General features: G+C 70.4%; 52 protein-coding genes, 7 tRNA genes and 1 pseudogene (1 of these 60 running past the window's edge). 18 read left to right on the forward strand and 42 right to left on the reverse strand.

Annotation, left to right across the window (positions count from 1 at the left end):
* Positions 1-657: the 5' portion of an aminopeptidase P family protein gene (locus tag P2L57_RS26945; protein WP_275818680.1), read on the reverse strand. It extends 450 nt beyond the left edge of the window; only the first 657 of its 1107 coding nucleotides appear in the window; its start codon is at positions 655-657; its stop codon lies beyond the left edge, outside the window.
* Positions 658-826: 169 nt separating this feature from the next.
* On the opposite strand from P2L57_RS26945, the gene P2L57_RS26950 reads away from it, so the two are divergent.
* Positions 827-1540 carry a TetR/AcrR family transcriptional regulator gene (locus P2L57_RS26950; RefSeq protein WP_275818681.1) on the forward strand — a complete coding sequence of 238 codons (714 nt, stop codon included), beginning with the start codon at positions 827-829 and terminating at the stop codon, positions 1538-1540.
* A gap of 41 nt (positions 1541-1581) precedes the next feature.
* A complete protein-coding gene (locus P2L57_RS26955) occupies positions 1582-2724 on the forward strand; it encodes an FAD-dependent oxidoreductase (RefSeq protein ID WP_275818682.1) in 1143 nt (380 codons plus the stop codon).
* A 48-nt stretch (positions 2725-2772) separates the two neighbouring features.
* On the opposite strand, the gene P2L57_RS26960 is transcribed toward P2L57_RS26955, so the two are convergent.
* From P2L57_RS26960 to P2L57_RS27010, 11 genes are all read right to left on the reverse strand, one after another.
* The gene (locus P2L57_RS26960; RefSeq protein WP_275818683.1) at positions 2773-3615 is read right to left on the reverse strand and encodes an AAA family ATPase; all 843 of its coding nucleotides are present in this window, start codon (positions 3613-3615) and stop codon (positions 2773-2775) included.
* A 142-nt stretch (positions 3616-3757) separates the two neighbouring features.
* Positions 3758-4198 (reverse strand): type II 3-dehydroquinate dehydratase, encoded by a 441-nt coding sequence (gene aroQ / locus P2L57_RS26965; RefSeq protein WP_275818684.1) that lies wholly within the window; start codon positions 4196-4198, stop codon positions 3758-3760.
* The gene (gene aroB / locus P2L57_RS26970; protein ID WP_275818685.1) at positions 4195-5340 is read right to left on the reverse strand and encodes a 3-dehydroquinate synthase; all 1146 of its coding nucleotides are present in this window, start codon (positions 5338-5340) and stop codon (positions 4195-4197) included. The genes aroQ and aroB overlap by 4 nt, the downstream gene beginning before the upstream one ends.
* Positions 5337-5831 (reverse strand): shikimate kinase, encoded by a 495-nt coding sequence (locus P2L57_RS26975; protein WP_275818758.1) that lies wholly within the window; start codon positions 5829-5831, stop codon positions 5337-5339. The genes aroB and P2L57_RS26975 overlap by 4 nt, the downstream gene beginning before the upstream one ends.
* Positions 5832-5959: 128 nt before the next feature.
* Complete coding sequence (gene aroC / locus P2L57_RS26980; protein WP_275818686.1) at positions 5960-7144, reverse strand: chorismate synthase; 1185 nt, start codon at positions 7142-7144, stop codon at positions 5960-5962.
* A gap of 115 nt (positions 7145-7259) precedes the next feature.
* Positions 7260-8114 (reverse strand): shikimate dehydrogenase, encoded by an 855-nt coding sequence (locus P2L57_RS26985; RefSeq protein WP_275818687.1) that lies wholly within the window; start codon positions 8112-8114, stop codon positions 7260-7262.
* Positions 8114-9826 (reverse strand): endolytic transglycosylase MltG, encoded by a 1713-nt coding sequence (mltG, locus tag P2L57_RS26990; RefSeq protein WP_275818688.1) that lies wholly within the window; start codon positions 9824-9826, stop codon positions 8114-8116. Before mltG ends, P2L57_RS26985 begins: the two co-directional genes overlap by 1 nt.
* Positions 9827-9921: 95 nt before the next feature.
* Positions 9922-10386, reverse strand: a complete 465-nt coding sequence (ruvX, locus tag P2L57_RS26995) for a Holliday junction resolvase RuvX (RefSeq protein WP_275818689.1) — start codon at positions 10384-10386, stop codon at positions 9922-9924.
* 26 nt (positions 10387-10412) lie between these two features.
* A complete protein-coding gene (gene alaS / locus P2L57_RS27000; RefSeq protein ID WP_275818690.1) occupies positions 10413-13082 on the reverse strand; it encodes an alanine--tRNA ligase in 2670 nt (889 codons plus the stop codon).
* Positions 13082-13408 carry a DUF6167 family protein gene (locus P2L57_RS27005; RefSeq protein ID WP_275818691.1) on the reverse strand — a complete coding sequence of 109 codons (327 nt, stop codon included), beginning with the start codon at positions 13406-13408 and terminating at the stop codon, positions 13082-13084. Before P2L57_RS27005 ends, alaS begins: the two co-directional genes overlap by 1 nt.
* Positions 13409-13414: 6 nt before the next feature.
* Positions 13415-13876: a DUF948 domain-containing protein gene (locus P2L57_RS27010; RefSeq protein ID WP_275818692.1), complete on the reverse strand. Its 462-nt coding sequence runs from the start codon at positions 13874-13876 to the stop codon at positions 13415-13417.
* A 398-nt stretch (positions 13877-14274) separates the two neighbouring features.
* Here P2L57_RS27010 and P2L57_RS27015 point away from each other — a divergent pair.
* Positions 14275-14685, forward strand: a pseudogene (locus P2L57_RS27015) (regulator); the annotation flags it as partial.
* A 548-nt stretch (positions 14686-15233) separates the two neighbouring features.
* On the opposite strand, the gene rpsD reads toward P2L57_RS27015, so the two are convergent.
* On the reverse strand, positions 15234-15845 hold the full coding sequence (gene rpsD, locus P2L57_RS27020; RefSeq protein WP_275818693.1) for a 30S ribosomal protein S4: 612 nt from the start codon (positions 15843-15845) through the stop codon (positions 15234-15236).
* A 163-nt stretch (positions 15846-16008) separates the two neighbouring features.
* Between rpsD and P2L57_RS27025 the strand changes: the two genes are divergently transcribed.
* Both P2L57_RS27025 and P2L57_RS27030 read left to right on the forward strand, forming a co-directional pair.
* Entirely contained in the window at positions 16009-16722 is a 714-nt protein-coding gene (locus tag P2L57_RS27025) for a DUF2470 domain-containing protein (RefSeq protein WP_275818759.1), read from the forward strand.
* A 10-nt stretch (positions 16723-16732) separates the two neighbouring features.
* Complete coding sequence (locus P2L57_RS27030) at positions 16733-17032, forward strand: YciI family protein (RefSeq protein ID WP_275818694.1); 300 nt, start codon at positions 16733-16735, stop codon at positions 17030-17032.
* A 10-nt stretch (positions 17033-17042) separates the two neighbouring features.
* Here the strand turns inward: P2L57_RS27030 and P2L57_RS27035 are convergent, their stop codons facing one another.
* The 4 genes from P2L57_RS27035 to P2L57_RS27050 form a co-directional block, all read right to left on the reverse strand.
* Entirely contained in the window at positions 17043-18392 is a 1350-nt protein-coding gene (locus P2L57_RS27035) for a replication-associated recombination protein A (RefSeq protein WP_275818695.1), read from the reverse strand.
* A gap of 45 nt (positions 18393-18437) precedes the next feature.
* Positions 18438-19076 carry a vitamin K epoxide reductase family protein gene (locus tag P2L57_RS27040; protein WP_275818696.1) on the reverse strand — a complete coding sequence of 213 codons (639 nt, stop codon included), beginning with the start codon at positions 19074-19076 and terminating at the stop codon, positions 18438-18440.
* 352 nt (positions 19077-19428) lie between these two features.
* Positions 19429-20703 carry a histidine--tRNA ligase gene (gene hisS, locus P2L57_RS27045; protein ID WP_275818697.1) on the reverse strand — a complete coding sequence of 425 codons (1275 nt, stop codon included), beginning with the start codon at positions 20701-20703 and terminating at the stop codon, positions 19429-19431.
* A gap of 11 nt (positions 20704-20714) precedes the next feature.
* Entirely contained in the window at positions 20715-21425 is a 711-nt protein-coding gene (locus tag P2L57_RS27050) for an MBL fold metallo-hydrolase (RefSeq protein ID WP_275818698.1), read from the reverse strand.
* Between the two features lie 183 nt (positions 21426-21608).
* Here P2L57_RS27050 and P2L57_RS27055 point away from each other — a divergent pair, with 183 nt between their 5' ends.
* Together P2L57_RS27055 and P2L57_RS27060 are read left to right on the forward strand one after the other, a co-directional pair.
* Positions 21609-22430: a peptidylprolyl isomerase gene (locus P2L57_RS27055; protein WP_275818699.1), complete on the forward strand. Its 822-nt coding sequence runs from the start codon at positions 21609-21611 to the stop codon at positions 22428-22430.
* A 262-nt stretch (positions 22431-22692) separates the two neighbouring features.
* The gene (locus tag P2L57_RS27060; protein ID WP_275818700.1) at positions 22693-23922 is read left to right on the forward strand and encodes a DUF349 domain-containing protein; all 1230 of its coding nucleotides are present in this window, start codon (positions 22693-22695) and stop codon (positions 23920-23922) included.
* A gap of 87 nt (positions 23923-24009) precedes the next feature.
* On the opposite strand, the gene P2L57_RS27065 is transcribed toward P2L57_RS27060, so the two are convergent.
* From P2L57_RS27065 to pgsA, 15 genes are all read right to left on the reverse strand, one after another.
* Positions 24010-26286, reverse strand: a complete 2277-nt coding sequence (locus tag P2L57_RS27065; RefSeq protein ID WP_275818760.1) for a RelA/SpoT family protein — start codon at positions 26284-26286, stop codon at positions 24010-24012.
* Positions 26287-26633: 347 nt separating this feature from the next.
* Complete coding sequence (locus P2L57_RS27070) at positions 26634-27194, reverse strand: adenine phosphoribosyltransferase (protein WP_275818701.1); 561 nt, start codon at positions 27192-27194, stop codon at positions 26634-26636.
* A 17-nt stretch (positions 27195-27211) separates the two neighbouring features.
* Entirely contained in the window at positions 27212-28339 is a 1128-nt protein-coding gene (gene secF / locus P2L57_RS27075; protein ID WP_275818702.1) for a protein translocase subunit SecF, read from the reverse strand.
* Positions 28339-30111, reverse strand: a complete 1773-nt coding sequence (gene secD / locus P2L57_RS27080; protein WP_275818703.1) for a protein translocase subunit SecD — start codon at positions 30109-30111, stop codon at positions 28339-28341. Before secD ends, secF begins: the two co-directional genes overlap by 1 nt.
* A 128-nt stretch (positions 30112-30239) precedes the next feature.
* Positions 30240-30728 carry a preprotein translocase subunit YajC gene (yajC, locus tag P2L57_RS27085; RefSeq protein WP_275818704.1) on the reverse strand — a complete coding sequence of 163 codons (489 nt, stop codon included), beginning with the start codon at positions 30726-30728 and terminating at the stop codon, positions 30240-30242.
* 181 nt (positions 30729-30909) lie between these two features.
* A complete protein-coding gene (gene ruvB, locus P2L57_RS27090) occupies positions 30910-31974 on the reverse strand; it encodes a Holliday junction branch migration DNA helicase RuvB (protein WP_275818705.1) in 1065 nt (354 codons plus the stop codon).
* A 62-nt stretch (positions 31975-32036) separates the two neighbouring features.
* Positions 32037-32657, reverse strand: coding sequence for a Holliday junction branch migration protein RuvA (gene ruvA, locus P2L57_RS27095; RefSeq protein WP_275818706.1), 621 nt, complete (start codon positions 32655-32657; stop codon positions 32037-32039).
* Entirely contained in the window at positions 32654-33190 is a 537-nt protein-coding gene (ruvC, locus tag P2L57_RS27100) for a crossover junction endodeoxyribonuclease RuvC (protein WP_275818707.1), read from the reverse strand. Before ruvC ends, ruvA begins: the two co-directional genes overlap by 4 nt.
* 111 nt (positions 33191-33301) lie before the next feature.
* Positions 33302-34054, reverse strand: coding sequence for a YebC/PmpR family DNA-binding transcriptional regulator (locus tag P2L57_RS27105; protein WP_275818708.1), 753 nt, complete (start codon positions 34052-34054; stop codon positions 33302-33304).
* A gap of 74 nt (positions 34055-34128) precedes the next feature.
* A complete protein-coding gene (gene pdxT, locus P2L57_RS27110) occupies positions 34129-34725 on the reverse strand; it encodes a pyridoxal 5'-phosphate synthase glutaminase subunit PdxT (protein ID WP_275818709.1) in 597 nt (198 codons plus the stop codon).
* 136 nt (positions 34726-34861) lie between these two features.
* On the reverse strand, positions 34862-35791 hold the full coding sequence (gene pdxS, locus P2L57_RS27115; protein WP_275818710.1) for a pyridoxal 5'-phosphate synthase lyase subunit PdxS: 930 nt from the start codon (positions 35789-35791) through the stop codon (positions 34862-34864).
* Positions 35792-36013: 222 nt separating this feature from the next.
* Positions 36014-36562, reverse strand: coding sequence for a hypothetical protein (locus P2L57_RS27120; RefSeq protein ID WP_275818711.1), 549 nt, complete (start codon positions 36560-36562; stop codon positions 36014-36016).
* An 87-nt stretch (positions 36563-36649) separates the two neighbouring features.
* Positions 36650-37810: a glycosyltransferase family 4 protein gene (locus tag P2L57_RS27125; protein ID WP_275818712.1), complete on the reverse strand. Its 1161-nt coding sequence runs from the start codon at positions 37808-37810 to the stop codon at positions 36650-36652.
* Positions 37807-38745 (reverse strand): phosphatidylinositol mannoside acyltransferase, encoded by a 939-nt coding sequence (locus P2L57_RS27130; RefSeq protein ID WP_275818713.1) that lies wholly within the window; start codon positions 38743-38745, stop codon positions 37807-37809. The genes P2L57_RS27125 and P2L57_RS27130 overlap by 4 nt, the downstream gene beginning before the upstream one ends.
* Positions 38742-39404, reverse strand: a complete 663-nt coding sequence (pgsA, locus tag P2L57_RS27135; RefSeq protein WP_275818714.1) for a phosphatidylinositol phosphate synthase — start codon at positions 39402-39404, stop codon at positions 38742-38744. The genes P2L57_RS27130 and pgsA overlap by 4 nt, the downstream gene beginning before the upstream one ends.
* A gap of 288 nt (positions 39405-39692) precedes the next feature.
* On the opposite strand from pgsA, the gene P2L57_RS27140 reads away from it, so the two are divergent.
* Together P2L57_RS27140 and P2L57_RS27145 are read left to right on the forward strand one after the other, a co-directional pair.
* Positions 39693-41891, forward strand: a complete 2199-nt coding sequence (locus P2L57_RS27140; RefSeq protein WP_275818715.1) for an elongation factor G-like protein EF-G2 — start codon at positions 39693-39695, stop codon at positions 41889-41891.
* 251 nt (positions 41892-42142) lie between these two features.
* On the forward strand, positions 42143-43729 hold the full coding sequence (locus tag P2L57_RS27145) for an AbeC-like domain-containing protein (protein WP_275818761.1): 1587 nt from the start codon (positions 42143-42145) through the stop codon (positions 43727-43729).
* A gap of 187 nt (positions 43730-43916) precedes the next feature.
* On the opposite strand, the gene P2L57_RS27150 is transcribed toward P2L57_RS27145, so the two are convergent.
* From P2L57_RS27150 to P2L57_RS27165, 4 genes are all read right to left on the reverse strand, one after another.
* Positions 43917-44486, reverse strand: coding sequence for an HIT family protein (locus P2L57_RS27150; protein ID WP_275818716.1), 570 nt, complete (start codon positions 44484-44486; stop codon positions 43917-43919).
* 83 nt (positions 44487-44569) lie between these two features.
* Entirely contained in the window at positions 44570-46552 is a 1983-nt protein-coding gene (gene thrS / locus P2L57_RS27155) for a threonine--tRNA ligase (RefSeq protein ID WP_275818717.1), read from the reverse strand.
* 267 nt (positions 46553-46819) lie between these two features.
* Positions 46820-48013: a hypothetical protein gene (locus P2L57_RS27160; RefSeq protein ID WP_275818718.1), complete on the reverse strand. Its 1194-nt coding sequence runs from the start codon at positions 48011-48013 to the stop codon at positions 46820-46822.
* Entirely contained in the window at positions 48013-48579 is a 567-nt protein-coding gene (locus P2L57_RS27165; protein WP_275818719.1) for a DUF4365 domain-containing protein, read from the reverse strand. Before P2L57_RS27165 ends, P2L57_RS27160 begins: the two co-directional genes overlap by 1 nt.
* 241 nt (positions 48580-48820) lie before the next feature.
* Between P2L57_RS27165 and P2L57_RS27170 the strand changes: the two genes are divergently transcribed.
* On the forward strand, positions 48821-49549 hold the full coding sequence (locus tag P2L57_RS27170) for an exonuclease domain-containing protein (RefSeq protein ID WP_275818720.1): 729 nt from the start codon (positions 48821-48823) through the stop codon (positions 49547-49549).
* Between the two features lie 104 nt (positions 49550-49653).
* Here P2L57_RS27170 and P2L57_RS27175 read toward each other — a convergent pair.
* The 3 genes from P2L57_RS27175 to P2L57_RS27185 form a co-directional block, all read right to left on the reverse strand.
* A tRNA-Val gene (locus tag P2L57_RS27175) sits at positions 49654-49725 on the reverse strand.
* A 62-nt stretch (positions 49726-49787) separates the two neighbouring features.
* Entirely contained in the window at positions 49788-50261 is a 474-nt protein-coding gene (locus P2L57_RS27180) for an SRPBCC family protein (RefSeq protein ID WP_275818721.1), read from the reverse strand.
* A 69-nt stretch (positions 50262-50330) separates the two neighbouring features.
* Positions 50331-50402 (reverse strand) — tRNA-Val (locus P2L57_RS27185).
* Positions 50403-50727: 325 nt separating this feature from the next.
* Between P2L57_RS27185 and P2L57_RS27190 the strand changes: the two genes are divergently transcribed.
* Complete coding sequence (locus P2L57_RS27190; protein WP_003959770.1) at positions 50728-51141, forward strand: SsgA family sporulation/cell division regulator; 414 nt, start codon at positions 50728-50730, stop codon at positions 51139-51141.
* Positions 51142-51438: 297 nt separating this feature from the next.
* The gene (locus P2L57_RS27195; protein ID WP_275818722.1) at positions 51439-51996 is read left to right on the forward strand and encodes a CGNR zinc finger domain-containing protein; all 558 of its coding nucleotides are present in this window, start codon (positions 51439-51441) and stop codon (positions 51994-51996) included.
* 359 nt (positions 51997-52355) lie between these two features.
* Here the strand turns inward: P2L57_RS27195 and P2L57_RS27200 are convergent, their stop codons facing one another.
* Positions 52356-52835, reverse strand: a complete 480-nt coding sequence (locus P2L57_RS27200) for a hypothetical protein (RefSeq protein ID WP_275818723.1) — start codon at positions 52833-52835, stop codon at positions 52356-52358.
* A 200-nt stretch (positions 52836-53035) separates the two neighbouring features.
* Between P2L57_RS27200 and P2L57_RS27205 the strand changes: the two genes are divergently transcribed.
* On the forward strand, positions 53036-53554 hold the full coding sequence (locus P2L57_RS27205) for a DsbA family protein (protein ID WP_275818724.1): 519 nt from the start codon (positions 53036-53038) through the stop codon (positions 53552-53554).
* A 112-nt stretch (positions 53555-53666) separates the two neighbouring features.
* On the opposite strand, the gene P2L57_RS27210 is transcribed toward P2L57_RS27205, so the two are convergent.
* Together P2L57_RS27210 and P2L57_RS27215 are read right to left on the reverse strand one after the other, a co-directional pair.
* Complete coding sequence (locus tag P2L57_RS27210; RefSeq protein ID WP_275818725.1) at positions 53667-54506, reverse strand: GNAT family N-acetyltransferase; 840 nt, start codon at positions 54504-54506, stop codon at positions 53667-53669.
* 85 nt (positions 54507-54591) lie between these two features.
* Positions 54592-55413: an aminotransferase class IV gene (locus P2L57_RS27215; RefSeq protein ID WP_275818726.1), complete on the reverse strand. Its 822-nt coding sequence runs from the start codon at positions 55411-55413 to the stop codon at positions 54592-54594.
* Positions 55414-55601: 188 nt separating this feature from the next.
* Here P2L57_RS27215 and P2L57_RS27220 point away from each other — a divergent pair.
* The 5 genes from P2L57_RS27220 to P2L57_RS27240 all read left to right on the forward strand — a co-directional run bounded on the left by P2L57_RS27220 (position 55602) and on the right by P2L57_RS27240 (position 56057).
* A tRNA-Gly gene (locus P2L57_RS27220) sits at positions 55602-55674 on the forward strand.
* 26 nt (positions 55675-55700) lie between these two features.
* A tRNA-Cys gene (locus P2L57_RS27225) sits at positions 55701-55771 on the forward strand.
* A gap of 1 nt (position 55772) precedes the next feature.
* Positions 55773-55844, forward strand: a tRNA-Val gene (locus P2L57_RS27230).
* Positions 55845-55885: 41 nt separating this feature from the next.
* Positions 55886-55957: transfer RNA gene (locus P2L57_RS27235), tRNA-Val, on the forward strand.
* Between the two features lie 28 nt (positions 55958-55985).
* Positions 55986-56057, forward strand: a tRNA-Val gene (locus tag P2L57_RS27240).
* Positions 56058-56164: the final 107 nt, after the last annotated feature.

A 56164-nucleotide genomic window follows, 5' to 3' on the forward strand; every position in this document is an offset into this window, starting at 1 on the left:
GAAGTCGCCCTCCTCGACCCGCCGGTCCGTGGGGCGGTGCCGGGCGGCACCGGAATGCGGTCCGGTGCCGACGTAGGTGGGGAACGCCGGGCCGTCCGCGCCGTGATCGGCGAGCCGCCGCTCCAGCTCCAGCGCGAGATGGCGCTCGGTGCGGCCGACGAGGATGGACTCCAGTAGCTCGCCCAGCGCCTGGTCGGTGATCTCCGCGGCGATCCGCAGACAGGCGATCTCCTCCTCGTCCTTGACCAGGCGCAGCTGTTCCACGGCCTGCCCGAGGTCGAGGAGGCGCAGGCCCGGTGTGACCGAGGCGATGGCCCGGTGCCGGGAGACGGTCAGATGGTGCTCCTCCACCGCCAGGGTGTCCGCGCCCAGTCCCGGGGCGAGATCGGCCGCGGCCACCGCCGGATCGCCGTCCGGCGACGGTAGGACCACCCGGCGGAGGTCCTCCGGCGGGGTGCCCTCGCCCGGCTCCCCGTACACCCGGCGGCGGTGGACCAGCACGTCCTCCGCGGGCGCCAGCATCAGTACGGCGTCGGACGGCGCCCAACCGGTCAGATAGCGGATGTTGGCGGGGCGGGAGACCAGTGCCGCGGCGGATCCAGCCGCCGCGCACCGCTCCCGTAGACGCATCCGGCGGGAAGCGTGCACCTCGGACATGTGCCGAGCGTACGCGGCACTTGGCCGGCAGACCTCTGGGCGCGTCCGGACGGGTCGCGGATGGGCTTCGGTCAATCGGTCCGGCGATACGGCGTACTGGCCGGACTTCGTGGACGAACATGCTCGTCAAGTACTTGTTCGTAACGAACATGTTCGTTACGGTGCTGGCATGACAGTTCATTCCGACGGGCCGCGCAGTCGCCGGGAGCGGCCGGCCAAGCCGGCGCTGACCCGGCCGGGCATCATCGCCGCCGCGGTGGAGATCATGCGGGGCGAGGGCCTGGAGCGGGTCACCATGCGGCGGCTGGCGCAGCAGCTGGACACCGGCCCGGCCTCGTTGTACGTGTACGTCCGCAACACCGCCGAGCTGCACGCGGCGGTCCTGGACGAGTTGCTCGGCGCGGTCGACCTGACCCCGGTTCACGCCGAGGGCGACTGGCGCGAGCGGCTGGAGACGGTGCTCGTCTCGTATACGACCGTGCTGTTCGAGCACCCCGGGCTGGCCCGGTCGGCGCTGGTGGCGCGCCCCAGCGGGGAGCACTACCTGACGCTGATCGAGGGACTGCTGGCGCTGCTGGACGAGGGCGGCGTTCCGGGCGCCCAGGCCGCCTGGGGAGTGGACGTGCTGCTGCAGCACGCCACCGCGACCGCGGCCGAACACGCCACCCGCGGCAGGGCAGCCGGCGCCCAGCAGGAGTGGGACGCGCTCACCCGGGCCCTGCACGGCGCACGCGAGCAGACGCATCCGCACATCGCCGCACTCGCCGCCGAACTGCTCTCCGGGGCGCCGCAGGACCGGCTGTCCTGGGGATTCCACATGTTGATCAACGGCATCGCCCAGACCCCCAGGCCGACCCCGTCCCAAGAACCACCGCGCCACTGACGGCGCCACCACATCCGCCACAACCTCAGAGGAGCAGCAACATGACCACCCATCACCCCGTCGCCGTCATCGGCGCCGGCCTTGGCGGCCTCACCCTCGCTCGCGTCCTGCACGTGAACGGTATCCAGGCGGCCGTCCTCGATCTTGAGGCGTCACCGACCGCCCGCACGCAGGGCGGCATGCTCGACATCCATGAGGACTCCGGCCAGGTCGCCGTGCACGCCGCCGGCCTGTACGAGGAGTTCAGCGGGCTCATCCACCCCGGCGGTGAGGAGATGCGGATCCTGGACAAGCACGCCATGGTCCACATGGAGGAGAAGGACGAAGGTGGCGGCGGACGCCCCGAGGTCGAACGCGGCCAGCTGCGGGACCTTCTGCTCTCCTCCCTGCCCGAGGGCGCCGTGCACTGGGGTGCCAAGGTCAGCGGGGCCCGTCCGCTCGGGGGCGGTCGCCACGAGGTCACCCTCGCCGACGGCTCTGTCTTCACCACCGACCTGCTGATCGGCGCGGACGGAGCCTGGTCGCGAATCCGCCCGCTGGTCTCCGACGCCACCCCCGCCTACACCGGCGTGTCGCTCGTCGAGCTGGATCTGCTGGACGCCGACACCCGCCACCCGGACAGCGCCGCGCTGCTCGGCGGCGGCATGTTCTTCGCACTCGGCGGGGGCAAGGGCTTCCTCGCCCACCGTGAGCCCGACGGCAGCCTCCACGTCTTCACCGCGCTGAAGGCTCCCGAGGACTGGATCGCCGGCATCGACTTCACCGACACCGACACCGCCAAGGCCGCCGTCCTCACGCACTTCGCCGACTGGGACGACAGCCTCAGGGCGCTGATCCTCGACGCCGACGGCGCGATGGTCCCCCGGCCGGTCCACGCCCTGCCGGTCGGGCACCGCTGGGACCGCATACCGGGCGTCACCCTGCTCGGCGACGCCGCCCATCTGATGTCACCGTTCGCCGGGGAGGGAGCCAACCTCGCCATGCTCGACGGCGCCGAACTGGGCCTGGCCCTCGCCGCCCACCCGGGCGACACGGAAGCCGCGCTCGCCGCCTACGAGCAGGCACTGTTCCCCCGCAGTGAGGCGTCCGCGGCGGCGTCCGCCGCGAACTTGCTCATCTGCTTCCGCGACGACGCGCCCCAGGGCCTGCTCGACGAGTTCGCCTCCCATCAGCAGGCGGACTGAGCCCCGGAACCGTGGGCGGCCGGGCCGGGGACCCCAGCGGGAGGACGGCTACCGGACGGGTGCCCCCGCGATGCTGCGCGCGACGACCTGGTCGAGGGCCTCCGCCGCGGCGGCGACGTCCAGTTGCGAGTTGTCGATGATGGGCAGCCCGGACCCGTACCAACCGGCCATCCGGCCATGGATTCGAGCCACTTCCTCGTCGGACAGCCGACGGTTGCCGCTGCGCTCCGCGTTGCGGGCCAGCACGATCTCCAGACCCGGCAGCAGCACCACCGGCAGCAGCCCGGGGCCGACGTGCCGCTTCCAGCCGCCGAGGCCGACCACCGGCCGATCCGGGAAGACGGCGTCGTCGATGATGCAGGAGATGCCGTTGGCCAGGAAGTTACGGGCGGAGAAGCCGCAGGTACGGCGAGCGAGGCGGTACTGCGCCTCGGAGTGCTCGTTCCAGCCGGACTGCGGGTCGGCGAAGCCGGAACGCACCCATTCGCGGACGTCGTCCAGACTGATGTGCGCGGTCGGCGCGGCACGGTGGTCGGCCCAGTGCCGGGCGATGGTCGTCTTGCCCGCGCCCGCCGGGCCGATGAGCAGCACCGCGACCGGGGCGCGCGAGACGGCCGAGGGGGCCGTCATGGAGGCCGGTGGCGGCAGCTGGACCGGACCTGCCGGGGGCAGCGGGAAATGGCCGGTGGTGGCCGCCGGTGCCGGACCGGGCGCCACGCCCGGCGGCGCCGGCCATGGCGGTGGCACGGCCGGGCCAGGAGCCCCGGGCGGCTCCTGGGGGACCGGGCCGGGACCGGGCTGTCCGTGCGGGGCCGGTGGGATCCAGCCGGCGGCACTCCCGTGCGCCGGGCCGTGAGGCGGTGGCAGCGGCACCCCCACAGCATGCTGCATCTCGGCCACTCCGTCTCCTGCCGATGGAACCGTGTCAGACGCGGCGCGATGGCCGGTCGACACCGAACCGTACCGTCCCTGGCCGCAGTTGTGTGAACGACCAGGGGGCGGTCAAGGTGCCCGGACCTCGTCCGGGACCCGTTCAGGCCGAGATCTCGTCGGCGAGGGCGCGCAGCGCGAGACGGTACGAACCGATGCCGAATCCGGCGATCGTGCCGCTGGCCACGGCCGCGACAACCGAATTGTGGCGGAACTCCTCACGCGTGTACGGGTTGGAGATGTGCACCTCGATCAGCGGTGCGGTGCGCTGCGCCGCCGCGTCCCGCATCCCGTACGAGTAGTGGGTGAACGCTCCCGGATTGAGAACGACCGGAATCGATCCATCGGCCGCCTCGTGCAGCCAGCGGATCATCTCGCCCTCGTCGTTGGTCTCCCGGACCTCGACATCGAAGCCGAGCTGCTTTCCGAGGGCGGTGCACTCCTCGACCAGCCCGGCGTAGGAGGTCGAGCCGTACACATCCGGCTCACGACTGCCCAGACGGCCGAGGTTCGGTCCGTTCAACACGTAGACGGCACGGGTCACTTGGCCACCTCGCCGTAGGCGGCCACCAGCAGGGCGGGGTCGGGACCCTCCAGCACGGTGGGCTTGGCCAAGCCGTCCAGGACGATGAAGCGCAGCCGGTCGCCGCGGGACTTCTTGTCGACCTTCATGGTGTCCAGCAGCCTGGGCCACTGGTCGCCCTTGTAGGTGAGCGGCAGCCCGACCGAGGACAGCACCGCACGGTGCCGGTCCGCGGTGGCGTCGTCCAACCTGCCTGCCAGACGGCCGAGTTCGGCCGCGAAGACCATGCCGACGGAGACCGCCGCGCCGTGCCGCCAGCTGTACCGCTCGTTCTTCTCGATGGCGTGGGCCAGCGTATGGCCGTAGTTGAGGATCTCCCGCAGTCCCGACTCCTTCAGGTCCTGCGAGACCACCTCCGCCTTCACCCGGATCGACCGCTCGATCAGCTCGGCGGTGTGCGGCCCCTCAGGGGTGCGGGCCGCCTGGGGGTCCGCCTCGATGAGGTCGAGGATCACCGGATCGGCGATGAAGCCCGCCTTGATGATCTCGGCCAGCCCGCTGACGTAGTCGTTGACCGGCAGCGTGGCCAGGCAGGCCAGATCGCACAGCACCCCGGCGGGCGGGTGGAAGGCGCCCACCAGGTTCTTACCCTCGGCGGTGTTGATACCGGTCTTGCCGCCGACCGCGGCGTCCACCATCGCCAGCACGGTGGTCGGCACCGCGATCCACCGCACCCCGCGCAGCCAGGTGGCGGCGACGAACCCGGCCAGATCGGTGGTCGCGCCGCCGCCGATCCCGACGATCACGTCGCTACGGGTGAAGTGGGTCTGGCCGAGCACGCTCCAGCAGTACGCGGCCACCTCGGCCGACTTGGCCTCCTCGGCGTTCGGCAGCTGGATGGCGATCGCCTCGTACCCCTGCTCGGCGAGGTCGGCACGGACCGCCTCACCGGTGGCGGACAGCGCCTCCGGATGCAGCACCGCCACGCGCTGAACACCAGAGCGGCGCGCAGCGCCTCCGCTGGGGGCGGTGGTGGACGACGGGTGGGAGCCCCGGCCGATCAACGCGGGCAGCTCGCCCAGCAGTTGGTGGCCGACCAGCACCTCGTAGGGGGCCGTGCCCGCGGTACCCGCGACCTGGATGCGGGTGGGAGTGTCGTTCATACCTTCCTCAGCTCCAGTACGTCGACGACCTGATCTGCGACGTCCTGCGGGGTGCGGTCATCGGTCGACACGACGACACGTGCGACCTGCGTGTACAGCGGGCGGCGGCGCTCCATCAGCTCCCGCCACTGCCGCCGGGGGTTGACCGCCAGCAGCGGCCGGGGCGCATCGAGCCCCACCCGGTGCACGGCGGCCGCCAAACTCACGTCGAGGAAGACCACCGGCCGGCCCAGCAGCGCCTCGCGGGTCCCCTCGTCCATGATCGAACCGCCACCGAGGGAGAGCACACCGGGGTGCTCGGTGAGCGCCGCATGGACGGCGGCCCGCTCCAACCGCCGGAAGTACGCCTCACCGTCCTCGACGAAGATGTCGGAGATGGCCCGACCCTGCTCGGCCTCGATATCGGCGTCGGTGTCCCGGTACGTGGTGCCCAGCCGCTCGGCGAGCACCCGGCCGATGGTGGACTTGCCCGCGCCGGGCGGCCCCACCAGGACGACGACGGGTCCGCGCCCCTCTTGATCGCCCGCCCCCGGACTCTGTCCGGGGGCGCTCCCGCCGCCCGCTCGGCGATTCTGCGGGTCGTGTTCCGGCTGCCCCCCGGCGGCCTCCCGTGCGACGCTCACCGGATCGCCAGGTGGTCGAGGTATCCGGTCACGTTCCGCCGGGTCTCGGTCACCGAGTCGCCGCCGAACTTCTCCGCGACGGCGTCCGCGAGTACCAGCGCCACCATCGCCTCGGCCACGATCCCGGCGGCCGGAACGGCGCACACGTCCGACCGCTGATGATGCGCCTGCGCCGGCTCACCCGTGGCCACATCCACCGTCGCCAACGCCCGCGGCACCGTGGCGATCGGCTTCATCGCCGCCCGCACCCGCAGGAGTTCACCAGTCGTGAGCCCGCCCTCGGTACCGCCCGAGCGGCCCGAGGCACGGCGAACGCCGTCCTCCGTGGCCAGGATCTCATCATGCGCCCGCGACCCCGGCACCCGCGCCAACTCGAAGCCGTCACCGACCTCAACACCCTTGATCGCCTGGATCCCCATCAACGCACCCGCCAACCGGGCATCCAACCGACGATCCCAGTGCACATGCGAGCCCAGCCCCACCGGCACCCCGTAGGCCAGCACCTCCACCACACCACCGAGCGTGTCACCGTCCCGGTGCGCCTGATCGATCTCGGCCACCATCGCCTCACTGGCGACAGCATCCAGACACCGCACCGGATCCGCGTCCAACCGCTCCACATCCGACGGCTTCGGATACACCCCGTACGGCGCCCTGGCCGCACCCAACTCCACCACATGCGACACGATTTCGACGCCCGTGGTCTCCTTCAGATACGACCGCGCCACCGTCCCCAGCGCCACCCGCGCCGCGGTCTCCCGTGCCGAAGCCCGCTCCAGCACCGGACGTGCCTCGTCGAACCCGTACTTCTGCATCCCCGCCAGATCCGCATGACCCGGACGCGGCCGGGTCAACGGCGCGTTACGCGCCAACTCGGCGAGCTCGGCCGGATCCACCGGATCGGCCGCCATCACCTTCTCCCACTTCGGCCACTCGGTGTTCCCCACCATCACCGCCACCGGCGAACCCAACGTCAGCCCATGACGCACACCACCGAGGAACGTGACCTCATCCCGCTCGAACTTCATCCGCGCGCCCCGGCCGTACCCCAGCCGCCTGCGGGCCAAGGCGTCCGCCACCATCCCAGTCGTCACCGGCACCCCGGCGGGCAACCCCTCCAGCGTCGCCACCAGAGCGGGGCCATGCGACTCCCCCGCCGTCAACCAGCGCAACCTACTCAACGGTGCTCCCTCTCTCCTGCGCCCACCGGAAGTCCTCGGACCGCGAACGTCCTCGGAACCGATCCTCCCACGGGACACCGACAAGCCGGGCACCAGTCCGTTGAACGGACACCGCTCAGCGTCCGGCCAGCGCCGCCTCACCGGCCGCGCGCATCGCGGCAAGCGGCCCCGGGCGGCACCCCGTCATCAGCTCGACCTGCAGTACGGCCTGGTGCACCAGCAGGTCAAGGCCGCCCACCACGGCGCCGCCACGCGCCGACCAGGCCGCCGCCAACGGCGTCGGCCACGGCTCGTAGAGCACGTCGAACAGCGCGCCGGGCTGGTCCGGCACCGCGGCCGCGAGCTCGTCGGTCGAGCCCGCGGGAGTGGTGGCGATCACCAGCGGGGCGGTGAAGGCCTCGGCGGCGGCCGACCAGTCCCGGGTACGGACGGCGACGCCGAGCCGTTCTCCCCACTGCCGCATCTCGGCGGCCCGCTGCTCGCTGCGTACGTACACCGTGACCTCGGCCGAGCAGATCCGGGCGAGGGCGGCCAGCGCGGAGGACGCGGTGGCTCCGGCGCCCAGGATCGCGGCGGAGTCGACACGTGCCACACCGCGCTCCCGTAGGGCGGCGACCATGCCGGGGATGTCGGTGTTCTCCCCGACGCGCCGCCCCTCCTCCGTGAAGATCACGGTGTTGACCGCCTCCACGGCGGCGGCGGTGGCGCTGACCTCGTCCAGCAGCGGGATCACCGCACGCTTGAGCGGCATGGTCAGCGACAGCCCGGCCCACGGCACGTCGTCCTCGGCGATCGTGGTGAGGAAACCGGGCAGCGCCGCCTCGTCGATCTCGTGCCGCCCGTACTCCCAGCCCTCCAGGCCCAGGGCCTGGTAGGCGGCACGGTGCAGCACCGGGGAGAGCGAGTGGGCGATGGGTGATCCGAGCACCGCCGCGCGCCGGGGGGGTCGTGCCCCGGAGGTGTTCAGCATCAGCCGCCATGCTCCCGCTGGTAGGCGTTGAAGTCCGCTACGTTCCGCTGGTGTTGCGCCGGGTCGTTGGTGAAGCGGGTGTCCCCCGGCTTGACGGTGACGAAGTACAGCCAGTTGCCGTCGATCGGGTGCAGGGCCGCGTCGATCGCCAGGTGCCCCGGGTTGTCTATCGGCCCGGGCGGCAGGCCCTTGTGCAGATAGGTGTTGTACGGGGAGTTGAAGTGCGTGTCGGCGCTGGTGGTGCGCAGCGTGGAACGGCCCTTGGCGTAGTTGATCGTCGAGTCGAAGCCCAGGGCCATGTTCTGCTGAAGGCGGTTGTAGATGACCCGGGAGACCTTGCCGAAGTCGCCCTTCTCCTGCGCCTCGGCCTGGATGAGGCTGGCGATGATGATGATCTCGTACGGTGTCCTGCCGGCCTTGGCGGCCTGCGCTTCGAGGTCGTCCTTGCCGTACTCGGCCTCGGCCTGCTGGACCATCTGCTTGAGGAAGTCGACCGGTTTGGTGGACTTGCCGATGCTGTACTTGATCGGGAAGAGGAAGCCCTCGGGGTTGCCGTTCGCGTAGGACGGCAGACCGAGGTCGGAGCTCTTGGCGGCCTTCGCCGTGGTGCCGGACGGCAGGCCGAGCTTCTGGTCGACGGCGTCGTAGATCCGGGTGGCGCGCCAGCCCTCGGGGATGATCAGCGAGTCCTGGCTGCTGGGGTTGGTCATCATCGCGACCGCCGCGGCTGCCGACATCTCCTTGTGCAGGGTGTAGACGCCGCCCTGGATGGACTTGTCGCCCGCTGCCTTGGTGAAGGCCTCGACGCTCTTGACGACGTCGTTCTGCTTGAGGATGTTGCCCATCTGGGCCACGGTCGCGCCCTTGGGGATGACCACCTGTACATCGCCGGAGCCGTCGCCGGAGAAGTCGGGCGCGGCGGCGAAGTGCCGCTGCCAGTACCAGTAACCGCCGTAGCCGCCGCCTCCGATGAGTCCGACGAGGACGAGGACCGCGATCAGAACGGCGCACCCGCTGCGCTTCTTCTTCCCCTGGCGCTTCTGCTGCCGGTCGTCGTCCGGCTCTTCCTCGTCATCGTCGTCGCTGTCGACGAAGCGCTCGCGCTCCTCGTCGTCCTCGAGGGAGGCGCCGGTGAAGAAGGGGTGCCGCTCGGGCTCCTCCGCCTCCTCGTGGAACGCCGCCCATTCGGAGGTCTGCTCGACGCCCGGCTGGGCGGAGGCCTGGGCCGGGACATGGCCGCCGTGACCGTAAGGGTCGGCGTGCGCGCTGTCGACGAATACCTGGGCGGGCTGCTGAACATACGTTTCAGCAGGGCCCGCGGCGTATCCGTCGTGCGACGGCACGGGGGTCTGCCCATGCCAGTCGTAGTGCTGCTGTCCGCCGTAGCCCTGACCCTGCGTCTGCTGGGCGTCCCAGTGCGGTTCCTGCGGGTACTGCTGACCGCCGGGGTACTGCGGGTCGCCGTACCCCGGGTCGGCGTACTGCTGCCCGGGGTGCTGCTGCCCGGGGTACTGGGCCTGCGGCGGGTACTGCTGCTGTCCGGCATAGTGCTGGGCGTCCGGATACTGCTGCTGCGGCTGGTGGGGTACCGCGTTGCCGTGCTGATCCCAGCCGCCGTGCTGCGACTGACCACGGTCCCAACCCTGGTCTCCGTAGAGGGGGTCGTCGGGATGCCACGGCTCGGAACCGGGGCCTCGGCCGTAGTCAGTCATGCGTCTCCTGAATCGCGAGGCGGCACGTGGCCGGCGCTTGTGGCGCGGCCCGCATGAGGCCCGCCTCTCCGGCGCGGAACGTTACCGTATCGCGATCAGATGACCACCTCGACGGTCTCGCCGGGCGGCCTGCCGGAGACCCGCTCGGTCTCCAACGCGCTCTGCAGGATCACCACGGCGGCGGCCTGGTCCACAACTGAGCGGCCCTTCCTGGCCTTTACGCCGGAAGCACGCAGGCCATGGGTGGCGGTGACGGTGGACATCCGCTCGTCCACCAGCCGTACCGGGACCGGGGCGATGAGTTTCGCCACATCGTCCGCGAACGCGCGGGCCTTCGCCGCCGCCGGTCCCTCGCCTCCGCTCAGCGAGCGGGGCAGGCCGATGACGACCTCGATGGGCTCGTACTCCTCGACGATCGCGACGATGCGGCGGCGGGCCGCCGGGGCGTCACGTCCGGGAACGGTCTCCACGGGTGTGGCGATCAGCCCGTCGGGGTCGCATGAGGCGACCCCGATCCGGGCGTCCCCGACATCGACGGCGATCCGCCTGCCGCGTCGCATGGTGCTGTCCTCCGTCAGATCCGTGCTCAGGCCTTCTCGGCGACCAGACGGCGCACCGCCTCGACGGCCTCGTCCACGGCAGCCGGGTTGCTCCCGCCGCCCTGGGCGACGTCGTCCTTGCCGCCGCCTCCGCCGCCGAGGGTCTTGGCGGCGGTGCGGACCAACTCGCCGGCCTTGACGCCGCGTTCGCGGGCGGCCTCGTTGGTGGCGATGACGGTCAGCGGGCGGCCGCCTGCGACCGTGAACAGCGCGACGACAGCCGGGCGGCCGCCGCTGATGCGCTGCCGCACGTCGAGGACCAGCTTGCGCAGGTCGTCGGCGCCGGTGCCGTCCGGGACGGTGCCGGTGACCAGGGCGACGCCCTTGACGTCCTCGGCGGACTCGGCGAGCCCGGCGGCGGCCTGGAGCACCTTCTCGGCGCGGAACCGCTCGATCTCCTTCTCCGCCTCCCGCAGCTTGCTCAGCATGCCGGAGATCTTGTCGGGCAGCTCCTCGGGGCGGCCCTTGACCAACTCGGTGAGCTGGGAGACCACGGTGTGCTCACGGGCCAGGAACCTGTAGGCGTCGGCGCCGACCAGCGCCTCCACCCGGCGCACGCCGGAACCGATCGACGACTCACCGAGCAGCTTGACCAGGCCGAGCTGGGCGGTGTTGTGCACATGCGTGCCGCCGCACAGCTCCTTGGAGAAGTCGCCGATGGTGACGACGCGCACCCGATCGCCGTACTTCTCGCCGAACTCGGCGATGGCGCCCTGCTTCTTGGCCTCGGCCATGCTCATCACCTCGGCGGTGACGTCGAGTTCGCGGGCCAGCACCTCGTTGATCTTCTGCTCCACATCGGTGAGCACCGAGCCGGGTACGGCGGCCGGCGAGCCGAAGTCGAAGCGGAACCGGCCCGGGGAGTTCTCCGAACCGGCCTGGGCGGCGGTCGGGCCGAGAGCGTCGCGCAGCGCCTGGTGGGTGAGGTGGGTGGCGCTGTGGGCGCGGGCGATGGCGCGGCGGCGGGACAGGTCGATCGAGGCGTAGGCGCCCGCGCCCACGGTCACCTCGCCGACCTGGACGACGCCCTTGTGCACGGAGACACCGGGCACCGGCTGCTGGACGTCACGGACCTCGATCACGGCGCCGCCGTCGAGGCGGATCCGTCCGGTGTCCGCGAGCTGGCCGCCGCCTTCGGCGTAGAACGGGGTGCGGTCGAGTACGACCTCGACCTCGTCGCCCTCCACGGCGGCGGGCGACGGCACACCGTCGACCAGCAGACCGACGACGGTGGCCTCGCCCTCGTAGTCGGTGTAGCCGGTGAAGACGGTGGCCCCGGAGGTGTCGGCGACCTCGCGGTACGCGGACAGGTCGGCGTGGCCGGTCTTCTTGGCCTTGGCGTCGGCCTTGGCCCGCTCCCGCTGCTCCTTCATCAGGCGGCGGAAGCCCTCCTCGTCCACGGAAAGGCCCTGCTCGGCGGCCATCTCCAGGGTGAGGTCGATCGGGAAGCCCCAGGTGTCGTGCAGCAGGAAGGCCTTGTCACCGGGGAGCACGCCGCTGCCCGAGGCCTTGGTCTCGGTGACCGCGGTGTCGAGGATGTTGGTGCCCGCCTTGAGAGTCTTGAGGAAGGCGTTCTCCTCGGCGAGGGCGACGGTCTCGATGCGCTTGCGGTCCTCGGCCAGCTCCGGGTACTGCGGGCTCATGGCCTTGATGACGGTGTCGACGAGCTCGCCTACGGTCGGCTGGGCGGCGCCGAGCAGCCGCATGTTGCGGATGGCGCGGCGCATGATGCGGCGCAGCACGTAGCCGCGGCCCTCGTTGCCCGGGGTGACGCCGTCGCCGATGAGCATCACGGCGGTGCGGATATGGTCGGCGACCACACGCAGCGAGACGTCCGAGCTGTGGGCCGCGCCGTAGCGCACGCCGGTGAGCTCGGTGGCCTTGTCGATGATCATGCGCGAGGTGTCGATCTCGTACATGTTCCGCACGCCCTGCATGATCATCGCGAGGCGTTCCAGGCCGAGGCCGGTGTCGATGTTCTTGTTGGGCAGGTCACCGAGGATCGGGAAGTCGTCCTTGCCGGAGCCCTCCCCGCGCTCGTACTGCATGAAGACCAGGTTCCAGATCTCCACGTACCGCTCGTCGTTGACGGCCGGGCCGCCCTCGACGCCGAACTCCGGACCGCGGTCGTAGTTGATCTCCGAGCAGGGGCCGCAGGGGCCGGGCACGCCCATGGACCAGAAGTTGTCCTTCTTGCCCAGGCGCTGGATGCGCTCGGCCGGCACGCCGACGACGTCCCGCCAGATCTGCTCGGCCTCGTCGTCGTCCTGGTAGACGGTGATCCAGAGCTTCTCCGGCTCAAGCCCGTAGCCACCGTCCTCCTGGGAGGCGGTCAGCAGCTCCCAGGCGAGCTTGATGGCGCCTTCCTTGAAGTAGTCGCCGAACGAGAAGTTGCCACACATCTGGAAGAACGTGCCGTGCCGGGTGGTCTTGCCGACCTCTTCGATGTCCGGGGTGCGCACGCACTTCTGCACGCTGGTGGCGCGCGGGAACGGCGGCTTGACCTCACCGAGGAAGTAGGGCTTGAACGGGACCATGCCCGCGGGGACCAGCAGCAGCGTCGGGTCGTCCGCGATGAGCGACGCGGACGGCACTACCGTGTGCCCGCGCTCCTCGAAGAAGCGCAGCCAGCGCCTGCGGATTTCTGCCGACTCCATCAGTGGCCTTCTTTCTGCTTGTACCCGGGACGCACGTCCGGCGTGCGGGCGTCCGCCCGGTAGGCGATCTCCGGGCGTTGCCCGGGGAGTTCTGCGGGCGGGGCGTCCAGCCCCAGTAGGTTGTTCAGCTCCGATTCGCGCTCGGACATTCCGGCGCGGACGTCCTTGGCGAACTGCCGTGCCCGGCCGCCGAGTTCGATGGCCCGGTCGGCCGCTGTCGCGGCGAGGCTCTCGGGGGTCAGGCGGCGGGCGGCCCGGTGCACCTTGTTGGTCGCCCACACCCCGGCGGTGATTCCGGTGATGAACCAGAACAGGCGGCGGAACATCTCGTATCAGCCCTTCCCTCGGGTGCGGCGCAGCCCGCGACGGGCAGCCGGGACCGTGGTGCCGACGATGACGGCACGGCGTGCGGCGTCCCTCCTGGACCGCTTGCCGCCCTTGTCCTCCCGCGCCTGCAGGCCGACGGCACGGCGTACTCCGTAGCCGAACGCGGCCACCTTCACCAGTGGGCCGCCGAAGGTGGTGGCGACGGTGGAGGACAGGGCCGAGGCGTTGGCGGTGACCTCCTGGACGTCGGCGGTGATGTTGTCCACGCGGTCGAGCTGGGTGTGCGCGGACCGCACCGCCGCGGTCGCCTCACCGAGCAGCGGGACGGCCTGTTCGGTGACGTCGGCGACCAGCCGGGTGGCCTGCTTCAGCGTCTGCGCCAGCCTGACCAGCACAACGGCGAGAAAGGACACCAGGATCGCCCAGAAGACGGCCACGATGAGGCCGGCCACCTCTCCACCGGACACTGCTCCGCGCTCCTTCGGTTCACGTCGGTCGGCAGCCGCTCGCGGCGGGCGGGGCCGGACAGGTCCGGGAGGTCGGATGGGTTTCCGGTGGTCACACCTGGCACGGTCCGCCATGCTCGGGCGGCAGGATACCGACCCTATCGCGCCGGGGTCCGCTGTTCGTACCGCATTCCCGCGGGGCGGGCGCGTCGTGCTCGCCGTGGTACCGCCGCATCCCGGAAGCGCACCTGGAATTGCACGCTCCGCTCTCACCCAAGTACGCTCCGTGCCCCATGCGGAACGGTGCCCCGCCCAGCGACTCCGCTGACGACGATCCCCCGTCCGCTCCGCGCTCCGCGCCCGGCGGTCTGCCCGCCGAGCTGAACCGGCTGGTCGGCCGCGACGCCGAACTCGGCGCGCTGCTGTGGGCCCGGCTGTCGGTGTCTCACCGGGCAGTTCGGCCTGGACGCGGTGGAGTTCGTCTGCACGGGATCGGGGCTGCCGGCCGACGAGGTCTGGACACCATGGCCGCGCTGGTGGCGCAGTCCGTCGTCATCCGGGACGAGGCGGCTGACGGGGTGCGCTAACGGATGCCGGAGACGGTGCGGGAGTACGGCGCGGGGTGGCTGGAAGCGCTGGGTGACACCGAGCGGCTGCGACGGCGCCACCGGGACTGGTACCTGGGCCTGGCCACCTGGTGCGAGCTGGACTGGTTCAGCCCCCGGCAGGCCGAGGTGGCGGCGCGGGTCGACGGGAACCTGCGCAATCTGCGGGTGGCCCTGGAGTTCAGCCTGGAGTGCGCCGCGGACCCGCACATCGGCCAGTACCTGTACGCCCACCCGCCCTCACCACCCCGGTCACGGGTTCCCCGCCGGGGCCTGCCCGGCTGACGTCAGCCGGGTCGCGGCGAGTTCCACACCGCCGGCCCGCACCGTCGTGGTTGCCCACCGCGGCGGCGGTTCATTTTTTGGGGGGCCAGCCCCAACCCCCCGGGGACGCCAGGGACTTGGGGCTGGCCCCAACAACCATCCGCCGCCACCCCGCAACCTGCCGCCACCGAAGGCGGGGGCCCGGGGGCGTAGTCTCCGCGAAAGGAGCCGAAGTCCCCAGCCCACGCAGCGGTCGAGGGCCGCAGCCCCGTCGGGGGTCCCGGGGCGGAGCCCCCACCGGAGCCCGAAGTCCCCAGCCCACGCAGCGGTCGAGGGCCGCAGCCCCGTCGGGGGTCCCGGGGCGGAGCCCAAGCAGGGGTCGGGGGCGCGGCCCCCGTTGAGGGCCCGGGGCCGCAGCCCAAGCAGCGGTCGAGGGGCGCAGCCCCCGTTGGGGGGCCGGGGGCGCAGCCCCCGGTTAACAAGCGAACCCCTGCCCAGCTGAGCGCAGCTCAGCGGGCGTAGTACTCGACGACCAGCTGCTCGTCGCAGATAACCGGGATCTCCCGGCGGTTCGGGTCCCGGTCCAGGCGGAAGGCCAGCGCCTCCAGGTTGACCTCCAGGTACTTCGGGGTCTCGCCGTCACCGGCCCAGCCGCCCTCGCGAGCGACCAGGAACGGGGTCTTGGCACGCGAGCGCTCCCGTACCCGCACCACGTCGTCCGGGCGGACCCGGAAGGACGGGCGGTCCACCTTGCGGCCGTTGACCTCGATGTGGCCGTGCACCACCATCTGGCGGGCCTGGTAGATGGTGCGGGCGAGGCCCGAGCGCAGCACCAGCGCGTCCAGGCGGCGCTCCAGCTCGATGATCAGCGCGTCGCCGGTCTTGCCCTCGACCTTGCGGGCGCGGTCGTAGGCGCGGCGCATCTGCGTCTCGCTGATGTCGTACTGGGCGCGCAGCCGCTGCTTCTCCAGCAGCCGGACCTTGTAGTCACTGTTCTGCTTGCGGCCGCGACCGTGCTCACCCGGCGGGTAGGGGCGGGCCTCGAAGTACTTCACAGCCTTCGGGGTCAGCGCTATGCCAAGCGCGCGGGACTTCTTGACCTTGGGACGCGACTGGTTCACGTTCTCCAGACCTCCATGTAAGTTAGGTGAGGCTTACCTTAGCGGAGGAGATCGCATGAATCGACCCGGGAACCCCATGCCGCCCAGCACGGAGCACACCGCAGCGGCGGTGGTCGGTGAGGAGCATGGTCAGCCGCGTCCCGAAGAGGAAAACGCGCCCACGATGCCGACGGCAGCGGAGCGCATGCGAACTCTCGTCGAGGGTAACTCGTCCGCCGTCCTCGTCATTCCCGGCCTGGACGGCGCCGATCCGCTCAGCATGCTGCCGTCCGAGCGCTCGGTCACCGAAGAAGGCGACATCATCCTGCGGTTCCCGGCCGACTCGCCCGCGGTCCGTGCCGCCACGCACGCGGAGGACGACGAACTCGCCGCTGTGCTGGAGATCACGGACATCGCGCCGGTCGCGGTCTGCCACCGGGTCCGCGGTCGTGCCTGGATCGCGGGCTGGCTCACCCCGGCACCGGACGGCCGGCGGCCCGGACGACTACGGCTGGAGGTCGGCGAGGCCACAGTGGACGACCTGTGGGGCGCGGATCCGGTCGAGCCCGACGAGTTCGCCATCGCCAGGGCCGATCCGCTGGCCACCCACGAGGCCGAACTGCTGCAGCACCTCGCCGCCGCCCACGGTGGCCAACTCGGCTGGCTGTGCGCGCTGGTCGACGGGCGGGACGGACGCTGCGCGGCGCCGCGCGGCGCGGTTCCGGTGGCGCTCGACCGCTTCGGGCTGCGGGTGCGGTTCAGCGCGGACGACGGAGTCTTCGACGCGCGCTTCGACTTCCCCGCCCCGGTGGTCGACCACGGCGAACTACGGCGTGCGATGCACGCGCTGTTCGACAGCGCCCGGGACGCCGCCCAGCGGGAACACGGCGGGGCGTAGTCTGCCGATCATGTTCGTTGTCGATCTGACCTACACCGCACCGCTCGAGCGTGTCGACGCCGCGCTCGCCGATCACGTCGCCTGGCTGGAGAAGCAGTACGACACCGGGGCGGTCATCGCCTCCGGCCGCAAGGAGCCGCGGAACGGCGGCATCCTCATCGTGGTGGCCCCGGACCGGGCCGCCGTGGAAGCGCTCATCGCCACCGACCCCTTCTCGATCGAGGGCGTCGCCGAGTACCGCGTCACCGAGTTCATCGCCACCAAGACGGCGCCCGCCCTGGAGCGGTACCGGGAGCAACTACCCGGCTGACAAGGTCCGTTCACTCGCCCGACAGCCGGCCCCGGACGCGGTCCAGCACATCGGCGTAGCGAGCCTCCGCGCCGTAGCGGGTGGGCTCGTAGTAGCGCCTGCCGTGCACCTCGTCCGGGGCGTACTGCTGGGCGGCGATGGCGCCGGGCAGGTCGTGCGGGTACTGGTAGCCCGCGCCATGGCCGAGTTTGGTCGCGCCCTTGTAGTGGCTGTCGCGCAGATGCGGCGGAACCGGGCCCGCGAGTCCCTTGCGTACGTCGCTGAGTGCCGCGTCGATCGCCAGATACGCCGCGTTGGACTTCGGCGCGAGCGCGAGCGCGATGGTGGCCTGGGACAGGGTTATCCGGGCCTCGGGGAAGCCGATCATCTGCACCGCCTGGGCCGCGGCGACCGCCGTCTGCAGCGCCTGCGGGTCCGCCATGCCGATGTCCTCGCTCGCCGAGATCATCAGCCGCCGGGCGATGAACCGGGGGTCCTCACCCGCCTCGATCATGCGAGCCAGATAGTGCAGAGCGGCGTCCACATCGGATCCCCTGATCGACTTGATCAGAGCGCTGGCCACGTCGTAGTGCTGGTCACCGTCGCGGTCGTACTTCACCGCGGCGCGGTCCACGGCCGCTTCCAGGGTCTCCAGTGTGATCTCGGGCTCGCCCTTGGCCAGCGCAGAGCCCGCTCCCGCCTCCAGGGCGGTCAGCGCGCGCCGGGCATCCCCGCCGGCGATCCGCAGCAGATGCGCTTCGGAGTCCTTCGGGAGCGCGACGGCGTCCGCCAGACCGCGCGGATCGGCCAGCGCCCGGTGCAGCAGACCCCGTAGGTCGTCGTCGGTGAGCGCTTCCAGGGTGAGCAGCAGCGAGCGCGACAGCAGCGGCGAGATCACCGAGAAGTACGGGTTCTCGGTGGTGGCTGCGATCAGTGTCACCCAGCGGTTCTCCACCGCCGGGAGCAGCGAGTCCTGCTGGGCCTTGCTGAAGCGGTGGATCTCGTCGAGGAACAGCAGCGTTTCGCGTCCGTACGCACCGGACTCCCGCTTGGCGCTGTCGATGACGGCGCGGACCTCCTTGACGCCCGCGGTGATCGCCGACAATTCGACGAACCGCCGTTTCGTGGCACGGCTGACCACGTACGCCAGCGTGGTCTTGCCGGTGCCGGGCGGGCCCCACAGGATCACCGAGGCGGGACCGGCAGGGCCGCCGCTTCCCTCGCCGACGAGACGGCGCAGCGGCGAGCCGGTCTTCAGCAGATGCCGCTGGCCGACCACCTCGTCAAGGGTGCGCGGGCGCATCCGCACAGCGAGCGGGCTGCCACCCGGCTCCCTCTCCTGGCGTTCCTCTGCGGCAGCGGTGAACAGGTCCGGTTCCACGCGAAGAAGCCTATGGCACCCCTCTGACAACGCCGGGCCGCAGACCTAGAGCAGCGTGCTCCAGTACGACCACCAGCGGGTCAGGATCAGCATGACGATCACGCCGTACCAGAGCACCGGAACCGCCCAGTGGAACTCCAGCACCGCCCGCCGCACCCCGGCGGGCACCGGGATGACGCGGTGCTTGATGTTGTGCACGGCGGTGTACCAGAACGCCGCGATGGTCACCGCCCAGGCGAGCGAGCACCACAGGCACAGCGAACCGATGCTGTACAGCGACTCGTACTGCAGCCAGGTCACGAAGCCCACCCCGAACAGGGTGCCCGCCTGCAGGCCGAGCCAGAACCACGGGCGGTAGCGCGCCCCGGCCAGTACGCCCATCCCCACGCACATCATCACCGGGTAGGCGACCAAGCCGATCATCGGGTTCGGGAAGCCGAACACGGCCGCCTGCGCGCTCTTCATGATGTTGCCGCAGGAGATGATCGGGTTGAGGCTGCACCCGGGCACGAAGTTCGGGTTCTTCAGCAGCTCGAACTTGTCGATGGTGATCACCCAGGAGGCGAGCAGTCCCAGGGCGCCGCACACCACGAGCAACACGCTGAACGCCCGGCCCGCGCCGATGAGTCCCGCCGCTTCCTGCCGTTCGTCACTGCGTGTCTCGTCAAGCGCCGATGTCGTCATGTCGCCTTCTGTCGCCGTGTCCTGGTCTTGGCGGGCTTGCCTCTTCCAGCCTGCCTCATTCTGCACCAGAGGCGGCCAGCCGGGGCCAGGACCTGCGAGTGAGACGGTCAGCGCGGAATTGACGGACCGCTTCGGGTGCGGGGGACCGGACGGCGCATATCCGGTCCCCCGTGTTGTTACGTACGGGCCGGGGCGACGGTTCAGCCCGCCCGTCTCCCACCACCACCCTCAACGGAGACGCTACGCGCCGCAGCTCCTGACCAGCCCGTCTCCCACCACCACCCTCAACGGAGACGCTACGCGCCGCAGCTCCTGACCAGCCCGTCTCCCACCACCACCCTCAACGGAGACGCTACGCGCCACAGCCCTTCGCCAGCCGCTCGCGGATCGTGTCCACCAGTGCGTCGAGCGCCACCGGGGTCTGCTCACCGCTTTCCAGGTCCTTGAGCTGGACGGACCCCTCGGCGAGATCCCGCTCCCCCGCGACCAGCCCGAACCGGGCACCGGACCGGTTGGCCGACTTCATCGCGTTCTTCAGGCCCTTGCCGCCGTAGGCGAAGTCCGCCGCGACGCCCTGCCGACGCAGTTCGGTGACGACCGAGAACAGTGCGCGCCGTGCCTCCTCGCCCAGCGGCACCGCGAACACGTCGGTGTGCGAAGGGAGTTCGAGCTCCACACCCTCGGCCTTGAGCGCCAGTACGGTGCGGTCCACACCCAGCGCCCAGCCCACCGACGGAAGCTCCGGGCCGCCGATCATCTCCGACAGGCCGTCGTACCGGCCCCCGCCGCCGACCGCGGACTGCGAGCCGAGACCGTCGTGCACGAACTCGAAGGTGGTCCGGGTGTAGTAGTCCAGGCCGCGCACCAACTTGGGGTCGTCCTCGAACTCCACGCCCGCCGCGGTCAGCAACTCCCGCACCTGCTCGTGGTAGCTCTTGCACGACTCGCACAGGTGGTCGCGCATCATGGGGGCGCCGACCAACTGCTTCTGCACCGCCTCGCGCTTGTCGTCGAGCACCCGCAGCGGGTTGATCTCGACCCGCTGCCGGGTGTCCTCGTCGAGGTCGAGGCCGCGCAGGAAGTCCTGGAGCGCTGCCCGGTACACCGGCCGGCACTCCTTGTCGCCCAGCGAGTTGAGCAGCAGCCGGAAGTTCCGCAGGCCCAGCGAGCGGTAGGCGTCGACCGCGAGGATGATCAACTCGGCGTCGAGCGCCGGGTCCTCGGCGCCCAGCGCCTCGGCGCCGACCTGCGAGAAGTGCCGGTAGCGACCGGCCTGCGGACGCTCGTAGCGGTAGTACGAGCCGGAGTACCACAGCTTCACCGGCAGGGCGCCGCGGTGCAGGTTGGCCTGCAGCGCCGCGCGCAGCACGGACGCGGTGCCCTCGGGGCGCAGCGCCAGCTCGTCGCCGCCCTTGGTGGTGAGGGTGTACATCTCCTTGGTCACGATGTCGGTGGACTCACCCACACCGCGCGAGAAGAGTTCGACGGTCTCGAAGCCGGGGGTCTCGATATAGCCGTACCCGGCGCGCTTCAGCGGTGCGGCGATCGCCTCACGTACCGCAAGGAACACGGAGGAGTCCGGCGGAATCAGGTCGTACGTGCCCTTGGGGGCGGAAAAGGTACTCAACGGAAGAGTCGTCACAATCCTCGTCGCGGAGCCGTGGTGTCGGCTCCGAGGCCGCGGGCCACCTCGCGTAGGTACGGGTTGGCGGCGCGTTCGCGGCCGATGGTGGTCTGGGGGCCGTGGCCGGACAGCACCACGGTCGAGTCATCGAGCGGCAGGCACACACGGGCCAGCGACTCGAGGATCTCGGCGTGGGAGCCGCCGGGCAGGTCGGTGCGTCCGATGGAGCCGGCGAACAGCAGGTCGCCCGAGAAGAGCACCGGCGGGATCTCCGCGGTCTCGGGCAACCGGAAGGTCACCGACCCCTTGGTATGGCCGGGCGTATGCGAGACGGTCAGCTCCAGGCCCGCCAGGGTCAGCGCCGAGCCGTCGGTCAGCTCCCGTACGTCGTCCGGCTCCCCCACCGTCAGCTCGCCCATCAGCTGCTGTCCGATGGACCTGCCCAGGGCCTTCTCCGGGTCGCTCATCATGTAGCGGTCCTCGGGGTGGATCCAGGCGGGCACACCATGGGCGCCGCACACCGGAACGACGGAGGCGACATGGTCGAGATGGCCGTGGGTGAGGACAACGGCCACCGGCTTGAGCCGATGCTTGGCGATGGTCTCCTCGACACCGCGGGCCGCCTCGTGGCCCGGGTCGATGATCACGCACTCCTCACCGGCGGCGGGGGCGACCAGGTAGCAGTTGGTCCCCCAGGCCCCGGCGGGGAACCCGGCAATGAGCACGATCGTCCTTCTGTCGTCCGCGTCGGTCTACGCAGCAGGTTTCTGCAGACGACGAGCCTACCGGCGGCGGTACGAGACAAGCCAACCCGTATCGTCGCGGGTCGCCTACAGGTCCCGTATCGTCACGGCAGCAGACGAAGCGCCAACGGCAAGCGGCAACGGCATACCCGGGGAGAAGCAGAAGTGGTCAGCAAGGATCAGCGTCGGCGTCAACTCGCCCGCGACAAGTACTTGCGGCAGCAGGAACGTCGCACCCAGCAGCGCAGCAGGGCGCGCAAGCGCAACGCGGCGATCGCCGGCGTGGTCGCCGTGGTCGTGGCCGCGGGCGCCGCGGCGTGGGCGTCCACCGGTCTGGGCAGCGACAAGAAGACCACCGCCGACGCGGCCCCCACCTCCGCGTCGGCCGCGCCCACCAGCAAGGCGCCGGACCCGTGCGCCAAGCCCGCCGCGGGCTCCCCCGGCACCCAGCAGTGGAAGAGCGAGCCGTCGATGTCGATCGACACCAGCGCGTCCTACACCATGGATCTGGGCACCACCTGCGGTGACATCAGGCTGAAGCTGAACACCTCCGCCGCACCGCACACGGTCAACTCCTTCAAGTTCCTGGCCGACCAGGGCTTCTTCGACCACACCAAGTGCCACCGGCTCACCACCAGCGGCATCTATGTGCTCCAGTGCGGCGACCCCAAGGGCACCGGCCAGGGCGGCCCCGGCTACACCATCCCGGACGAGAACCTCAAGGACTCCGCGATCGCCAAGGGCACGTACCCGGCGGGCACGGTCGCGATGGCCAACACCGGCCAGCCGCACACCGGCGGCAGCCAGTTCTTCCTGGTCTACAAGGACAGTCCGTTGCCGGCCAGCTACACGCCGTTCGGCACCATCGACCCCGACGGCATGAAGGTGCTGCAGAAGATCGCGGCCGCGGGCGAGTCCACCGGCCAGGGCGACGGAGCACCGAACGCCACCGTGGTGATCAACAAGGCGACCGTCACGCAGTCGTGAATTCCGGTCGTGCGGGATGCGGACAGCCGGGGCGCCGTTCGCCTATGTTGGCGTTGTACAAGGTGGCGGTCGCTCTCCGGAGCGGCCGAGGACCGCACAGCGGGCGCCTGCGCCGACGGCTGCCGCCCTCGCGGAAACCGGATGCGGTCGGAACAACCATCAGCAGCACGTCGGAGCGGCCAGGGCGAGGCCCGGCCGGAGGAAACTGTGGACGATGCCCGTGCACCGCACAACGGGCCGGGCATCACGTGGAGGAGGCGCTGTGAGCAGCGACCCATGGGGACGCGTCGACGAGACGGGGACCGTGTACGTGCGGACGGCCGACGGTGAGCAGGTGGTCGGATCGTGGCAGGCGGGCTCTCCTGACGAGGCGCTTGCCTATTTCAAGCGCAAGTACGACGGGCTCGTCGTCGAGATCGGCCTCCTCGAACGCCGGGTGCGCACCACCGACCTGTCCGCCAAGGACGCGATGACCGCCATCGAGCACCTGCGGACGACGGTGTCCGAGGCGCACGCGGTCGGCGACCTCGACGCGCTCGCGAAGCGTCTCGACGCCCTCGTGGAGCAGGTCGAGTCGCGCCGTGAGGAGCGCAAGGTCGCCAAGGCCAAGGCGTCGGACGAGGCGAGGAGCGCCAAGGAGAACCTGGTCGCGGAGGCGGAGCAGCTCTCCACCAGCGAGCAGTGGCGTACCGCCGGTGAGCGGCTGCGCGCTCTGGTGGACACCTGGAAGGGCCTGCCGCGCCTGGACCGCAAGACCGACGACGAGCTGTGGCACCGGTTCAGCCACGCCCGCTCCGTCTTCTCCAAGCGCCGCAAGGCGCACTTCGCCTCGCTGGACGCGCAGCGCGAGGAGGCCAGGCAGGCGAAGGAGAAGCTGGTCCAGGAGGCGGAGGCACTGTCCGACTCCACCGACTGGGGTCCGACGGCCGCCCGCTATCGCGACCTGATGGCCGAGTGGAAGGCCGCGGGCCGGGCCCAGCGGGAGGCCGAGGACGATCTGTGGAACCGGTTCCGCGGCGCCCAGGACGTCTTCTTCGCGGCCCGCGCGGAGGTGTTCGCCGAGCGTGACTCCGAGCAGCGCGAAAACCTGGCGCTGAAGGAGGAGTTGGCGATCGAGGCGGAAAAGCTGCTGCCGGTGACCGACCTCAAGGCAGCGCGGGCCGCGTTCCGGTCGATCAACGAGCGCTGGGAGGCCATCGGTCATGTGCCGCGGGACGCCCGGCCGAAGATCGAGGCCCGGATGCACGCGGTGGAGCGAGCGATCCAGGACGCGGAGGAAGCGGAGTGGCGGCGCACCAACCCCGAGGCGCGGGCCCGCGCCGAGGGGCTGACCGGTCAGCTGCAGGCGGCCGTTGACAAGCTGGCCGCTCAGGCGCGGGCCGCGCGGGAGTCGGGGAACACCGCTCGCGCGGAGAAGTTGGAGAAGGAACTGGAGGGCCGGCAGGCCCTCCTGGACCAGGCCCTGAAGGGCCTTCAGGAGTTCGGCGGCTAGTCCGCAAACGCCGGACGGGCTTGAATTTTCAAGCCCGTCCGGCGTTTGACGACAAAGGGGGTCTGGGGGCGAAGCCCCCAGAAATCCCTACCTAGCCCGACCGGAGGTCACCCGGTACACGTCGTAGACGCCCTCCACCCCGCGCACCGCCTTCAGTACGTGGCCGAGGTGCTTGGGATCGCCCATCTCGAAGGTGAAGCGGGAGGTCGCGACCCGGTCGCGCGAGGTCTGCACCGCCGCCGACAGGATGTTCACATGCTGGTCGGACAGCACGCGCGTGACGTCCGACAGCAACCGGGAGCGGTCCAGCGCCTCGACCTGGATGGCCACCAGGAAGACCGAGGACTGAGTGGGCGCCCACTCAACCTCGATGATCCGCTCGGGCTGCTGGGAGAGCGAGTCGACGTTGACACAGTCTGCGCGGTGCACGGAAACGCCGTTGCCCCGGGTGACGAAGCCGATGATGGGGTCGCCGGGCACCGGCGTACAGCACCGCGACAGCTTGACCCACACATCGCGCTCGCCCTTGACGATGACGCCCGGATCGGCGTTGGCACGCCGCTTGGCGCGGCTGCGCGAAGGCGTGGTGACCTCGGCGATGTCCTCGGTCGCACCCTCCTCACCACCGAGCGCCTCAACGAGCTTCTGCACCACGGACTGCGCGGTGATGTGCCCCTCGCCGATCGCCGCGTACAGCGCCGATATGTCCGGGTAGCGCATCTCGTGGGCCAGGGTGACCAGCGAGTCACCGGTCAGCACCCGCTGGATCGGCAGGTTCTGCTTGCGCATCGCCCGGGCGATGGCTTCCTTGCCATGCTCGATGGCCTCCTCGCGGCGCTCCTTGGAGAACCAGGCGCGGATCTTGTTGCGGGCGCGCGGCGACTTGACGAAGCCCAGCCAGTCCCGGGACGGCGCGGCACCCGGTGCCTTGGAGGTGAAGACCTCGACCAGGTCGCCGTTGTCGAGCGTCGACTCCAGCGGTACCAGGCGGCCGTTGACCCGTGCGCCGATGGTGCGGTGGCCGACCTCGGTGTGCACCGCGTACGCGAAGTCCACCGGAGTGGCACCCGCGGGCAGCGCTATGACATCGCCCTTGGGCGTGAAGACGAAGACCTCGTTGCGCGACAGGTCGAAGCGCAGCGACTCCAGGAACTCGCCCGGGTCCTCGGTCTCCTTCTGCCAGTCCAGCAACTGCCGCAGCCACGCCATGTCGTTGACGGCGTCGTCCGCCTTGGCCGACTTGGGGCTGTCGGTGCGCACCTTGGAGGAGCCGGCGACCGCCTCCTGCTTGTACTTCCAGTGCGCGGCGATGCCGTACTCGGCGCGGCGGTGCATGTCGAAAGTGCGGATCTGGATCTCGACCGGCTTGCCGCTGGGTCCGATGACCGTCGTGTGCAACGACTGATACATGTTGAACTTGGGCATCGCGATGTAGTCCTTGAACCGCCCGGGCACCGGGTTCCACCGCGCGTGGATGGTGCCGAGTGCCGCGTAGCAGTCGCGGACGGTGTCGACGAGGACGCGGATGCCCACCAGGTCGTAGATCTCGGCGAAGTCCCGGCCCCGCACGATCATCTTCTGGTAGACGCTGTAGTAGTGCTTCGGGCGGCCGGTGACGGTCGCCTTGATGCGGGCGGCGCGCAGGTCCTGCTGGACCTGGTCGGTGACGACCGCGAGGTACTCGTCGCGCTTGGGCGCACGTTCGGCGACCAGCCGGACGATCTCGTCGTACATCTTGGGGTAGAGGATCGCGAAGGCGAGGTCCTCCAGCTCCCACTTGATGGTGTTCATGCCCAGCCGGTGCGCCAGCGGGGCGTAGATCTCCAGCGTCTCGCGGGCCTTCTTCTCCTGCTTCTCCCGCTTCAGGTAGCGCATCGTGCGCATGTTGTGCAGCCGGTCGGCGAGCTTGATGACCAGGACGCGCGGGTCCTTGGCCATGGCGACGACCATCTTGCGGACCGTCTCGGCCTGCGCGGCCTCGCCGAACTTGACCTTGTCCAGCTTGGTGACGCCGTCCACCAGCAGCGCGACCTGCTCGCCGAAGTCCCGGCGCAGCGTGTCCAGCCCGTACTCGGTGTCCTCGACGGTGTCGTGCAGCAGTCCGGCCATCAGTGTCGCCGGGTCCATGCCCAGTTCGGCCAGGATGGTGGTGACCGCGAGCGGATGGGTGATGTAGGGATCACCGCTCTTGCGCTTCTGTCCGCGGTGCCAGCGCTCGGCGACCTGGTAGGCCCGCTCTATCTGCCGCAGCCCTGAGGAGTCGATCTTCGGATCGTTACTGCGGACGATGCGCAGCAGCGGTTCGAGGACCGGGTTGTACGGGCTGGAGCGCTGCACCCCGAGCCGGGCGAGGCGGGCCCGCACCCGGTTGGAGGAACCACCGGAGCGCGCCGGTGCCGTGCCCGGGGTGGGCCTGGCGGCGCGCGCACCGCCGACCTCGGCGGGCGTCCGGGCGCCGGCGCCGTCCGCGGGCTTTCCGGAGGGAGCCGGCGCGGACTGCGACGTGTCGTTCCCGCCCCCGGCGGTGAGCGGCTGGGCCTCGTCTGGCAAGGGCACTCCTCAAGCGGGTCCGGCCCCGATACGGGTCGGACTCCCATGGTATCGATGTGTCGGCCATGACCGCGTGCGCCGACTGTTCGCGGACCCCGGACGCGGGCGAAGGCGGGCTCCCGGACCGTACCGGGAACCCGCCTCCGTCGCGATGCCGGACGTCATACGACGACGAGCGCCTCCAGGGGCGCGCCCGCCAGGGCCGGGGTGAGACGGCTGCGGCCGTCCAGGAAGGCGAGCTCCAGCAGGACGGCGACGCCCGCCACCTCGGCGCCCGCGCGCCGGATCAGGCTGAGCGAGGCCTCGGCGGTGCCGCCGGTGGCCAGCACGTCGTCGATGACCAGGACTCGGTCGCCCGGGGCGAAGGCCTCCGGGTGGACCTCGATCTCGGCGGTGCCGTATTCGAGCTCGTACGCCTGGCTCAGTGTGGCACCGGGCAGCTTGCCCGCCTTCCGGATGGGTACGAAGCCGATTTCCGCCTTGGCCGCCGCCGGAGCGGCGAGGATGAACCCGCGGGCCTCAAGGCCGACGATCTTGTCGGCGCCGTGCCGTGCGCACAGCGCGGCCAGGGCGTCGATCAGTGCGCCGAAGGCCGCCGGGTCGGCGAGCAGCGGGGTGATGTCCTTGAACACCACGCCCGGCCGCGGGTAGTCCGGTACGTCGCGGATCCGGCTGAGCAGCAGGTCACGCAGATCGGGGTGGACTATGTCCGCCGTGGTCACCGGTGGCTCTCCTTCACTCAGCGGCGCTTGCCGGACGGGCGGCCACGGCCGCGGGAGCGGGATGCGGGCTGCCGGCGCTGACCGCCGACGCTGGCGGTGGCCCCCGCCTCGACCGGTTCGTCCTCGTCACCGGCGTCGGGCACCGCGTCCTGCGGCTCCTCGCCCTTGGCCTCGGCCTGGGCACGCTTGGCCCTGACCCGCTTGGCGAGCGCCTTCATCTCCGGGGTGCGCTCCTTGAGGGAGGCGACCAGCGGGGTGGCGATGAAGATCGAGGAGTAGGCACCGGCCGCCAGGCCGACGAACAGTGCCAGCGCGATGTCGTTGAGCATGCCCGCGCCGAGCAGCCCGCCACCGACGAACAGCAGCGCGGCCACCGGAAGCAGGGCGACCACGGTGGTGTTGATGGACCGCACCAGGGTCTGGTTCAGGCTGCGGTTGGCCAACTCGCTGTAGGTGAAGCGGGTTTGGCTGGTGATGCTCTTGGTGGTCTCCTTCAGGCCGTCGAAGACCACGACGGTGTCGTACAGCGAGTAACCGAGGATGGTCAGCAGGCCGATCACCGTGCCGGGAGTGACCTCGAAGCCGACGATCGCGTACACGCCGACGGTGATGGTGAGGTCGTGCACCAGGGCGACCAGGGCGGAGATCGCCATCCGCCACTCGAAGGCGACGGCGAGGTAGAGCACCACCAGGACCATGAAGATGACCAGGCCGAGTTCGGCCTTCTGGGAGATCTCCTGGCCCCAGCTCGGGCCGACCACCTGCGGGGAGATGGCGTTGGCGTCGACGCCCAGTTCCTTGGCGAGGTCCTGCTTGACCGTGCCGGCGGTGGCACCGTCGATTCCGCTGACCTGGATCCGCAGACCGCCGTTGCCGAGCTTCTGCGCGATCACGTCGTGGTGCCCGGAGATGACGCCCTGCGTCTTGGTCTGCGCGTCAGCCGTCGAGACCGACGTCTTGGGGGTGGTGAAGACCGCGCCGCCGGAGAACTCGATGCCCTTGTTCAGGCCGTTGACCGCGAGGCCGATGATCGCCACCAGGGTGATGACGATGGAGACGCCGTACCAGAGCTTGCGCTTACCGACGAAGTCGTAGGAGACCTCGCCCCGGTGCAGACGGTGACCGAGATTACCGAGCCGGGACATCAGGCCTCCTTGGCTTCGGGGCTGGCGGTACGGCGACCGCGACGCAGCGGTGCCTGGACACCGAGGCTCCTGGGGTTGAGCCCGGACCAGGGGTGGCCCTGTGCGTAGAACTTGCGGCGGGCGAGGATCGTCATCAGCGGCTTGGTGAACAGGTAGACCACCACGACGTCGAGCAGGGTGGTCAGGCCGAGGGTGAACGCGAAGCCCTGGACCTTGCCGACCGAGCAGATGAACAGCACGGCGGCGGCGAGGAACGACACGAAGTCGGACACCAGGATGGTGCGCCGGGCCCGCGGCCAGGCCCGCTGGACCGCCGGTGCGAGGCTGCGGCCGCCGCGCAGCTCGTCGCGGATCCGCTCGAAGTACACGATGAACGAGTCCGCCGTGATGCCGATCGCGACGATGGCACCGCAGACCGCGGGCAGGTTCAGCGCGAAGCCGATGGCCGGGCCGAGCAGCGTCATGATCGCGTAGGTGAGCGCGGCGGAGACCACCAGGCTGACCACGGCGACGAAGCTCAGGCCGCGGTAGTACGCCAGCAGGTAGAGCACCACCAGCGCGAGGCCGACTGCGCCCGCGATCAGGCCGCCGTGCAGCTGCTCACCACCGAGCTGCGGCGAGACAGTGGTCACGTCGGAGGTGCTGAAGGACAGCGGCAGCGCGCCGTAGGACAGCACGTTGGCCAGGTCCCCGGAGGTCTGCTGGGTGAAGTTGCCGTAGATCTGGGCGCTGCCACCGGTGATCGCCGAGGAGACCGAGGGCGCCGAGACGACCTGGTTGTCCAGCACGATCGCGAACTGGTTGTTCGGCGGCTGCTGCTTGGCGAGCTGGCCGGTGACGTCGGCGAACTTCTTGCCGCCCGCGGAGTTGAACTCCAGCGTCACGATCCAGCCGGCGCCGGACTGGGTGTCGTAGACCGACTTGGCGCCGCTGACCTGCTTACCGTCGACCTGGGCCGGACCGAGGATGTACTTGGTCCTGCCGTCCTGGCTGCACGCCAGGGTGGTGTCGGTCGGCTTGGCGCCGAGCCCCGCGTTCGCCGCCTGCGACGGGTTGGAGCAGTCCAGTGCGGCGAACTGCTTCTGCACGGCGGGCGGTACGGAGGGGTTGGCGGCGCCGGTGGCGGGGGGCGGCGTCGCGGCGGTGGGCGCGCCGGCCGAGGGGGTGGCCTTCGGGCTGCTCGACGCGTCCGCCTTGAGGGCATCGGTGACCGCCCGGCCCTGCGTGGTGGAGCTGGGCGACGGGGACGCCGAGGGCCTGGCGCTGGCACCGCTCTTGCCCGGGCTCGACGGCGAGCTGGACGGGGCGGAAGAGGGGTTGCCGGAAGGGCTCGGCGAAGGCTTGGTGCCCGAAGCCGGGCTGCCGCTGGCCTCGGTGATCACGGTGCGGAAGAACAGCTGGGCGGTGGTACCGACCTGCTTCACCGCCTGGTCCGTGTTGGTGCCCCGGGGGATGTCGACGATGATGTTGCGACTGCCCTGGGTCTGCACCTCGGTCTCGGAGACACCCAGACCATTGACCCGCTTGTTGATGATGTTGACCGCGGTGTCCATGTTGGCCTTGTTGATCGCGTTGGCCTGACCTGGCAAGTTCTTCGCGGTCAGCGTGATCTCGGTGCCCCCGGCGAGGTCGATGCCCAGCCGGGGCTTGGTGTGCCCGGAGGCGAACATGCCTCCGGTCAGCGCGACCAGGGCCACCAGGATCACGGCCAGCGCGCGGCCGGGGTACCCATGGGCCCCCGGCGACCTGCGCCCCTTCTTGGGTGCTGCCACCTTCTCGTTTCTCCCTGTCCAACCGTTCCGCATCGGCTTGCTGTCGCGGGACGGCCACGAATGTTGTGAGGACGTGCCGGACGTGACGTGACGGACGTAGGTCCAGAGCCTAGCTCTGAACCTACGACTTACTTCTCGCTGTCCTTGACGTCCTTCGCCGTGTCGGCGTCCTTCGCCGCATCCTTGGCGTCCGTGCCCGCGCTGTCGGTGGCAGCGGTCTTGTCCAGGTCGATCTTGTCCTCGTCCGCGGGCTTCTCGTCGTGGACGGGCTCTTCAGCGGCCTCGGCGACCGGGGTGCCGTCGACGACGGGGTGCTCGTCGAAGGAGAGCGGCACGTCGTTGTTGACGAGGCTGTCGTACTCCTCGTCGCTCAGCACCGCGCCGACGGCGGTCTTGGCGTACAGCGAGTGCACACCGGGCGCGACCTCCAGCAGGACGGTCGTGTCGCGGACCTCCTTGACCTTGGCGATCATGCCGCCGATGGTCCGCACGCCCGAACCGGGCTGCATCTGGTTGCGCATGTCGGCGGCCTGGCGCTGCTTGTTCTTGGCCGAGCGGGTCATGAGCAGCATGACGCCGATGATCAGGATGAAGGGGAGAAGCGTGGCGATGTTCACGGCCTGGGGGATTTCCTTCGCGTGGCCACGTGGGTGCGGCCTGGTCTACGGGGATGGGGGGGTGCGGGGTACGGATGCCGTCCTAGGGGGGAGGGCATCGGCGGAGTCTAGGCGAATCCGCACCTTGGGGACAACGCCCAGCATTGCACTCCAGTTCCGCAAGCGGCGAGTCCCCGCGCCGTCACTGGCCGAACAGCCCCTGCTGGCCGGGCGGGTTCGGCTGCTGCGGCGGGACCAGGCCCAGGTGGGCCCAGGCTGCGGGGGTAGCGATCCGGCCACGGGGAGTACGCGCCAGCAGCCCCTCGCGCACCAGGAACGGCTCGGCCACCTCCTCCACCGTCTCTCTCTCCTCCCCCACCGCGACCGCCAGTGTCGACAGCCCCACAGGTCCGCCGCCGAACAGCCGCAGCAGTGCGTCGAGCACCGCGCGGTCCAGGCGGTCGAGCCCGCGCAGGTCCACCTCGTAGACGTCGAGGGCCTGCGCGGCGATCTCGCGGGTGACCACGCCGTCCGCCTTGACCTGGGCGTAGTCGCGGACCCGGCGCAGCAGCCGGTTGGCGATCCGGGGGGTGCCGCGGGACCGTCCGGCGATCTCGGCGGCCCCGTCGGTGTCGATCACCACGTCGAGCAGATCGGCGGAGCGGCGTACGACTCGCTCCAGCTCGGCGGGCGCGTAGAACTCCATGTGCCCGGTGAAGCCGAAGCGGTCCCGCAGCGGGGGCGGCAGCAGGCCCGCCCTGGTGGTGGCGCCGACCAGGGTGAACGGCGGCAGTTCCAGCGGGATGGCGGTGGCGCCGGGCCCCTTGCCGACGATCACGTCGACCCGGAAGTCCTCCATCGCCATGTAGAGCATCTCCTCGGCGGGCCGGGACATCCGGTGGATCTCGTCGAGGAAGAGGACCTCGCCCTCGGTGAGCGAGGACAGGATCGCGGCGAGGTCGCCGGCGTGCTGGATGGCCGGTCCCGAGGTGATCCGGATCGGGGCGCCCATCTCGGCGGCGATGATCATCGACAGGGTGGTCTTGCCGAGGCCGGGGGCGCCGGAGAGCAGCACATGGTCGGCGGTGCCGCCGCGCTGCCGGGCGGCCTTGAGCACCAGGTCGAGTTGTTCGCGGACCCGCTCCTGCCCCACGAACTCGCCGAGGTCCTTCGGGCGGAGGGCGGCCTCGACGGCACGCTCCTCCCCGTCGGCGGCAGCGGCGACCAGCCGCTGGTCGGTCTCGGGTACGGGGTCGTCCCAGGTCATGGGTGGATCTGTCCTTTGTCGGGGCGGACGTCGGGGCGAATCGGGTGCGGCCGGCGGGCGGGCTAGCGGGCGCGGTTGAGGGTTCTCAGGGCGGAGCGCAGCAGCACCGACACATTGGGCGTGCCGCCATCGGCAGCCTCCGCCTCGGGCGTGACGGCGGCGACCGCGTCATCGGCCTCCCGCGGCTGGTAGCCCAACCCGACCAGGGCGGCATGGAGTTGGTCCCGCCACGACGGGGCGGCGGCCGCGGCGACGGGGGCGGTGCCGGTGCCGGTGCCGACGGGGGCGCCGAGCCGGTCCTTCAGCTCCAGCAGCAGCCGTTGGGCGCCCTTCTTACCGATGCCGGGCACGGCGGTGAGCGCCTTCTCGTCGTCCGTGGCGACGGCGCGCCGCAGGGCGTCGGGTGAGTGCACGGCGAGCATCGCCTGGGCGAGCCGGGGGCCAACTCCGCTTGCCGTCTGCAGGAGTTCGAAGACCTGCCGCTCATCGTCGTCGGCGAAGCCGTAGAGGGTGAGGGAGTCCTCGCGCACCACGAGCGAGGTGGCGAGCCGGGCCTGCTCCCCCAGCCGCAGCACGGCCAGTGTGCCGGGGGTGCACTGCACGGCCATCCCCACGCCGCCGACCTCGACGACCGCGGTGTCCGGGGAAAGGGCCGCGACCGGCCCGCTGACAAAGGCGATCATGCGGTGCCTTTCGGAGTACGGAGCCGCTGGGCGGCGACGGCCTGTTGCAGGCGGTTGTTGGCGGGGCCGCGCCAGATGTGGCAGATGGCGAGTGCCAGGGCATCGGCGGCGTCGGCGGGTCTGGGCGGCGCGTCGAGCCGCAGCAGCCTGGTCACCATGGCGCCGACCTGTTCCTTCTCGGCCCGGCCGCTGCCGGTGACGGCTGCCTTGACCTCGCTGGGGGTGTGCAGGGCGACGGGCAGGCCGCGGCGGGAGGCGCACAGCAGGGCGACGGCACTGGCCTGCGCGGTGCCCATGACGGTACGGACGTTGTGCTGGCTGAACACCCGCTCCACGGCGACGTATTGCGGCCGGTGCTCGTCGAGCCAGGCTTCTATGCCGCGCTCGATGAGGACGAGGCGCTGGCCGATGTCCGCGTCGGCCGGGGTACGGACGACGCCAACTCCCACCATGCGCAACGGCTTTCCGGGAGCGCCGTCCACCACGCCGATACCGCAGCGGGTCAGTCCCGGGTCCACGCCGAGCACGCGCACCGCGCCCCTCCCTTCACGCCGTCGATCAGCTGTTCTTCGGAGGCTATCGGGTGCCACTGACAACGACGGGGGGCCGGTGGGGTGTTTCCCCACCGGCCCCCCGTCGGAGGCTCAGGCTTCGACCTTCTCCATGATCTCGTCCGAGACGTCGAAGTTGGCGAAGACGTTCTGCACGTCGTCGCTGTCCTCAAGGGCGTCGATCAGCTTGAAGATCTTGCGCGCGCCTTCCTCGTCCAGCTCGACCTGCATGGTGGGAAGGAAGTTGGCGTCGGCGGAGTCGTAGTCGATGCCCGCCTCCTGGAGCGCCTTGCGGACCGGGACCAGGTCGGTGGCCTCGCTGATCACCTCGAAGGACTCGCCCAGGTCGTTGACCTCTTCGGCACCCGCGTCGAGCACGGCGCCGAGGACGTCGTCCTCGCTCAGCCCGTTCTTCGGGACGATCACCACGCCCTTGCGGTTGAACAGGTACGAGACCGAGCCCGGGTCGGCCATCGAGCCGCCGTTGCGGGTCATCGCCACGCGCACCTCGGAGGCCGCGCGGTTGCGGTTGTCGGTGAGGCACTCGATAAGCACCGCGACACCGTTCGGGCCGTAGCCCTCGTACATGATGGTCTGGTAGTCGGCGCCGCCCGCTTCCAGACCCGCACCGCGCTTGACCGCGCTGTCGATGTTCTTGTTCGGGACCGAGCTCTTCTTCGCCTTCTGGATGGCGTCGAAGAGGGTCGGGTTGCCGTCCGGGTCGGCGCCGCCGGTGCGCGCCGCGACCTCGATGTTCTTGATCAGCTTCGCGAAGAGTTTGCCGCGCTTGGCATCGATCACGGCCTTCTTGTGCTTGGTCGTAGCCCATTTAGAGTGGCCGGACATCCGCCTGTCTCCTTCACGTCACCAAACTGCCAACGAACACTTGTGATCCTACCGGGATCACGCGGCCCGTCTTTTCACAGTGTCCGCCGCACCATGTCCGCGAACAGGCCGTGCACTCGGTGGTCCCCGGTGAGCTCCGGGTGGAAGGACGTGGCCAGCAGGTTGCCCTGGCGTACGGCGACGATCGTCTCGTCCTGAAGTCGCGCGAGGACCTCGACCCCGGCGCCGACCGACTCGACCCAGGGCGCGCGGATGAAGACGCCCTCGCAGGGGCCGCCTTCGATGCCCGCGATCTCCACCGCCGCCTCGAAGGACTCGTTCTGCCGGCCGAAGGCGTTGCGGCGCACCGTCATGTCGATGCCGCCGATGGTCTCCTGGTCGTCCCGGCCGTCGAGGATCTTGTCGGCGAGCATGATCATGCCCGCGCAGGACCCGTAGGCGGGCAGTCCGGCGCGTATCCGGGCGCGCAGCGGCTCCAGCAGGCCGAAGGCGACGGCCAGCTTGGACATGGTGGTGGACTCGCCGCCCGGGATCACCAGGCCGTCGACGCCGTCGAGTTCCTCGGGCCGGCGCACCGGGCGGACCTGGGCACCGGCGGCCTGCAGCGCGGCGGTGTGCTCACGTACATCGCCCTGCAGGGCGAGCACGCCGACGGTGGGGGTACTGGGCACAGCGGGACCTTTCGGAATGCGTTTCTCAGCCCGATGGGCAGGCCGCCCTGGCGACCACGCGGGGCGTGAGCCGCGGTCCGCGCGGGAGGCGCGGCGGCCTGCCCATCGATGGGTTGGTCGGATACCAGCCGGGTGCCTACCAGCCGCGGTTGGCGTAGCGCTCGGACTCCGGGAGGGTGTCGCAGTTGATGCCGACCATGGCCTCGCCGAGGCCGCGGGAGACATCCGCGATCACCTTCGGGTCGTCGTAGAAGGTGGTGGCCTTCACGATCGCGGCGGCGCGCTGGGCCGGGTCGCCGGACTTGAAGATGCCGGAGCCGACGAAGACGCCCTCGGCACCGAGCTGCATCATCAGCGCGGCGTCGGCCGGGGTGGCCACACCACCCGCGCTGAACAGCACGACGGGCAGCTTGCCGAGCGTCGCGACCTCCTTGACCAGCTCGTACGGAGCCTGGAGGTTCTTCGCGGCGGCGTACAGCTCGTGGTTGTCCAGACCGCGCAGCCGGGCGATGTCGGCCTTGATCTGGCGCAGGTGGCGCACCGCCTCGACGACGTTGCCGGTGCCCGCCTCGCCCTTGGAGCGGATCATGGCCGCGCCCTCGGCGATCCGGCGCAGGGCCTCGCCCAGGTTGGTCGCACCGCAGACGAAGGGCGTGGTGAAGGCCCACTTGTCGCTGTGGTTGACCTCGTCGGCGGGGGTGAGGACCTCGGACTCGTCGATGTAGTCGACGCCGAGCGCCTGCAGCACCTGGGCCTCGACGAAGTGCCCGATCCGGGACTTGGCCATGACCGGGATGGACACCGCGTTGATGATGCCGTCGATCATGTCGGGGTCGGACATGCGGGCCACGCCGCCGTCCTTGCGGATGTCGGCGGGCACCCGCTCCAGGGCCATCACCGCGACGGCGCCGGCGTCCTCGGCGATCTTGGCCTGCTCAGGGGTGACCACATCCATGATCACACCGCCCTTGAGCTGCTCGGCCATCCCGCGCTTGACACGCGCGGTGCCGGTCTCCGGGGTCCCGGCGGGAGCAGTGGCAGTCGTGCTGGGGGGCGTGGTGGACACGGTTGACCTCACTCGTTGAGAAAGTGCGATAAGCACATCGTAGAGCTGTGCGGATCGGCCCTGGACCTGCCCTCAGGTCCACTTCGGCCGGTCCGCCGCTACGGAACTGACAAAACCCGAGGTATCGACCGGAGATCAAGGGCCAATTGCCACCCGGTGGACCGATTCCCGACCGCGCCACTGGCTCGCGGTGGCCCGCCCCGCACCCGTCCGCAGCCGGTCCTAGCGGCCCACGCCGTCGGCGGTGAGGGCCATCGGCGGCTCGTCGTCCATCTCGAAGGCGAGCGGAAACGGAGCGTGTCCGGCCAGCCGGAACCAGCGCACCGCACGCTGCCGCCGCAGCGCCCTGGCCGCGCGTACCGCGTCGTTGTGGAACCGCCGCGCCATCGGCGTACGGCGTACCGCCGCGGTCAGCTCGCCCACCGCCGCCGGTCCGCCAGGCGCCTCCCGTACCGTCTGGACGGTGTCGGGTTCGGCGAAGACCGCGCGCAGCGTCTGGCTCAGTTCGCTCTCGGCGACCTCACGCTGCTCGTCCTCCGCCTGCCGGGCCGCGTGTGCGGTCTGGTAGAGCACGATGGAGGCGGCCGGATCGAGGATGCCCGAGGTGGCGAGCTCCTGAGCGACCGAGGCCCGGCGCAGCAGTTGGGCGTCCAGCGCGGCACGCGCGGCGTCGATCCGTGCGTGCAGGCGGTCCAACCGCCCTGCTGTCCAACTGAGGTAGACGCCCAGCAGGACGACGATCGCCGCGATCCAGATGAGAGTGATGGTCACGGGCGGCAAGGCTAATCGCTCGGCGCCGTACGGTGCGTTCGCGGTCGGCGGATCGGCCCGTTCGCACCTGCCGGCGCGGGCGTCGCGTCAGTCCCGGGCCAGGCCCAACCGAGCCCGTAGGCCGGTGCGTTCGTCCGGGGCCACCGAGGCGGCTCCGTCGGTCACCATCTCGTAGACCGACAGGATCTCGGCGCCGACCGTTGACCAGTCGAACCGCCGCACATGCCTGCTGCCCGTCGACCGGAGCTCGGCCAACCGGTCGCTGTCACCGAGCAGTCGGACCGCCGAGGCGGCCAGCGCATCCGCGTCCTCGACCGGGAACAGCTCACCCGCCGCTCCCCCGTCGAGCACCTGCCGGAACGCGTCCAGATCGCTGGCCAGCACCGGCGCGCCCGCCGACATGGCCTCCACCAGGATGATGCCGAAGCTCTCGCCACCGGTGTTGGGCGCCACATACAGATCGACGCTGCGCAGCATCCGGGCCTTGTCCTCGTCGCTGACCATGCCGAGGAACTCGACCTGCCCGCGCATGGATTCGGGCAGCCCTTCGACCGCCTCCTGCTCGTCGCCGCGCCCGGCGACCAGCAACCGCACCCCAGGGCGCACCGCGAGGATCTTCGGGAGGGCCCGCATCAGCGTCGGCAGACCCTTGCGGGGCTCGTCGATCCGGCCGATGAAGCCAATCGTTTCCCCTTGCCACTGCGGCTTGGGTTCGGCCTTCGCGAAGAAGTCCACATCAACGCCGTTGGGGATGACCACGGCATCGCCGCCGAGGTGCTCCACGAGCGTGCGCCGGGCGTACTCGCTCACCGCGATCCGTGCGCTGATCTTCTCCAGCGCGGGCTGCAGGATCGGATACGCCGCGATCATCGCGCGCGAACGCGGGTTGGAGGTGTGGAACGTCGCCACGATCGGGCCCTGCGCCGCCCAGCAGGACAGCAGGCCGAGCGAGGGCGAGGCGGGCTCATGGATGTGGATGACGTCGAAGGCGCCGTCGTGCAGCCAGCGGCGTACCCGCGCGGCGGACAGAAACCCGAAGTTCAGCCGGGCCACCGAGCCGTTGTACGGCACGGGTACCGCCCGCCCCGCGGAGACGACATAGCCCGGCAGCGGAGTGTCATCGTCGGCGGGGGCCAGCACGGACACCTCGTGGCCCAGCCCGATCAGGTGCTCGGCGAGGTCCCGGATGTGGAACTGCACACCGCCGGGGACATCCCAGGAATACGGGCAGACGATCCCGATCCTCAAGGCTTCTCCGTTCCGGAGCCGTCAGACCGATTCGCCGCGGTGGCCTGGCGTGGGTCCAGGTCCGCCAGCCACAGCCGCTGCAGCATGTGCCAGTGCTCCGGATGCTCGGCGATGCCCGCCGCGAAGGCGTCGGCCATCCGTTGCGTCATCGCCTTCGCCTTCTCGGTCCTGGTGCCGTTCTCGGGCACCTCGACCGCCGGATGCACCTGCCCCCGCAGGACCGCCGACTCGTCGTACCAGAGGGTGACCGGCAGCAGCAGCGCACCGGTCTGTATCGACAGCATCGCAGGTCCGGCGGGCATGCGGGTGGTATCGCCGAAGAACGAGACCTCGATCCCGGAGGCGGACAGATCGCGATCCGCCACCAGGCAGACCAGACCGCCGGAGCGCAGCCGCCGGGCGAGAGTGCCGAAGGCGGCGCCGCCGGTGTGCGGCAGCACCTCCATGCCCAGGCCCTCGCGGTACGCGACGAACCGGTCGTAGAGCGTCTCCGGCTTGAGCCGCTCGGCGACCGTGCTGAACGGGACGCCGAGCTTGGTGGTGACCCAGGCGCCCGCGAGGTCGTAGTTGCCCATGTGCGGCAGGGCGAGGATCACACCGTTGCCCGCCGCGAGCGCCTCTTCCAGCAGATGGACGTCCTTGGGCTCGAAACCGTCCCGGATGCGCTGCTTGCTCCATGCCGGGAGCCGGAAGGACTCCATCCAGTAGCGCAGGTAGGAGCGCATACCGGCGCGGGACAGCTCCGCCAGGCGCTCGGGGGTGGCGTCGGGGACGACCCGCGCGAGGTTGGCCTCCAGGCGCAGTACGCCCTTGCCGCGCCTGCGCCAGGCCAGATCGGCTATGCCTCGGCCCAATGCGTTGGCCAAGGGTTCCGGCAGCCGCTTGACCGCGGCCCATCCGGCCCCGTACAGCGCATCGGTGAGCTTCTCCTTCACGCCGGGTTCCCCTCCTCCTCGTGCACCGCTGCGTCGGCCTCGGCGGCCTCGCGGCGCACGGTCACCACGCGCTGCACCATGGTCACCAGGCTGCCCGCCGCCACGATCCACAGCGCGATCGGCAGCAGCACCTCGATGTGCGGCACACCGAACGCGTGCAGTCCGGCCAGACCGCAGGCCACCAGCGAGATGACCAGCCGCTCGGCGCGCTCGACCAGCCCGTTGACGTCGACCGGCAGACCGATGGCCTCGCCGCGCGCCTTGGTGTACGAGACGATCTGGCCGCTGGCCAGGCAGAAGATGGTCACCGCGCACAGCACCAGGTTGCGCCCGCCCCCCGCGTACCACAGCGCGAGCCCGCCGAAGATCGCGGCGTCGGCCACCCGGTCCAGCGTGGAGTCCAGGAACGCGCCCCATCGGCTGGAGCGGCCGAGTTGGCGGGCCATGTTGCCGTCGACCAGGTCGGAGAAGACGAACAGCGTGATGACGACGGTGCCCCAGAAGAACTCTCCCCTGGGGTAGAAGGCCAGCGCACCCGCCATCACGCCCCCCGTACCGACCAGGGTGACCGCGTCGGGGCTGATGCCCAGACGCAGCAGAAGTGCGGCGAACGGTGTGAGGACACGCGTGAAGAAAGCACGCGCGTACTTGTTCAGCATGGCCTTCCCGACAGTTCAGTAGTACCGGCTTGGCCCCTTGCGGCCCCGGCCGCCCCATCGTAGCCAGGCGCGGAGTGCGGCCGGTCACAGGCACCCGTCCGGTACGGGCGGGGGTACGACGTATGGACGCAAACCTAAGGGCGTGGGAAGGTCGAAGAACCGCGGGCGCTACCGGAGCCGCCTGATCAGTCCCGTGGCCTTCGCCTTCGCGCCTGCCGGCATGCCAGCCCTGCCCTCATGAGCCGCGGGTTACGAGGGCAGTCACCGTGCAGTGACTGGAGGCAAGCGATGGGCGACAGGCGAGATGCACATGCGGGAGCCGCCGGAGGCGCACCGGCGGCCGACCGGCCCGAGGGGCTGCGGAACGTGGTGCTGGTCGGCCACAGCGGAGCAGGCAAGACGACGCTGGCGGAGGCGCTGGCCCTGGCCGGCGGGGCGATGAACCGGTGCGGCCGGGTCGAGGAGGGCACGACCGTCTCCGACTTCGACGAGATCGAGCACCGGCAGCAGCGTTCGGTACAGCTGTCACTGATCCCGGTGGAATGGGGCAATATCAAGATCAATCTGCTGGACACCCCCGGATACGCGGACTTCGTCGGGGAGTTGAGGGCCGGTCTGCGCGCCGCGGACGCGGCCCTCTTCGTCGTCTCGGCCGCCGACGGTGTCGACGGCGCGACCCGCATGGTGTGGGAGGAGTGCGCGGCGGTCGGCATGCCGCGCGCGGTGGTGGTGACCCACCTGGAGAACGCCCGCGCCGACTTCGACGAGATGACCGCCATCTGCCAGCGGGTCTTCGGCGGCGACGACCCGGATGCGGTGCTGCCGCTGTATCTGCCGCTGTACGGCGAGGAGGCACCCGACGGGCACACCCCGGTCGCCGGTCTGATCGGACTGCTGTCGCAGCGCGTCTACGACTACTCCTCGGGCGAGCGCGTCGAACGCGACCCCGACCCCGAGCATCTGCCGCTGATCGAAGAGGCCCGGAACCGGCTCATCGAGGGGATCATCGCCGAGAGCGAGGACGAGACCCTGATGGACCGCTACCTCGGCGGTGCGGAGATCGACCAGAAGACCCTGATCGAGGACCTGGAGCGGGCCGTCGCCCGCGGCACCTTCCACCCGGTGCTCGCCGCCGCCCCACCGCCGGAGGGCGCACGCCACGGTCTGGGCACCCTTGAGCTGCTGGAACTGATCACCGGTGGCTTCCCGACACCGGCCGAGCGCGAGGCCCCAGCGGTGACCACCCCGCAGGGCGCACCGCGGCCGCCGCTGGAGTGCGACCCGGACGGCCCGCTCGCCGCCGAGGTGGTCAAGACCTCCTCCGACCCCTACGTGGGACGGATCAGCCTGGTGCGGGTCTTCTCCGGGATGTTGCGCCCCGACGAGACGGTGCATGTCTCCGGGCACGGGCTGGAGGACCGCGGACACGAGGACCACGACGTCGACGAGCGGGTGGGCGCGCTCTCCTCCCCGTTCGGCAAGACCCAGCGCCCGGTGCCGCGGGCCATCGCCGGCGATCTGGTGTGTGTGGCGAAGCTGACCCGCGCGGAGACCGGCGACACCCTGTCCGCGAAGGACGACCCGCTGCTCATGGAGCCGTGGATCATGCCGGACCCGCTGCTGCCGGTCGCCATCGAGGCGCACAGCAAGGCCGACGAGGACAAGCTGTCGCAGGGCCTGGCACGACTGGTCGCCGAGGACCCGACGATGTGCCTGGAGCAGAACCAGGACACCCACCAGGTGGTGCTGTGGTGTCTGGGCGAGGCGCATGTGGACGTGGCGCTGGAGCGGTTGCGCGGCCGGTACGGCGTCCAGGTCGACGCCGTACCGTACCGGGTGTCGCTGCGCGAGACCTTCGGCGACAAGGCGGCCGGGCGCGGTCGGCATGTCAAACAGTCCGGTGGCCACGGGCAGTTCGCGATCTGCGAGATCGAGGTGGAACCGCTGCCGGTGGGCTCGGGTATCGAGTTCGTCGACAAGGTGGTCGGCGGCGCGGTGCCGCGTCAGTTCATCCCTTCGGTGGAAAAGGGCGTACGCGCGCAGGCCGCCAAGGGCGTAGCGGCTGGATACCCCGTGGTGGACATCAGGGTCACCCTGCTCGACGGCAAGGCGCACTCGGTGGACTCCTCCGACGCCGCTTTCCAGACCGCGGGCGCGCTGGCACTGCGGGAGGCCGCCAAGGATTCCCGTATCCACCTGCTGGAGCCCGTCGCCGAGGTGCAGGTGCTGGTCTCGGACGAGTACGTGGGACCGGTGATGAGCGACCTCGCCGGGCGCAGGGGCCGGGTGCTGGGGACCGAACCGGCGGGACCCGGCCGGACGTTGGTGCGCGCCGAGGTGCCCGAGATCGAGATCGGACGGTATGCGATCGACCTGCGGTCGATCTCGCACGGAACCGGCCGGTTCAGCCGCTCGTACGCCCGGCATGAGCCGATGCCGCCGCAACTCGCCGCGAAGCTGCGGGAGGAGCAGGAGGAGACCAGGTAACTCCCGTATCCCTTACCGCGGGGAGTCGTCCTTCACCCCGGGAGTCGTCTTTCACCCCGCACCACTGACGAGTTGGTCACCGTCCGGATACGCTGTGCAGGTAGATCGGACGGTGTGCCAATCCGATGCACGGTGGAGTTCGTTGACGGCCCTTACCGGGCCATCGGCCAAGGGAGTTGGGGGCGGCAGTGTCGAGTTTCTCCGGCGTGGAGTTCGACTTCAGCCCGGGCGCCCAGGTGCCGCTGATCGGCATGGGCGGGGAGACGGCCGCCACCCAGGCGCTGTCCTCCGCCGCGTACCGGGACGGGCCGGTCGAGGCCCTGGTGAACGTCAACTCCGAGGCGAGCGTCAAACCGCCGAAGCTGTCCCTGTTCGAACCGAACCTGGGCGAGGCGTTCGCACGCGCGGTGCAGGTGCGGATGCTCGGCGGCGCACGCAAGGAGACCATCCAGTCCTTCGGCATGGATCCGCAGACCGTCGTGGTGCACTGCCTGGCGGCGAACCGGATCCGTCAGCAGCGCGACATGCGCCTGACCGTCGTGATGGGCGTGTGCGGTCTGCTCTTCCTGCCCGGTGTGCTGATCTGGCTCGGCGCGTTCCAACTGCGCCGTACGCTCGGCAAGTTGGACGGGCGCGTCGGGTCACTGGGCGGCGTGGTGCTCGCGATCGTGGTGGGGCTCGCCGCGCTGCTGTTGTGGCGGCCTCCGCTGACCGGGTTCTTCAGGCAGTACCTGCGGGTGATGCTGCTGGTTCCGGTGCTCGGCTGGTACATCGCCAAGCGCATCTGCGAGCGCACCGCGGTGGATCTACGGGAACGCTGGGCGTCGCTGCTCGGCGGTGGCGGCGTCGGCGCGAAGATCCCGGAGGCGGTGCCGCAGCACCCCAACCAGACCCGCGCCGAGCTGATGCGCCAGTCGCTGATGGCGCTGGCCACCGAGCAGAGCAGCAACGTGGTCTTCTACGCCGGCCCCAAGGGCATATTGGGCATGGGCTCGCGCTGGGGCGTCTGGCAGCTGGCGGAGGAACTGGAGCCGCGGGCCGACACCGACATCCACCCCTTCCGCAGCTGGGACGTCATCAAGGCCATCCAGGACCGGTTGCGCGATCTGGAGCGCGGTCCGCTGCACACCGGCGGCTTCCCCAAGCCCTCGATACGGCACTGGATCGTGGCGCCGGTCGGCGAGGGCGCCAAGGAGGTCAGCCGACCCACCGGGGCTGAGGTCGAGGGCTTCACCGTGAAGGACTTCGAGATACAGCGGATCTGCAACGAGCAGCAGTTCGGCAGCGGCAACCGGCACTACCTCGGTGTCCAGTTCGTGCTGTGGGACGGCCAGTTGGTGCTCAATCTGCTGATCACGGTGACGGTGCTGCACTACACCCTGCGGATCGAGGTGACCGGGCACGCGCTCGGACCGGTGAACTCGCTGTTCATGGGCGGCCCTTCGCCGAAGACCAAGGAGGTCTCAAAAACCGTCAAGTTCTGGGAGACCAGGACCGTGAACCTGCCGTTGGTGGACGCGGGCGAGGTGGTGCGGCTCACCGCACGCGCGCCGTTCACCTGGTTTCCGCCGATCCTGGACTTCCTCGGCGGCCAGCTGACGCTGCCCGAGCCGTTCGGGCTGCGGCACGCGTGGGCGGACAAGCCGTGGAAGCACCGGTTCATGGCGGACGACGCGTTGCGCGCTGCGACTCCGGTGTTGCGCGCGGTGAACGCCGCCGCGATTTCCGTTCTGGAGGAGAACGGGGTGGACACGGAGCGGTTCACCAACCGGTCGCTGATGCTCAGCGGTTTGGTCCAGGGGGCAGAGCCTCGGTCGGCTGACGCGTACAACGCGTAGCGCCTGCGGTTCTTGCCCCACCCGCCAGCCCTTCCGTCCTCAAGCGCCGGACGGGCTGGCTTTCGTCCTCAAGCGCTGGACGGGCTGACTTTGTCCTCAAGTGCCGGACAGGCTGAAAGCAGCGCCGAGACGGGCGGAAGATTCAGCCCGTCTCGGCGCTTGAGGACGACGCGCGGATTGCGGGTGATCAGTCCGACCGTTCGGACGGCCAGTGGGCCGCCAGCATGGCGCGGGTGTCCGCAAGCAACTGCGGCAGCACCTTCGTGTGGCCGACGACCGGCATGAAGTTGGTGTCGCCACCCCAGCGCGGCACCACGTGCTGGTGGAGGTGGGCGGCGATGCCCGCGCCGGCCACCTCGCCCTGGTTCATGCCGATGTTGAAGCCATGCGCTCCGGAGGCCGAGCGCAGGGCGGTCATCGCGTGCTTGGTGAACTCCGCCAGCTCCACCGTCTCGGCCTCGTCGAGATCTGTGTAGTCGGCAACGTGCCGGTACGGCACCACCATCAGATGGCCGCCGTTGTAGGGGTAGAGGTTGAGGACCGCGTAGACGGTCTCACCGCGCGCGATGATCAGGCCGTCCTCGTCGGACTTGGCCGGAATGGCGCAGAAGGGGCAGCCGTCGCCGGCCTCCGGGCCGGTCGGCTTGTTCTCACCCTGGATGTACGCCATGCGGTGCGGGGTCCACAGGCGCTGGAACGCGTCCGGCGTCCCGACTCCGATCTGCTGCTCCGGCTCAGTCGTCATGCTGTGCAGCATATTCGCCCGCGGCGGCCGACGACGCGGGGAGGGGCGGACCGTAACGGTCCGCCCCTCCCCGGCCCCGTCCCAGCGGGGGCTCGTCACACCTGGATGCGGCGCTCCACAGCGTCAACGATCTCGGCCAGCGCTTCGTCACGCGGGATGCCGTTCTTCTGCGAGCCGTCGCGGTAGCGGAAGCTCACCGCACCGTTCGCGACATCCTCATCACCGGCGATGACCATGAACGGCACCTTCTGCTTCTGCGCGTTCCTGATCTTCTTCTGCATGCGTTCCGAGGACGCGTCCACCTCGATGCGCAGACCCTTGGCCCGCGCCGCCGACGCGAACTCCTCCAGGTACGGCACATGGGCGTCGCCGATCGGGATGCCGACCGCCTGCACGGGCGCGAGCCAGGCCGGGAAGGCGCCCGCGTAGTGCTCGGTCAGTACCCCGAAGAACCGCTCGATGGAGCCGAAGAGTGCCCGGTGGATCATCACCGGACGCTGCCGCGAGCCGTCGGCGGCCTGGAACTCCAGGTCGAACCGCTCCGGCAGGTTGAAGTCCACCTGGATCGTGGACATCTGCCAGCTGCGGCCGATCGCGTCCCGTGCCTGGACGGAGATCTTCGGGCCGTAGAAGGCGGCGCCGCCCGGGTCCATCACCAGTTCAAGGCCCTGCTTCTCGGCGGCCTCGCGCAGCGTCTGGGTGGCCTCCTCCCAGACCTCGTCGGAGCCGATGAACTTCTCCGGGTCCTTGGTGGACAGCTCCAGGTAGAAGTCGTTGAGCCCGTAGTCACGCAGCAGGTTCAGCACGAAGGTGAGCAGCGAGTCGAGCTCGTCGGCCATCTGCTCCTTGGTGCAGTAGATGTGCGCGTCGTCCTGGGTCAGCCCGCGGACCCGGGTCAGTCCGTGCACCACGCCGGACTTCTCGTACCGGTAGACGGTGCCGAACTCGAAGAGACGCAGCGGGAGTTCGCGGTAGGAGCGCCCCCGGGACCTGAAGATCAGGTTGTGCATGGGGCAGTTCATGGGCTTGAGGTAGTACTTGTGGCCCTCGTCCAGCTCCATGGGCGGGTACATGCCGTCCGCGTACCAGTCCAGGTGGCCGGAGGTCTGGTACAGCTCCTGCTTGGTGATGTGCGGGGTGTTGACGAACGAGTACCCGGCCTCCTCGTGGCGACGGCGCGAGTAGTCCTCCATCACCCGGCGGATGACACCGCCCTTGGGGTGGAACACCGGCAGACCCGAGCCGATCTCCTCGGGGAAGGAGAACAGGTCGAGCTCGGCGCCGAGCTTGCGGTGATCACGCTTCTCGGCCTCGGCCAGCCGGTCGAGGTAGGCCTTCAGCTCGTCCTTCGACGGCCAGGCGGTGCCGTAGATCCGCTGCAGCTGCGGGTTCTTCTCGCTGCCGCGCCAGTACGCGGCGGCGGTGCGCATCAGCTTGAACGCCGGGATGTTCCGGGTGGTGGGCAGGTGCGGACCGCGGCACAGATCCTTCCAGCACAGGTCGCCGGTCTTGGCGTCGAGGTTGTCGTAGATGGTCAGCTCACCGGCGCCGACCTCGGCGGAGGCGCCCTCGGCGGCGTCCGCGGCGGAGCCCTTGAGACCGATCAGCTCCAGCTTGTACGGCTCGGCGGCGAGCTCCTCGCGGGCCGCCTCGTCGCTCACCGCGCGGCGCGAGAAGCGCTGGCCGCGCTTGATGATCTCCTGCATCTTCTTCTCGACGCGCTTGAGATCGTCCGGGTTGAACGGCTGGTCGACGTCGAAGTCGTAGTAGAAGCCGTCCTTGATCGGCGGACCGATGCCGAGCTTGGCCTCCGGGAAGATCTCCTGCACCGCCTGCGCCATGACGTGCGCGGTCGAGTGGCGCAGGATGCTCAGCCCGTCCTCGCTGTCGATGGTGACCGGCTCCACCTCGTCGCCGTCGGCGAGCGGGTAGCCGAGGTCCTTCAGCTCACCGGCGACACGGGCAGCGACGACGGAGCGGTCCCCCTCGAAGAGGTCCGCGGCCGTCGTCCCCGTCGTGACCACGCGATCTTCCCGTTCCACGGAATCGCGTTTGATGATCACACGGAGCTCTGACACCGGTCTTCTCCTGACTCACGTCACACAGTCGGCAGCGGACGCTGCACCGGTGAATCGTACCGAGCGGGACCGCTCGGGCGCTAAGCCGTGGTCATCAGGGCTGCGGTTCGCCGGGACCGCAGGTCGCCATGGCGGTGCTTATTCGCCCTCGCGGCGGGATTTTTTGGGGGCACGCCCCCAGTCCCCGGGGGTTCGGGGGCTTGCCCCCCAAAAAAGGATCCGCCGCGAATGGCGGAGACCGGCGGTGCCGAAAGGAAGCGCAACGCCCTAGTCGACCGCCTCCGCGGCCTCCTGCAAGGACTTGAGCAACCGGTCGCGCTCAGCGGCGTCAAGCCGCAGCAGCCTCACCCCGCGCGCCCCGGCCAGCCGCCGGAAGCGGCGCCGCGGCTCCAGCGCTCCGCTGACCTGGATCGGCAACCCCACGAGATGGGCGTGGGCGGCGACCCGATAGTCGTCCGCCCCCAACCGCATACGGACCTGCCGTACGTCCGCACCGCCGAGCACCCGCAGCCGCACCGCACCGCCCTCCGCCGGAAGGGCGCTGCGCAGCCGGACCACGGTCCCGATCACGGTGACCGGAACCGGCGGCTCCGCGGCGGCGTAGCGCTCGGCGGCCTGCTGCAACGCGGGCAGATCGCCCGGAGAGAACTCCACCGGCTCCGGGCGGGCGGCCACCCCGAGCGGCAGCCCGGCCGCCGGGGACCAGGCCAAGGCGATCTCGGCGCCTTCGCTGTCCCGCACCAAGTGGGCCACCGCCGTGACGAGTTCATGGCACACGCCGAGCTCCACCGCGGCGTCGAACGCCTCGAGACGGCCGGTCGCCCGTTGGTAGTCCACCGCGTCGCGGGCCGCCTGCAGCGCGCGCAGCAGCGTCATCGTGACGGAGCGGCCGTCCGGCGCCGGGGCGTACGCGGTCACCAGGTGGCCGCCGGAGGAGGGCCCGATGAGCACCTGCTCCAGGTAGGCGGTGGCGTACCGCCCGTGCCGCTCCCCGAAGTACCCCGCCTTGCCCTGGGCGGCCCGGGCCGCGGCCGTGAGCATCCCGCGCACCGCGGTCCGCAGCTGCTCCGCCGCCGTCCACGGCACCGCTCCGGCGCACCGTGGCACATCACGCCGCCAGCGGATCTCGTCCCCCGGCACCGAGAGCGCCAGCAGCACCTCGCGGGCCGAGGGTGCGCCGGAGTGGGCGAGCGCGGTCAGCGCCTCGCCGACCAGGTCGGCATAGTCCCCGTACGCCCGGCCCGCGGGCACCAGCAGGCTGGACGCCGTGACGCCACGCCGGACGTCGCTGCCAGGCGGCGTCCACCGGGTGTACCGCCCGCTCTCGCCGCCCCTGCGCTGCCAGCCGTGCCGGGCGAGCAGTGCGGTGAGCACATCGGGGTCGACGCGCTCGGGGTCGGGCAGTTCGGCTTCGGGCAGCTCCGGGCCGGATACGTCGGAGTCCTCTCCGGTCAGTCGCATCAGGGTCTCCCTCCCGCCCCGACCCGCGTCATGATCTCGCACAGCGCCCGGTCGTCGAAGATCCGGGCGGTGGGGATCCGCACGGTGGTCTTGTACCTGCCCGTCACCGGCTGACCGGCGAGGTTCGTCCAGTAGCAGCAGTGCCTCAGCTCCATGCGGTCGTGGCCCGCGCGCAGCCACTGCTCCTGGCTGCGCGGGACCAGCATCACGACGAGGATCTTGTGCACCGAGACCGGTGTGCGGGCCAGCTTGGCGAGGTGGGCGTTCTCCAAGGTGAACGAGAAGAACGGCCCCGGAGGGTTCGGTGCCACCTGGTAGGTGCACTTGAGCTGCACCTTTATGGTGATCTCGTCGTCGACCGCATGGCCGTGGGAGCTGTGGCTGAGGTGCCAGTCGATGCCGTTGTCGGGAAAGGGCTGGGCGAGCGAGCATCCGGCCGCCGCGGCCACCGCATGCAGATAGCCCACCTGCAGGGTCTCCATACAACTGGTGGTGGCGAGTCCTCCCCGTAGCGGTGCCGTCCGTTCGGGAAGCAGCGCGCCGGGTTCGGGCTGAGCGAGCGCCATGGCTGCTGCCGTGCCTTCCGGGCCTTGCGTGAATCATTCCCCGCGCCGAACCACCCGATGGTTGGGGCGGCTTGCCTGCCCCTGATCCGAACGGTCCGTCAACTCTGTTTTCTCCGCGGGGGATGATCCGCAAACGGGTGCGATCCGGTACACCGCGATGCGGTTCGATGACGTGGCGTCACGGGTAGGAAACGGACAGTGGATTGTCCACCGAACCCGGCAGGCGGAGAGGGGAGCGGTCATGGCGCGTTGGTTCGAAGGGCCCCTCGCCTCGTTCGACACCGAGACCACCGGTGTGGACGTGGAGCATGACCGCATAGTGTCCGGCGCACTCGTGCTGCAGGACAGCGATGGTGCCGAACCGCGCTTCCTGCGCTGGCTGGTTGACCCCGGTGTGCCGGTGCCCGAGGCCGCGACGGCCGTCCACGGGCTGACCGACGCCCATCTGCGGGAGCACGGCGGGGCTCCTGGTCCGGCCGTCGAGTCGATGGCCCGGGCGCTGGCACGCGAAGCGGAGCCTTCCACACCGCTGGTGGTGATGAACGCCCCGTTCGATCTGACCCTGCTCGACCGGGAGCTGAAGCGCCATCGCGGGATCGGCCTGTTCGGGTACATGGAGCGCACCGCGCTGTGCGTACTGGACCCGAGGGTGCTCGACAAGTACGCCGACCGCTACCGCAAGGGCCGCCGTACGCTCGGCGACCTGTGCGCGCACTACGGCGTCCCGCTCACCGACGCACATGACGCGGCGGCGGACGCGCTGGCGTCACTGCGTCTGGTGCGGGCGATCGGCCACCGTTACGCGGAGCAGAGCCTCGGCAGGATGACGCCGGCGGAGCTCCATGTGCGACAGGCGCTGTGGCACGCGGCGCAGGCACGCGGCCTTGAGGCCTGGTTCGCCAGGAACGGCTCGGCGGAGCGCTGTGATCCGGCGTGGCCGCTGCGCCCTGAACTGCCCGCCGCGGCCTAGCGCCTGACCGTCGGCCCCGAACGGGCTCAGGTCCGTCAGGGATCTGCCGGTCCGCAACGCACAAGGCCGGTCAGCGCGTTGACGCTGACCGGCCTTGACCAGGGTGGGCGATACTGGGTTCGAACCAGTGACCTCTTCGGTGTGAACGAAGCGCTCTCCCACTGAGCTAATCGCCCGGGTCTGTCCCGCGGGAGCCCCGCGGCACGACGAGAACAATACAGTGCGCGGGACCGTGTGTTCAAACGCCGTTTCCTTGCCCCCGGTCCGCCCGTTCGGCGAGCAGGGTGCGCAGCCCGCGTCGTCCGCCGCGCATCATCAGCGCGTGGTTGGCGCGGAAGAACGGCCGACCGGGGACGGCGAGCCGCCGCATCAACGGCTTCCGCACGATCACCTGCTGCTCGAAGAGCGCGCGCGTACCGGCGCCGACGGAGCCGAGCGTCCACCGCGCCCACCCCTCCAGGTCACCGGTCATCGCGATCTCCAGCACCCGCGCCGCCCGGTCGCGACGCGCCTCCTGGGCGGTGACCACGAGGTCGTACGGGAGGAAGGAGCGGAAGTGGACGGTGCCCGTCTGGTCGTCGATCGGCTCGACCCGGCGTATCTGCGGCCACCATCGCGGGTACTCCTCGGCGCGCTCCAGGACCCCGTAGACCACCTCGGGAGGGGCGTCGAGCCGCCAGACGTCGCGGAAGTCGTACCAGCACCAGTCCATAGCGGTCAGTGTGGCGGCAACAGCGAAGGGCCCGGAAGCCTTGTGCGGCTTCCGGGCCCCTGACCAGGGTGGGCGATACTGGGTTCGAACCAGTGACCTCTTCGGTGTGAACGAAGCGCTCTCCCACTGAGCTAATCGCCCCGGCGCGGGGACAACATTACCGCATGTCAGCGGGGGCTCTTGACCACTCGGTGCCACCGGTCGCGCTTCGGTGCGCCGGTGCCCGCCGGGAGACACCGGCGGAGCCGAACCGCTACCGTCACTCTTCGTGACCGCAACGGTGCAGTCGACCGATCCGACCGCCTCACCGCATCGGCCCACCGGGTCATCCCAGGACTGGCCCGAACGAAGTACCAGAAACCTCACAAACCAGTCAGAGGGGTTTACAACGTCCCCGCAGGTGGCATGTCGATTTCGCCGACGTGCGAATCCCCGAGCGCACACTGAGCGAAAGGCCTTGGCGCTTATGAACACCACGGTCAGCTGCGAGCTGCACCTGCGCCTCGTTGTGTCGAGCGAATCCTCACTGCCCGTACCCGCGGGCCTGCGGTACGACACGGCCGATCCCTACGCCGTGCACGCTACCTTCCACACTGGTGCCGAAGAGACGGTCGAATGGGTGTTTGCCCGCGACCTGCTCGCGGAGGGGTTGCACCGTCCCACCGGAACCGGCGATGTCCGTGTCTGGCCCTCCAGGAGCCACGGCCAGGGCGTTGTCTGTATCGCCCTGAGCTCTCCAGAGGGCGAGGCGTTGCTCGAAGCCCCAGCGCGGGCCCTGGAGTCGTTCCTGAAGCGGACCGACGCCGCTGTGCCGCCAGGCACCGAGCACCGCCACTTCGACCTCGATACGGAGCTGTCACACATCCTCGCGGAGAGCTGAGCCCCCGCCCGCCGCCCGCGGCCGTCCTACTCGGGGGGACGGCGCGGGCCTGAAATCGCGCGTCGGAGCGCCGTTGCCGCACACCCCGCGGCAGCGGCGCTTCTGTGCGCGCGGCCCTGGTACGGTCCGTGCACCCGTTCGGGACGACGGACCCCGCCGCCCGCCCCCAGCGCGGCATCACAAGGTCGATACGGGTGGCGACAGCGCGTGGTCGACTTGAGTAAAGTCACCCGGCAAACAGCCGCGGGCGCCGACCCGCCGGTGCGCTGTCCGACCCTCCGGCCAGGGAGCGAAGCCGTGCTGATCAACCATGACACCCGGTGCGCCCTCGACTGCGTCGTCGATCTGCTCAACACCGCGCCGGAGAGTGAGGGCCGGGAAAGGCTGGACGGTCTCGACTCGCTGCGCGACTTCGTGGCGCGCAACCGGGTCAGCGACGTGGGGCGACTGGCGGAGTCGGATCTCCCGGCAGTACGCGCGGTACGGGACCGGTTCACCGCGGTCCTGACCGCCTCCGGCACCCGTACCGCGGCGGCCCTGATCAACGCCATGGTCGCGGAGGCCGGGACCACCCCGCGGCTGACCGACCACGACGACTACGACTGGCATGTGCACTACTTCGCCCCGGGCGCCTCGCTCGCCCAGTACCTCGCCGCGGACGGTGGGATGGCCCTGGCGTATCTGGTGGTCGCGGGCGAACGGGACCGGCTGCGCCGGTGCGCGGCGCCGGACTGCCGGCGCGCGTTCGTCGACCTGTCCCGCAACCGCTCACGCCGCTACTGCGACAGCCGCACCTGCGGCAACCGGCTGCACGTGGCCGCGTACCGCGCCCGCCAACGCGAGGCGGCGCAGTGACGGCCACCGGCGGTCAGAAGCCGAGCAGGTCGTAACACGCGCCGAAGAAGATCAGGGTTCCGATCACCCCGAGAAACAGAATGAGCGGCGGCTGGGAGAGCGCGAACAGGCACCCACGGGAGTCGTCGTTCATTTGGTGCGCGGCCTCGGCAGGTCGTAAGTCACTCGTCAGGGGGCATGCTCGCACAACAGTACGTCCCCGTATGCCTCAAGTCGCTTACGGCTAGGGGCAGTTGGCGGCAGCCATAACGATCATCGCGTACCGCGGCCGTCCAAGGGAGCCCAACACGCTGACCCGCAGGGGTGGTTGTGCGGCGCGCCAGGGCGTGGCGCCGTCGCGCCGCGCCCAACCCGCTTGCTCAGATGCCGTGTTTCTTAAGGATCTCCTCGATGTCCCCCATGTCGGACAGCGCATCATCTGCTCCGCTCCGGCCCTTCGGCCGAGCCACGGGGGCGGTCTTCGACCGGCTCAGCTGCGGTGCGGAGGTGGCGGCACCGATCGCCGGGCCGCCCTTCGACGCCTGCGCGGCCTTCCGCTCCGCGCGGGTGACCTGCTTGGCATCGCCGAAGCGGGTGGCCACGTACAGCACGACGGCCAGCGCCAGCACCGCGAAGCCCGCCCAGACGGTGGGCTTGAAGACCAGGTCGGCGGCCCAGCTGCCGACCGCGCTGCCGATCTTGCCGCCGAGCGTGATCAGCCCGGCCTCGTACAGCCCAATGGGCAGCAGCGCCAGCGCCGCTATGCGGGTCGCCCGCCGAAACCGGCGCCGCCAGGCGGTCAGCAGCGCCACTGCGAGTCCCGCACCGGACAGGGCGACGCACACGGTCGCGGTCAGCATCGCCCGCTCCTCGTGCCGATTCCGGACATGGCTACTCCAATCAGCCGGATGTGCGTCCCCTCCATCGTGCACCGACCGCGGTGGTCCGGGCCATGCCCGGGCTCCGGCTTCAGGGAGATCTCCGGGTGATGATCCTCCCCAGGTGCCAGATGCCGCCGCCGCACGGGGGCGCCGACCGGAGCGGCTGAGAGACTGACCGTATGAACGAAGCCACCCCCCGCAGCGTGACCCTCGACTTCTGGTGCGACCTGCAGTGCCCCGACTGTCGTACCGCCTGGCAGCAGGACCTGCGGGTGCTACGCGAAGGCTATGGCGACCGGCTGGAGATCCGGCTGCGCCACTTCCCCCTGGAGAAGCACAAGTACGCCTTCGCCGCGGCGCAGGCCGCCGAGGAGGCCTTCGCCCAGGGGCTGGGCTGGGAGTACGTCGAAGCCGTGCTCGCCCGAATCGAGGAGCTCGAACAGCGCGGCGAACCGCTGCTGGTGCGGATCGCCGAGGAGTTGGACCTCGACGACGAGGAGATGGACACCGCGCTGGTGGACGGCCGCCACATCCTGACCGTGGACGCCGACCACGCGGAGGGCAAGGCGATCGGCGTCACGGGTACGCCCACGTACGTCATCGACGGGGTGCGGCTGGACGGTGGCAAGAGCCAGGAGGGGCTGCGCGAGCGGATCCAGGAGCTCGCCGACCGTGTGCTGGGTTCGACCGCCGACTAGGCCTTGCCCGGCGGGACTTCAACAGCCGCGGTGCGAGCGCCGGACGGGCATTCCATAGAGCCCGTCCGGCGTTTGACGACAAAGCGCTTGATAGCCACGCGCGGATCGGGGCCTAGAGCAGAGGCTTGGCCAGACACAGCTCGGTGGCCCGGTAACCGAGCGACTCGTACAGCCGCAGGGCGGCGGTGTTTCCGGCGAAGACGTTGAGGCCGAGCGTTCGGATGCCCCTCGCCAGGCACTCGCGCTCCGCCAGCAGCATCAGGGTGCGGCCGTGCCCCTGACCGCGCCGCGATGGCGCGACCTCGACGTCGAAGACCCAGGCGGGGGTGTCCGGTTGGGTGCGGTCACGCAGCCCCAGCCACAGCCAGCCGACGTCCTGTCCGCCATGGGCGAGGATCCGCAGCACCGCGTCGGCGGTGTGCGGGCCGTCGCCGAGCAGCCTGCGATGGTCCGCGTCCGCCTTGGCGGCGGCCTGCTCGTAGGGCACCCCGCGCTGGACCCAGCTGTCGATGTAGCGCGCCCGGCCGCGCTCATGCCAGACGTCGTAGTCGGCCTCTCCCATCGGCCGCACCTCGGCGTCCCCGGGCAGCTCGGGCGGGGTGTCCGGCAAGGACTTGATCATGCCGCGGTTGCGCTCGACGTAGCCGAGCGCGCTCGCGAGACGAAGCGCGATCGCCGCATCGGCCGGAACGCGCGTCTCCACCCAGCGGCACCCCCAGCCGCGCAGCACCTCCTCGGCGGCGAGGGCCGCGACGGTGCCGCGACCGCGTCTGCGGTCCTTCTCGTCGATGTCCAGCGACACGATGCGCCCGGCCTCGGGGCCGAACCGCTCGTCCGTCGCGAGCTGGATCACGCCGACCGGACGGCTGTTGACGCATACGGTGAACCGGCGCGAGCGCCCACCGTCCGCACCGCGCTGCTCCGCGCCGGCGGGCCGCAGGGTGGTTGTCATGGCTTCGCTCCCCCATCCCGTGGCGCTGTCCCGCCACGAACTCCCATCGGATAAGTCCCGTAGCGCAGGGCGGCCCCCGGTCACCTCACGGGTTGGCGTCCACTGCCGCCCGCTCGGCGAACACCCGCGCCGCCTTCGCGGTGACCGGCCCGGGCGCGCGCGGCAGTTCGCGGTCGTCCACCCGGTGCACCGCCTGCACATCGCGGGTCGACGAAGTCAGGAAGATCTCGTCGGCCGTCCCGAGCACATCGAGCGGCAGGTCGGCCTCGCGCGCGCCGGCCCAGTCGATCACCAGCCGACGGGTGATCCCGGCCAGGCAGCCGGAGTCCAGCGGCGGCGTGAGCAGTTCGCCCCCGAGGGCGACGAACACATTGGTTCCGGTGCCCTCACAAAGCCGCCCTCGTGTGTTGCCGTAGACCGCCTCGCTGGCGCCGCGCTCCAGGGCGTAGGCGAGGGCGACGACGTTCTCCCCGTAAGAGGTGGTCTTCAGCCCGGTGAGCGCGCCGTTCTCGTTGCGCGTCCAGGGGACGGTGACGATCGCCGTGGTGTCCGGCCGCCGACCCGTCTCTGCCAGCGCGACGACCAGCGTCGGATCGCCGTCGCCGCGGCGGGAGCCCAGCGGCGCTATCCCGCCGGTGTAGGTGATCCGCAACGCTCCGTACGGCACCGGGTCGGCGTCGAGCACCGCGAGGCAGGCCTGGCGCACCCGCTCGCGGTCCGGCTCCGGCAGGCCGAGACCGCGCGCCGAGCGGGCCAGCCGCGCCAGATGCCGGTCCAGTGCGAACGCCGTCCCGGCTGTCACCTTGAGCGTCTCGAATACGCCATCGCCCACGGTCAGACCATGGTCAAGCGCGGACACCGCGGCACTGGCGGCGTCCCGCAGTTCGCCGTCGACCCAGATCTTCACTGTCACCGTCCTCCGCTCATGCGGCCCCGTCCCTCCCGACGCTACCCCCGCTCACCCTCTACCTGCCCGGCACGCTGCGGAAACGGAATTTGAGCTGACGCGGAATTCCGCTAGAGTTCAACACGTCGCCGGGACGCGGAAGCGAACCGGCGGGGGGTCGATCCCAGATCACTCTGGGAGAGACACATGCGGACGTGGCTCAGTTGGTAGAGCATCACCTTGCCAAGGTGAGGGTCGCGGGTTCGAATCCCGTCGTCCGCTCGATGGGGGTCCTTGGATCCTCACGTGGTGGAGTGGCCGAGAGGCGAGGCAACGGCCTGCAAAGCCGTCTACACGGGTTCAAATCCCGTCTCCACCTCGGACGATTAGCTCAGCGGGAGAGCGCTTCCCTGACACGGAAGAGGTCACTGGTTCAATCCCAGTATCGTCCACTGAGTCCGTAAGGACTCGCGGTGCCCCAGCGGTACCACCCGCGCGATTAGCTCAGCGGGAGAGCGCTTCCCTGACACGGAAGAGGTCACTGGTTCAATCCCAGTATCGCGCACGCGGCCCCTACCAGGGCCTGGGTACAAGGACGATTAGCTCAGCGGGAGAGCGCTTCCCTGACACGGAAGAGGTCACTGGTTCAATCCCAGTATCGTCCACACCGCAGCACCGAGGGCCGGAGCATTTCGCTCCGGCCCTCGGTCGTTTCGCCTCCGTCCAGGGAAAACCGCGGGGCCCGGACACCTCCCCCAGGTGTCCGGGCCCC

This window comes from Streptantibioticus ferralitis (genome assembly GCF_029223525.1).
Lineage (GTDB): Bacteria > Actinomycetota > Actinomycetes > Streptomycetales > Streptomycetaceae > Streptantibioticus_A > Streptantibioticus_A ferralitis.

Bases quoted from the DNA above. Each gene is read 5' to 3' on its own strand.
- P2L57_RS27205 (WP_275818724.1), top strand. From the start codon at position 53,036: ATGAACGAAGCCACCCCCCGCAGCGTGACCCTCGACTTCTGGTGCGAC.
- ruvB (WP_275818705.1), bottom strand. From the start codon at position 31,974: ATGACCTGGGACGACCCCGTACCCGAGACCGACCAGCGGCTGGTCGCC.
- secF (WP_275818702.1), bottom strand. From the start codon at position 28,339: ATGTCCCGGCTCGGTAATCTCGGTCACCGTCTGCACCGGGGCGAGGTC.
- P2L57_RS27105 (WP_275818708.1), bottom strand. From the start codon at position 34,054: ATGTCCGGCCACTCTAAATGGGCTACGACCAAGCACAAGAAGGCCGTG.
- P2L57_RS27180 (WP_275818721.1), bottom strand. From the start codon at position 50,261: ATGGACTGGTGCTGGTACGACTTCCGCGACGTCTGGCGGCTCGACGCC.
- P2L57_RS27210 (WP_275818725.1), bottom strand. From the start codon at position 54,506: ATGACAACCACCCTGCGGCCCGCCGGCGCGGAGCAGCGCGGTGCGGAC.
- P2L57_RS27170 (WP_275818720.1), top strand. From the start codon at position 48,821: ATGGCGCGTTGGTTCGAAGGGCCCCTCGCCTCGTTCGACACCGAGACC.
- alaS (WP_275818690.1), bottom strand. From the start codon at position 13,082: ATGGAGTCGGCAGAAATCCGCAGGCGCTGGCTGCGCTTCTTCGAGGAG.
- P2L57_RS27005 (WP_275818691.1), bottom strand. From the start codon at position 13,408: ATGTTCCGCCGCCTGTTCTGGTTCATCACCGGAATCACCGCCGGGGTG.
- P2L57_RS27200 (WP_275818723.1), bottom strand. From the start codon at position 52,835: ATGCTGACCGCGACCGTGTGCGTCGCCCTGTCCGGTGCGGGACTCGCA.
- aroB (WP_275818685.1), bottom strand. From the start codon at position 5,340: ATGAACGACACTCCCACCCGCATCCAGGTCGCGGGTACCGCGGGCACG.
- P2L57_RS26960 (WP_275818683.1), bottom strand. From the start codon at position 3,615: ATGCAGCATGCTGTGGGGGTGCCGCTGCCACCGCCTCACGGCCCGGCG.
- ruvX (WP_275818689.1), bottom strand. From the start codon at position 10,386: ATGCGACGCGGCAGGCGGATCGCCGTCGATGTCGGGGACGCCCGGATC.
- P2L57_RS27150 (WP_275818716.1), bottom strand. From the start codon at position 44,486: ATGCTGCACAGCATGACGACTGAGCCGGAGCAGCAGATCGGAGTCGGG.
- pgsA (WP_275818714.1), bottom strand. From the start codon at position 39,404: ATGCTGAACAAGTACGCGCGTGCTTTCTTCACGCGTGTCCTCACACCG.
- P2L57_RS27030 (WP_275818694.1), top strand. From the start codon at position 16,733: ATGTTCGTTGTCGATCTGACCTACACCGCACCGCTCGAGCGTGTCGAC.
- P2L57_RS27190 (WP_003959770.1), top strand. From the start codon at position 50,728: ATGAACACCACGGTCAGCTGCGAGCTGCACCTGCGCCTCGTTGTGTCG.
- mltG (WP_275818688.1), bottom strand. From the start codon at position 9,826: ATGACTGACTACGGCCGAGGCCCCGGTTCCGAGCCGTGGCATCCCGAC.
- P2L57_RS26985 (WP_275818687.1), bottom strand. From the start codon at position 8,114: ATGCTGAACACCTCCGGGGCACGACCCCCCCGGCGCGCGGCGGTGCTC.
- P2L57_RS26950 (WP_275818681.1), top strand. From the start codon at position 827: ATGACAGTTCATTCCGACGGGCCGCGCAGTCGCCGGGAGCGGCCGGCC.
- P2L57_RS27025 (WP_275818759.1), top strand. From the start codon at position 16,009: ATGCCGACGGCAGCGGAGCGCATGCGAACTCTCGTCGAGGGTAACTCG.
- P2L57_RS27140 (WP_275818715.1), top strand. From the start codon at position 39,693: ATGGGCGACAGGCGAGATGCACATGCGGGAGCCGCCGGAGGCGCACCG.
- P2L57_RS27165 (WP_275818719.1), bottom strand. From the start codon at position 48,579: ATGGCGCTCGCTCAGCCCGAACCCGGCGCGCTGCTTCCCGAACGGACG.
- P2L57_RS26955 (WP_275818682.1), top strand. From the start codon at position 1,582: ATGACCACCCATCACCCCGTCGCCGTCATCGGCGCCGGCCTTGGCGGC.
- P2L57_RS27040 (WP_275818696.1), bottom strand. From the start codon at position 19,076: ATGACGACATCGGCGCTTGACGAGACACGCAGTGACGAACGGCAGGAA.
- ruvA (WP_275818706.1), bottom strand. From the start codon at position 32,657: ATGATCGCCTTTGTCAGCGGGCCGGTCGCGGCCCTTTCCCCGGACACC.
- P2L57_RS27160 (WP_275818718.1), bottom strand. From the start codon at position 48,013: ATGCGACTGACCGGAGAGGACTCCGACGTATCCGGCCCGGAGCTGCCC.
- P2L57_RS27145 (WP_275818761.1), top strand. From the start codon at position 42,143: ATGGGCGGGGAGACGGCCGCCACCCAGGCGCTGTCCTCCGCCGCGTAC.